This is a genomic window from Methylobacterium sp. 142-1Y, assembly GCF_057747795.1.
Map to the genome: position 1 here is coordinate 622,501 of NZ_JBYLEN010000002.1, position 55,986 is coordinate 678,486.

Sequence of the window (55,986 nt, forward strand, 5' to 3'; positions counted from 1 at the left end):
CGTTTGCGCGCCAGGGTCGAGGCGGCCAACGCGGTCAGCCGGCGGGCGAGCCCGAAGGCGTTGTCGAGCCACCACTTGAACCGCAGGGCGAGCAGGTCGTCGCTGGCTTCGGCTGCATAGGCCACGTCGCGGGCGAGGTGCGCCAGGCAGGTCTGCTGGCGCTCGCCGTGTCCCTGCTGGGCCGAGTACCGGTCCGAGAGCCACACCAAAGGCCGGTGCCCGGCCATCACCTCGCCGACGACAGCAGCAGACCGGCTCGGGGCGGCGTGATGCACCACCGCCTCCTCGCAGCGGAACACCCAGTGCCAGCTGTTGGTGCCCTCGATCCGCACCCCGGTCTCGTCCGAGGCCACCACCGGCGCCTGCCGCAGACGCGCCAGCGCCGCGTCCCGGCCCCCGGCAAAGCAGCCTTGGGCGCGCCGCAGCACGTTCATCAGCCCGCCCTGGCTGAGCTTCAGCCCGAACAGGTCCGACAACGCCGCCTGCAACCGTTCGTAGGACAGCGCCTGGAAGGTCTTCAGGTAGGTCGCCACCGCGTGCAGCCGCGACCCGAAGGGTGTCGCGTCGGCTCCCGCCGGGCGTCGGGCGGCGACCCGGGTCCGGCAGGCCGGGCAGGTCACGCACAGGCGCCGGTGCTGCTCCACCACCGGGCGAACCAGCGGCAGGTCGATCCGCTCGTGCACGCTGACGACCTCGGCCGGAAGGTCGGCCGGCAGTGGTTCGCCGCACGACGAGCAGGCGCAGGGCCGATGCTCCACCACCTGATCCGGATCCGGGGTCAGCGCCCGCTTGTGGCCCTCATGCCCGGGCTTGGCCCCGCCGGGACGGGACTTCTCCCGCCTCTCCTTGCGATCCGTGGCCGGCGGCTTGGACGAGGTGCGCGAGGTCTTCTCCGGCCGGTGCAGCTTCAGCACCAGCTCGATCAGTTCCTCCTTGCTCAGGCGCTCCAAATCGCTGCGGCTCATCCCGACAGGGAATCAGCCAAACCATCAGACGGCAAGGGGGGGCGACATGACACCTAAGCCGCGACCGAGCCGCCCGTCACGGCACCCCCCTGGGTAATTACAACTTTTGATGATCTCAAAAAAAACGTGCAATAATTTGCATTTTCAAATCATAATACATCTTTTATTGCGAGCAATATTTTTTAGAATTGCAAATAATACGTCTATGACATTTGATTCATGACAGAATTTATCAAAGATCGAATTCGTACAAGATTGTCAGATGTTTGGTTGACATTTCAAGCGCCTTGATGAAACATCCCTGCGAGGATCCGGGACTTTTCCGAGTCGGCTTTCGATTGTCGCTATGCATCGAATCCGCTCGAACGCGCGAGGCAACTCCGATGCCGGCTCGCATTCAGGCGCTCTTCGTCACGCCGGCGATTGCGTTCGCCCGATTGGGCGGCAGCACCGTTCCGGTGGATTGCTACAAGTGGGTGGACGTCGAGGAGCCGCGCTACGACGGCGAGACGACGCTTGCGCCGGATTGGACTCTCGCCGTCGAGCCCGATGCCAGTATCCGGCCCTTCATGCCCGATGCTGTCGTGTTCCGCGACGGCGAGCGGATCCGGCCGGTTGCGCCCTTCTTCGAGGTCTGGGCACGCCTGGGCGAGGACGGATCCGATCCGGGCACCTGGAGTGAGGCCCCGCTCACGCCGGCCCTGATGCAGGCGGAGGGATTGGCGCCGACGGCCCTCACGCTTCAGGTCTCGGCGTTCAACCGCAAGGCGGCGCGACGTACCGGCAATCCCGCCCTCGCCTTCGGAACCTTCGCGCCGGTCATCGTGACGGCGGACGATCACACGAGGACCCCCATCGCGGCGACCAGTCCGCCCGGCACGCCGGTGCCGATGATCCCGCTGGATCGCAGCATCGCCATGGGCTCCGTGCAGTGGATGCGCAGCGTGCCGCAGCCGACCGACCGGGCGTGGTCGCAGGCGGTCGATATCGAGGTCATGCGCTTCCGATACTGGCCGGCGCCGGGCGCCTTCTACGGGCCGCCGCAGGCCGCCGCCGCCGCGCCTGCCCAGGGGCGTCCGGCGCCCGCGGTACGCCCTGAAAATGCGTTCCTCGACGCCAATGCAGGATGGTTCAACGTGGGGGCCGACCTCGGTCGTTCGTCGTCCCCGGGCGACACCTACGACGTCGTCGATCAGCGGACCCCGGAGGGCCGGGTCGGTCCCTCGCTCGGCGTGGTCGACGACACCTGCGAGGTGCATTTCTCCGTCGTTCTCACGACCAGCATCGAGCGGAGCCTCGACGCGCGCGCCGTGGCTTTCGTCGGCCCGCCCGACTTCGCACCGGACCGGCGGCCGTTCCTGTCCGTGGCCGACGAGATCAACGACCGCTGCGGCGACGCCACCACCCGCAACGCCGCGATGGACGAGGGCCAGCTCGACCGCTGGGTGGAGGACCTGTTCGAGCGCATCTACGAGACCGTCTCCCTGTTCAACGTCGACTACTATCGTTCGGGTCCCCGGGGCCGCGCCGCACCGCTGCCGGCAGCCAAGCTCCAGGCCGTGGACATCGACGCCGGGCAAACCCCGCTGCCGACCTCCGCCATGGGCGGCCGGGATACCCTCCGGGATCAGATCCGCAAGATCGCCGGTGCCACGGCCCCGAACCCGCTGCCCCTGAGCGAGCACGCGCGTGCGCGGCATCGCAACCTCTCCGACCTCCAGAACCTCGAGGATCTGGCGGCCCGTGCCCCCGGGCGGATCAGGGAGATCGTCCGGGAACCGTTCCAGGTGGAGCCCTTCGAGACTCCGAATGTGTCCTCGATGCGCATGCCTCCCTTCATGCGCCAGTCCAACGCGCTGCCGCTCACCGTCGCGGCCTGGCAGCACGACCTTCTGATGCGCTGGGTCGCCAAGACCGAGGCCAGGCGCGCCGGCCGGCCCGCGATGGCCGGCCTGGCGTTGGCACCGGGGGCGCCGCGCCCGCTCTCGGCATCCGCCGCGTCCCGGCGGCACGCGGTGCTGGCACGGCTCGACGCGGCGGGGCGCAGGCCATGATCCGGACCGTGGCGCGGGTCCCGCCGGATCCCGAGGCGCCGCTCTACAAGCGCTTCGCCTCCGCGCTCGGCGAGCACGTGCTCGTGGTGCCCTACAGCCGCGTCTTCGACCTGCCGCCGGACCTCGCGCGCGCCTGGGACGGCGACCCGGGGGAGGCACGGCGTCTGGCGCTCGCCCTGGCCGAACCGTCGTCCGGAGAGGGCGATCTCGACGCGGTCGCGCTGCCCTCCGCCCAAAGCCTGTCCCTCAACGTCTCCTCGTCCTGCAACCTCTCCTGCGGCTACTGCTATGCCGATCGCGGCCGCTTCGCCGGCGCCCAGGACCGCCGCATGACGCGCGAGACCGCGCTCGCCGCCATCGACCGGCTCCTCGCCGGCGCCGACCCGGGCGCGCCGGTGACCGTCGGCTTCCTCGGCGGGGAGCCGCTGACGAACCGCGCGCTCGTCCACGAGGTGGTCGGCTACGCGCGGGGAGCCGCCGCGCCGCGCGGCCTCGACCTGCGCTTCTCGATCACCACCAACGGCACCCTGCTGTCGCCCGCCGACATCGCCCTGATCCGCGCCGAGCGCTTCGCCGTCACCGTCAGCCTCGACGGCGATGCCGCGATCCAGGATCGCCAGCGGCCGGCCGCGCGCGGCACGGGCAGCTTCGCCGCACTCGCGCAAAGCCTCCGCCCGCTCCTGGCCGATCCGGGCCGGGCGCAGATCGCCGCCCGCATGACGGTGCGGGCCGATTGCCTCGACCTCGAGGCCCGGATCGCGGCGGTGCTGGCGCTCGGCTTCCCCGAGGTCGGCGTATCGCCGCTGCGGCGCGCGGCCGACGGCACCGCCCTGACCGACGCGCATTGGCCCGCCTATCTCGCCGCGCTGATCGCGGCGAGCCGGCGCGAGATCGCCCGGGCCTGCGCGGGCGGCACGATCCGCCTTACGAACCTCGCCGTCGCGCTCAAGCAGATCCATGCCGGCGCCAGCATGCCCTATTCCTGCGGCGCGGGCGGGGGCTATTTCTCGGTCTCGGCCGACGGGCGCTGGTATGCCTGCCACCGGGCGGTGGGCGAGGCCGGGTTCGAGCTCGGCGATTCGGGCGGCCTCGACGAACGCCGCCGCCTGGACTTCCTCGCCGGACGCCACGTCCACGCCCAGGCTCCCTGCCGCACCTGCTGGGCACGCTACCTCTGCTCGGGCGGCTGCCACCAGGAAGCGCCGACGCGCTCGACGGCGGCCTGCGACTTCGTCCGCGATTGGCTGAGCTTCTGCCTGTCGGCCTATTGCGAGATCGACGCCCAGCGGCCCGATCTTCTGCGACCCGGAACCCCTCACTGACGCCAGGAGACTGCCATGCCGACGGATGCCGCGCCGAAGATCCTGGCCCGCAACGTGGCGGCCGTCCGGCGTTTCGCCGACCCGGCGCGGGTGGCGGCTTCGGTCACCGGCAATCCCGCCTCGACGCGGCTGGAATCGGGGGTGGGCAATTGCTTTCCGGGCCTCGAATGCGACCTGCGCAACCTCGAACGCCGCTTCCTGCCGTTTCTGGAGGTCGATATCCTCGACAGCGGCATCCGGCTCGTCGGGGTCGACACGGACGGCATCGACGCGGCCCGCAACGACGGCACCCTTTCGAGCGAGGAGGCCAAGGCCTACGACGATCTGGCGGCCGCGCTCGCGGCGGGTCTCGCGATCGTCGTGACCGATCTTGCCGGAACCTTCGGGATCCTGGGTCCGCTGTCGTTCGATCCGCGCACGCTGCCCGTGAGCGGCGTCAGTACGGGCGAGGGCCGGCTGCCGTCCGACACCTGGACGGCCGTGCGGCTGCTGACCGAGGGGACCGACGTCGAGGTCCGCTTCGAAATCTCCGTGGTCGGGACGTCGGTGACGGTGAAGACCAGGCGCGCGCGCTATCTCGACGACAACGGCGCGCTCTCGGCCGCCTTCCTGCCGGGCGAGCTCACCCAGTCGCTGTGCAGCCCCTGGACCCATGATTTCCGCGATTGCGGCTGCTTCTACTGGGCCACCAACCATCCCGACATCGTCCAGCCGGTCTATCCGGCGGCCGGGCCGCCCGCCGATCCGCAACCCTGGCAGGCCGCGGTCCCCTGGCAACGGCTCGATCGGAGCAGGCTGCCCGATCCGCCCCTGCCGGCCACCGGCGACGCCCGCCCGAGCGAACTGCGCCATTACGAGATCAACCAGCGCTGGGAGGAGCTGCATTTCGTCGTCGGCCGGCGCGAGATCACCGCGCCCTTCGTCGCCGAGGCCGTCAGGGGCGAGCCGTTTTCGAGCCTCGCCGTCCTCCTGGCTCAGCTGCATTACGCCGTGGGCGTCGAGCTGGCCGTTGCCCAGGAATACCTGTCGGCGGCCTACTCGCTCAAGGCCGACGACGACCCCACCCTGGGCGGGACACCCGGCCTGCGCGACGACGTGCGCGCGACCCGTGCGGAACTGATGCGCATCGCCATCGGCGAGATGCGCCACACCCGCGCGGTCAACGACGTGATCCGGGGGCTGATGCCGGCGGGAACCTACGCACCGGCGTTGCGGGTCGCCCGCGCGGTGCCCCATGCCGGTCCCGGCTCGTACCGGCCGGTGCAGCCACGCGCGGCAACGCGCCAAGCGATCACCGACTTCATCGAGATCGAGGCGCCCTCGGCCGGCGTCGACGGTCTCTACGTCGACATCCTGGAGACCCTGGTCAATCCGCCGGCCGATCTGCGCCCGGTCGCGATCCCGGAATGGTCCGAGGCGATCGGTTCCGTGATCGCGGAGGGCGAGGACCACTACCAGACCTTCCTCGACATCCAGGAGTGGCTCGGCGCGCATCCCGAGGCGACCTACCTGCGCGCCGTGAATCCGCCGCGCCCGACCCCGGGGCAACCGGAGCACGATGCGCTGCAGGGCAGCTATGCCGGCGTGCTGGAACTCCTCCATGCCGGCTACGCCAAGGGGCGGTTCGGGGGGGCGGACGAGATCAACGCCGCGCGAATGGCGATGGTCGCGCGCGGCGGCCTCGACACGCTCGCCCATGCGGTCGCGCAGAAGGGCTTCCTCGTGGCCTTCGACGACATCGCCGACCCACGCTTCGCGCCGATCGATCCGCCGCCGGCCCCGCCCGTCGCCTGACGGCGCGCCGTGTCCGCTCGGCCGCCGCTCATCGTCCTCGGGGCGGGCCCGGTCGGGCTGGCCGCGGCTTTGGAGGCTCGGCGGCGCGGACGCGCCGTCGAGGTCTGGGCCGACCGGCTTCCCGCATGGGCCGATCCGCCGAGCATCGAATGCGTGCCCGCACAGGCCCTCGCGCTGCTGGTCGAGCTCGGCGTGCATCCGGGCATCCTGGGCGTCGATGCCCTGTTCGAAGGGCGGCGGGTGCAATGGGAGACGCCGCAGCCGACGCTCGTGAGCGGGCCGCGCGTCGCCCATCTCGGACGGCCCGGCCTCGACTGTGCGCTCCTCGGACTCGCCGAGAGGGCGGGCGTGCGATGGAAGGCCGGTACGCCGGTGACGCGGGACGCGCTTCGCGACCTCGATCCGCGGGTACCGATTCTCGACGCGACCGGCCGCGCGGCCGTCAGCGCGGCGCGGTGCGACCGGCCGAGGCCGCCGCTGGTGTCGCGCCTGTTCCATGTCGGCGGCCGCTTCCCCGAACCGTCCCGCGCCTTCGGGATCGCCGCCGGCCCGTCCGGCTACGCCTACCGCCTCGGGAACGCGCAGGGGCTCGTCCTCGGTGTCGTCGGGCGCGGCGAGTGGGTCCGGGCCGGAATCGATGCGGTCCTCGCAGGGTTGGCGGAGGTCGCACCCTGGATGGTCGCGGACGTTCCCGCAGGTGCGGTCGCCCCGGGCCGGTCCGGGGCCGCCTCGACCCAATGGGCCGTGCCCGGCGCGCGCGCCCTGCTTCTGGGCGACGCCGCCCTGGCGCGCGATGCTCTCGCCTCGCAGGGGCTGGCTGCCGGGCTGTGCGATGCGGTCCGCGCAGTGTCTCTCGTGTCCGGTGGGTCCGAGTCCGGTCCGCCGAAAGACCAGGCCACCCTGCCGACGGCCCACATCCGCCACGTGCTGCATGCCGTCGACTCGAGCCCCTTCCGGCAGTCGCCGGGATGGCGCGACTATCGCGCATTCCTTTACGCCGTTTCAGCCGCGCCCTCTTCACCTGTATCGCTGGATCAAGGAAATTCAAACACCTTGTAGGTCATACATTACCGATAGTCCGGATTTCGACGTTCGCCCTGTTACGCGGCAAGATGGAGGTGACGAGATCCGGGTTGCTGGCAACGACGTTCCGGGCGTCGCGGCAGGCCTCGACTTGGCCCCGCCGGGCGCGCCGAATCGGTCGCCCGACTGTCACGACGCGGCGGTGAGGCTTCGCCCGGTCCTCGCGCCGATCAGGCGGCCTCCCGCAGCCAGTGCTCCGCAATGGCGTCGCGGCGGGCGAACCACGTGCCTGCGCGAGCGGCCGCATGGGCGGTCGGGGCCGGCGAAGAACAGGTGGGCGCGGGCGCCCTGGAAGGCGACCTCGACGAGGGCGGCCTCGACCGTGTTCGGCCCGTCGCCACCGAGGCGGATCCGCTCGGGCCGCACGCCGAGGAGCACCGGGCTCCCCGGCAGGAAGCGTCTCGGCGCCCGCACCGTCCCGAGCGGGGTCTCGACCCGGAGCATCCCGCCGCCCTCCTCCCGCACGATGCCGGCAAGCCGGGTCGACAGGCCGACGAAGCCGAGCGCGAAGGCGGTGGCCGGCCGGCGGTAGAGCGTGACCGGATCGGCGAGCTGCTCGATCGCGCCGCGATTCATCACGGCGATCCGGTCGGACATGGTCAGCGCCTCGTCCTGGTCGTGGGTGACGAACAGGGCGGTGATGCCGAGCTCGCGCAGCAGGCGCTTCGGGTCGATCTGCATCGCCTCCCTGAGCTTGCGGTCGAGGGCCGAGAACGGCTCCTCGAGAAGCAGGAGCTTCGGCTGGACGGCCAGCGCCCTGGCCACCGCCACCCGCTGCTGCTGCCCGCCCGAAAGCGCCTGCGCGCGGCGGTCGGCGAAGGGCGCCATCTGGACGAGGTCGAGGAAGCGCGCGACGGTGCCGGCGATCCCGGCCCGGGGATGCCCCTTGGCCTTGAGCCCGAAGGGCGACGTTCTCGGCCACCGTGAGGTGCGGGAACAGGGCGTAGTTCTGGAAGACCACGCCGACGTCGCGCCGGTGCGGGGGGTTGCGGGTGATGTCGCGCCCGTCGAGCACGACCCGGCCGCGATCGGGGGCGACGAAGCCGGCGATGATGCGCAGCAGGGTCGTCTTTCCGCACCCGGAGGGGCCGAGCAGGGAGACGAACTCGCCGCGGGCGACCGCGAGGTCGACGCCGCCGAGCACCGTGCTCGCGCCGTAGCTTTTCCCGGCGCCGGAAATCGCCAGGAAGCCGGGATCCGACATGCTCGGATTCGCCATGGCGTGCCTCAGATCGCCATCTCGCGGTCCCAGCGCCTGATCCAGCCGTCGCGCTCGCGGGCGACATGGGCCCAGTCGATCTGGTGCACCACGAGATCCGCAGGCAGGCCCGCCGGGCGTGGCACCGCCCGGTTGGTCGGCAGCGAGAAGGTCGGGCCGACGAGGCGCTGCTGCAACTCGGCGCCGAGCAGCATGTCGACATAGGCGAAGGCGAGGTCCGCTTGAGGGCTGCCTTTCACCACGGCGACGCCCGACGGCATCGCGAACACGCCCTCCTTGGGCGCCGCGAGGTCGATCGGGGCGCCGGCGGCCTTGCGCTCCAGCGCGTAGGACGACATCGCGGACGAGATCATCCACGCCGCGCCCTGCTCCAGCAGGTTATAGGCCTGGGGCTGCTGGGTGTAGACCGTCAGCAGGTTCGGCTTGAGCGTCGCGAGCTTGCGGAAGCCCGGCTCGACGTCGCGTTGCGCCGCCTCGAGCGGATGGCCGGTGGCGAGGGCGGAAGCGACGAAGAGGTTGGGCAGCCCTTCCGTGTTCTGCAGCGAGGGCACGATCACCCGGCCCTTGTCCTTCGGATCGTAGGGGTCGGCCCAGGAGGTCGGGGCCCGGCGCATCGCTTCGGTGTTGTAGGCGATGCCGAGCCAGGGCTGGAGATAGTTCGCCCACATCCCCTCCATATGAACGGTCCCGGGGACGAGGGCGGCGAGGTTCGGCACCCGCGCCGGGGTCAGGGGATCGAGGAGGCCCTCCTTGACGGCCAGGATCATCACCGGGTCGTCCATACCCGCTGGCGCTGCCCGCCCGAGAGCTGGAACGGGTAGCGGTGCAGCATCTGCGCCGGGTCGGGCAGGCCGACCTCGGTGAGCAGTTCGAGGGAGCGGCTTCGGCGGGACGCGCGGGTGCCGACCTCGTGCGCCGTCATGACCTCGTCGATCTGCGTGCCGACGGTCATCAGCGGGTTGAGGGCGGAGAGCGGGTCCTGGAAGATCATCGACACCGCCCGCCCGCGAAACGAGAGCAGGGTCTCGGCCGGCATTCCGACGATCTCGGCGCCGCCGAGGCGGATCTCGCCCGCCCGGACCGTGATCGCTTTCGGCAGCAGCCCCATGATGGCGTTGGCGGTGATGGACTTGCCCGACCCCGACTCTCCGATGATGCAGAGGATCGTGCCTTTCGGGAGATCGAAGGAGAGGCCCGTGACCGCGTTGGCACGCTCCATCCCCACCGGCAGGCCGATCTCAAGACCGCGAACGGAGAGTGCCGTCTGCCCGTCGGTGTCGGCGGGGGGCTGTCTGAGGAATTGGCTGACATCGGTATCCCTCGGGCGTTTCTCGAAGCGCAGTGGCAGGATGTCTCGGAAAGACATGGTCCTTGGCGATCTCAACACGACATCTTGCGGCAATCCGGGAGCGACCGAGAGAAACTCCGAATATTCGAGCAATCTGACTGGACGTATTTCTGCGCACCCGCAATGCGCACCGATCCCCGCCATGTGTCGACGCCGAAAAAATTCTTCCTAATGGCCAATGGATGCAACATTTAATACTATCCCTCTCATGATCCATCCGTATTGTCATAATATAAACTATTTCATATGGTATTACACAATATATATTACACCAGAATCATAACTCAACCGGAAAGTTTGGGCAGATGATTGAGAAATTTGCTTAATTTTTTATCGCAACCGCACCGATCAAGCGCATCACTAAGAGCTGTACCACAATCAAGATTCCCGCCCCGGGCGCAAATTGCCGTTTTTATATTGGGAACACTGCGCGATCATTGCCGGGCGAATATGCCGTTTCCATCGGCCGAGACGGCAGGATGTTGCGAGAACGGCCGGCAAGGAAGCCGAACAGGGTCGCCGAAGCGCGGCATCCATGGAAAGGGACGCAGCCCGTTCCGGTCCCTCCCTCGCAGTCACCGCGCAGGGTCCTCCTCGGAGGTTGCCGGCCGTGATCCATGGCGCTTTGCGTCCGACGACGGATCGGACGGGTCATCGCTGCGCCCGGCCCCGACGCCCGCGCCGCCTCGGGCGGATCGTCCCCGGATGCGGGCGCGCTCGCGGATCGCCCGCGCCACCGCCGCATCGGACAGACTCCTCATGCGGCCGCCGTTTCGATCGCTTGAAGCTGCAGATCGAGTGTCGGGCCTGCGGCCGGGAATCGACCGTCGAGGGCGGAGGTCCCGATCGTGAAGGCGGCGGCACCGGCCTGCCGGATCAGCCTCACCTGTTCCGGGCTGTCGACCGAACCCGCCACGACGACCGGCTTCGGCACCGCCCGGCAGACCGCGGCGATGAGCGCCGGGACGTCGAGCGACGATCGGTAGGCCAGGAGGTCGAGACCGGCGACGCCCTCGCGCGATGCGAGCGCGACGGCACTCGCGACGATCTCGCCTTCCGTCCCTTCGAGCCGGCTCGGATGGCCGACGATCCGTCCCGGGAACGGGTAGTAGCGGATGCCGGTCCCGGCCAGGAGCGGCAGGACATCGTCGTCGCGGGTGCCGCCGAGCAGGTAGTCGACACCGAGCTCGACCGCAGCCTTCACCGAGCGGATCTCGCTGTCCCGGTCGAGGGAGACGACCTCCAGGTAGGTCGCCGCGCCGCCGCCCCGGATCCGGCGGGCGAGGTCGTCCAGGGCCTCGAAGGGCAGGCCGATATCCTTGAAGCCGATGTGCCGGATCCCGGCGGCGAGAGCCGTCGCGACGTGCACGGCGGCATCCGTCACCGTGCGGTCGTTCCGGGTCAGCATGAAGATGAAGTCGAACGAGGTCATGAGGTGCGGCTCTCCACTGGAATACGCCTCGACGGCATCGACGATGATCGCCGGGTGAGAGTGCGGCCTGATCAAAGGGAAACGGTGGCGTCTGCCGATCGCAGGCCCCCGCGCGGCCCGCCGGTGCGGCTGGCGATCAGCCGTTCGGCATAGTCGAAGGCGGTGCCGTGATCCGGAGATCGACATCCATCTGTCCACGGGAGGCGGGAGCCTGGATTTCGGGCGAGGGCGTGACGCCGGCGATACGACGCCTCGATTTCACGCTCGACCCGGCCTGGACCGTGCGCGAACTCATGCCCGAACGGGTCGGCCTCGTCATGGCTCCGAGCCTGCAGGGCCGCTTTGCGCTCGTGGACTACGTGGCGCCGGGATCGCGCACCCGTCCGAAGGCCTGGTCCGCCTGGCACGATGCGCATCCGGATGTCCCGCGCGCCCCGGAGCATGTAGATCCTCGACCACCATCTTCTGATGACGGAAGCCGCTCTCGGAGGCCTCGGCGTCGCGCTCGCCATCGTAGTGATCGTGAGCCATGACGTGGATCTCGGCAAGCTTGTGGCGCCCTATGGGTTCGCCCCGGACGGAGCCCGATACGGCGTGATCCACCCCAATTCCTATGTGCCGACCGGATCGGCAGCGACCCTTTGCACCTGGCTGGAGAATATCATTATTACCGATAATAATCATATAATAAAAATTACTTATAATTTTCTCTCAACAAGTTCGATTAAATCATAGTATCCACCCGTTAAACCAAGCACGGACATGATAGCGATTTCTTGCGCTGAATTCTAGATTCGCGCCCGATTATTACCGCACTTATTGACGCATCCCCCTCTTCGTTCCGGGCGCTGATGCGCGGCCCCGGAATGGACACGGTAGGCTTGAAATCTGCACGGACCAAACAAACAGGCTCTCAGGCGTTTGAGAGCCTGTTCGATTTGCGAGGCCGGCATCACGACGAATTTTCTTCCAATCCACGACCTCATCCTGAGGTGCGACCGAAGGGAGCCTCGAAGGAGGGCTCCAGATGTCGTCGTGATCTCTGGAGCCCTCCTTCGAGATCGGTCGATCTTGAATCGACTGACACCTCAGGATGAGGTTGTGAGTGGAACAGATTACCGCAATCGGTCGAACAGGCTCCGAGACTTCAGTCGAGGCCTACAAACCCCGATCGAGCTCGCTCAATCGGCGCTCCTGACGCGCAATCAGCACGTCGATCTCGGCGATGTCGGCCTGCGACAGCCCAGAGGCCGGCTTCCGGGCCGCCGCCGACGCGATGGCGCCCCGCCTGGCCAGGATGTGCTTCCTGATCGCCAGGCCGTGGCCCGGTTGCTGCTCGTACCGGGCGAGGGGCAGATACGCATCGAAGATGTCGCGGGCTTTGTCCGCATCGCCCGCCGCGAAAGCCTTGCAGACCTCGATCATCATCTCAGGATAACCGAAGCCGGTCATCGCACCGTCGGCGCCGCGCCCGAGCTCTTCCGTGAGGAAGAGGCCGCCATTCCCGGCGAGGATCGCGATGCGGCGGGATCCGGCGGCGCTCGCGTTGCGCAGGGCCGTGATCTTCGCCAGCCCCGGCCAATCCTCGTGCTTGAGCATTACGCAGGTGGGGTGAGTCTCGACGATCTTCAGGATGACGCCGGGCGAGATCTGCACCGTGGTCGAGAGAGGGAAGTCCTGCAGGACGAACGGCGTGTCGGGTCCGAGGGTCTCGGCGACCATGCCGTAATAGGAGACGATCTGATCGTCCGTCCGCACCGTCGAGGGGGGCGCCACCATCACGCCGGATGCGCCGTCGCCCATGACGCTCGCGCTCAGTTCCCCCATCGCGGCGAAACCCGGGGCGGAGACGCCGACGACGACCGGCACGCGGCCGTCGACGCGAGCCAGCACCCTGCGGACGAAGGTGCGCGATTCCTCCGCCGTCAGCTTCGGCGCCTCGCCCATCATCCCGAGGATGGTCAGCCCAGAGGCCCCCTTGTCGAGGTAGAAATCGACCATCCGGTCGGTGCTGGGCAGGTCGAGCGCGCCGTTCTCCGCGAACGGGGTCACCGCGATGACATAGACGCCCTTGGCGGCTTCGGTCAGACGCGACATCAGTTTGCTCCTCTTGCAAGATCAGTGGTCGTGCGGGTCCCCGGCAGCAACTTGCCGGGATTCAATCGTCCGCGCGGGTCGAGCAGGGCCTTGATCGACGCCATGAGGTCGAGTTCGATCGGGGACTTGCAGCGTTCCATCTCGGAGACGCGAAGCTGACCGATGCCGTGTTCCGCGCTGATCGAGCCGCGCTGGCGGCGCGTCTCGTCGTGGACCAGCCGGGTGAGGGCCGGCATCTCGGCGATCCACCGTCCCTCGTCGAGGGCCAGGGGGGGCAGCAGGTTGTAGTGGAGGTTGCCGTCGCCGAGATGCCCGAACACGATCGGGCGCACGCCGGGCAGCGCGGCCTTCACCCCGGCATCGGCCAGCGCCACGAACGTGCCCAGGGCCGCCGTCGGCACCGAGACGTCGTGTTTCGCCGCCACCCCCTCCCGGACGAGGGCCTCGGACACGCCTTCGCGGATCCGCCAGAAGGCCTTGGATTGCGTGCCGTCCTGCGCCAGCGCGCCGTCCAGCACGAGGCCCGACTCGATCGTGCTCGCCAGGACCTCCTCCAGGCGCCCGATTAGGGCCGCCTCGTCGTCGGTGTCGGACAATTCCATCAGGACGGCGGCGGGCGGCAGAGTGTCGAGCGGCAGGCGCGCGCCCGGCACGTGCTTGAGGATCAACGCGAGCGTGTCGCCGGTCATGAACTCGAATGCCGTGAGGCGGTCGCCGCCCCTGGCTCTCACGATGGAGAGAAGGGCGAGCGCCGCATCGACGTCCTGCACCGCCACGAAGGCGGTCGCGCGGGCGCGCGGCGCCGGAAACAGCTTCAGCACCGCGCCGGTGATGACGCCGAGGGTGCCTTCCGAGCCGATGAACAGGTCGCGCAGCGCGTAGCCGGTGTTGTCCTTGCGCAGGGCGGTCAATCCGTCCCACACCCGCCCGTCGGACAGGACGACCTCCAGCCCGAGCGTCAATTCTCGCATCGTCCCGTAGCGCAGGACGGCGACGCCGCCGGCATTGGCCGCCAGGTTTCCGCCGATCGTGCAGCTTCCCTCGGCGCCGAGGCTCAAGGGAAAGAAGCGGTCGGCCGCGCTCGCGGCGCCATGGACGTTCGCCAGGACGATCCCGGCATCGACCGTGATGGTGTTCCCGACCGGGTCGACCGCCCTTACCCGGTTCATCCGGGCCAGGGACAGCACCACGGCCTCCCCCGTCCGGTCCGGGGTCGCGCCGCCCGACAGGCTGGTATTGCCTCCTTGGGGAACGACCGGAACGTCCCGTTCGGCGCAAAGCGCCATGACGGCGGACACCTCGTCGACCGATCCCGGCCGCACGACGGCAAGCGCGCTCCCCCGGTACTTGCCGAGCCAGTCGGTGAGGAACGGTGCCTGCTCCTCCCCGAGTATGACATTGTGCTCGCCGACGATGGCAGCGAGCCGCGCGATCACGTCACTCACGGTATTGTCTCCTTGGACCATGTTATGATGCAAAATGTGCGAGAGAATTCATTGAATAATTATGGGCAATACGCTCGACAGATCTGCATCGATCGCGCAATTATTACCACGCAAAGATGATATGCGTGTTGTACTTTTTACCGCAAGACCGGAATCGGCCGCCGAAAGATCGTTTCAGGCCTCACGCTATGCAGGACAGTCCAGGGGAAGACATCGCACAGGCTTCCCCCCTCCCCCCTGCGCATGGCTGTCCGGGGAAAATCAATGGCGCGGGTCCCTCCTCTCCCCGCGGGCGGGGCTATCGCATTCACACATCTCGGTTCGAGAGCTTTCTCCGTTTAAAGGCAGCGCGCCTCCCCTCCCCCTTGCGGGGAGGGGCTGGGGGTTGAGGGTGGTGCCGGACAAAGCTCGCGCTCTCCGCGGCACCACCCCCACGCGGGATCTTCGATCCCCATAACCCCTCCCCACAACTTGCAGCGATACCGGGCAAGCCCGGGATCGCCGGGGGGAGGGGAAAGCGCACACCTTTTCAGAGAGTTAGTACTCGAAGGAGATGCGTGACTCCGCCAAGCGGGCGGGGAGAAGGGGAAGCCGGCATCTCTTTCTTTCCCCGGACGCCCCTTCACGCTGTGGGGTCTGTCACAGCAGCTCGGCCCCGAAGTTTCGGCGGGGGTCCATGTCGGCGACGAGCCGGCCGGTCGGCTCGGCCGCCCAGCCGCCCCGGCGGCCGAGCCACCGGCCGGATCCGGGGGCGGCCTTGCAGGCGCCGTCGGCGACGATCTCCTCGCCGCGCCGCAGGACCCGCTCCGGCCAGCCGCGGACGACCGTGCCGGAAAAGGGGGTGAATCCCGTGCGGTCGTGCATCAGGTCGTCGCTGATCGTGACGGTCCGCTCCGGATCCCAGATGGCGATGTCCGCATCGTAGCCCGGGAGCAGGGCGCCCTTTCCCGGCAGGTTGTAGATGGAGGCCGGCGCGGTGGCGGTCAGCTGGACGAAGCTCTCGAGCCCCCTCCCCTCGAATTCGGGCCGGCCGCGGGACACGAGCGCGTCGAAGAGCAGCGGCAGCCGCGTCTCGAGCCCGGGCATGCCGTTCGCGATCTGCTTGAAGGTCGGGTTCGGCCCGGCCGCGAGCTTTCCGGTCTCGTCGAGGCGGTAGGGGGCATGATCGGAGGTGACGGTCTGGAGGTCGCCGAGCGCCAGCGCCTGCCAGAGCGCGTCCTGGTCGGCCGCCTCGCGCGTCGGCGGCGAGCACATCCACTTCGCTCCCTCGATGCCGGGCCGGTCGAGATCGTCCTTCGTCATGAACAGGTATTGCGGGCAGGTCTCGGCGAAGACCTTCAGCCCGCGCCCGCGGGCCTGGCGGATGACGGCGGCGCCTTCCGCCGTCGAGACGTGGAAGACCATGATCGGCTGATCGAGCAGCTCGGCCGCGGCGATGAGCCGGTTGATAGCCTCGGCCTCCGATCCGCGGGGATGGCTGATCGCATGGTATTTCGGCGCCGTGTACCCCTTCTCGACCAGCCTTTTCCCCATCCAGGCGATCATCCCGTGGTTCTCGGCATGGACGCAGACCAGGGCGCGGTTCTGCCGCGCGGTGAGGAGCAGGTCGAGCAACGGCTCGTCGTCGACCTTGATGAGGTCGTAGGTCATGAAGACCTTGATCGAGGCGTGCCCCTCGCGGATCAGCGCCGGCAGGTCGGTCTCGATGGTCTTGCGGTCGGGATTGGCGACGATCAGGTGGAAGGCGTAGTCGATCAGGGCGCCGCGCCGGCCGAGCGCCGCGTAGTCGTCGACGACCTTGCGCAGGTCGAGGCCCCGGTGCTGCGCGGCGAAGGCGATCAGCGTCGTGTTGCCGCCGAAGGCGGCCGAGGTCGTGGCGCTCTCGAAGGTGTCGGCGTTCAAGAGGCCGTTGGCGGAGACCTGCTCGACATGGGCATGGGTGTCGATGCCGCCGGGCAGGACGAACTTGCCGGTGGCGTCGATCTCGCGGGCACCGGCCGGCAACCCGAGGCCGACCGCCGCGATCCGGCCGTCCTTGACGGCGACGTCGGCCGGGAAGGAGGCGGTCGCGGTCCCCACGGTGCCGCCGCGAATGACAAGGTCGTAATCGGACATCGTTGTTCCCCCTTCCTCAGGACACCGACACGGTCCCGACGGCCATGGCGACGGCCGCCTGGGTCGGGTCGATCACCGGCACGCCGAGCGCGTCTTCCAGCGGGCGGCGGTGGCGGGCCATGCCGGCGCACCCCATGACGATGACGCCGGCGCCATCGCGGTCCTTCAACTCGGTGCCGACCTCGATCATCCGGGCCAGCGTTCCTTCGCCGGACGCGCTCTCGGCGACCGACATCTCGAGCGGACGTTCTCCGGCCAGGCGATCGACCAGACCCATCTGGCGCAGGTAGCGGATATGGCGCGGGATCGAGCCCGACTTGATCGCGATCACGCCGAACCGGTCGGCGCGGGTCAGGGCGGTCAGCACGCCGCATTCCGCGATGCCGAAGACGGGCTTCGCCGTTCCCTCGCGCGCCACATGCAATCCGGGATCGGAGTAGCACGCGATCACGAAGGCATCGACGTCGGTGGCGGCCTCGATCCGGCGGCGCAGCGGCAGGGCGACGCCGTCGACATGCGCCTGCGTCTCGATTCCGGGGGGGCCGTCCGGCAGGCTCTCGCACACGATCTCCGGTCCTTGCGCGAAGGACAGCGGCATCAGGGCCTGGCGCAACCCCTCGGTCACGACCTCGTTGGAATTCGGGTTGATCACCAGGATCCGGCGACGGCTCGACATCGTCACGTCCTTCATTGGAATGCGTTCACGGATGGAGGCGTCGCACGATCAGCCGATCTCGCGCGACACCCAATCCGCGAGGATCGTGCAGCCCGCGAGAAAATCGTCGGTCTCCATGGCCTCGTCCGGATTGTGGCTGCCGTGCTCGTTGCGCACGAACAGCATCGCGATCGGGATGCCGGCCGCCGCGAAGGCCGCGGCATCGTGCGAGGCCGGGCTGCCGAGCGGCATCGTGCGGATTTCCAGGCGCTCGGCACCGGCCGCGAGGGCGGAGGAGATCGCGGGATCGACCGGTCCGACCGCCGCGCTCGCCCGCGTCCCCAGTTCAAAGCGCACGTTCCGACGCGCCTCGATCTCGCCGATCCGCGCCAGCATGGCCGCCTCGAGCCGCGCGAGCACGTCGGGATCGTAGGCGCGCATGTCGAGGCTGAAGTGGAAGCTGCCGGGCACGGTGGTGAGCCCGTGCATCGCCGGGTCGGTGTGAAAGCGGCCGAAGGTGATCGCCATCGGGATCCCGGCTTCCTCCTCGCGGGCCCACAGGTCGTCGAGCGACGCGGCGAGGTCGATGGCGGCCATGGCGGCGTCGCGTCGGAAGCGGCGCGGCGTGCCGACGTGATCGTGGCGGCCGACCACGCGCGCCTCGGGGTAGCGGACATTGCCCGGCACGCCGGTGCAGATCGCGACGGGAATACCGGATTCGACCAGGGTGGCGGCCTGCTCGATATGGACTTCGACGAAGGCCCGGATGGTGGCGGGATCGAGATGGCGTGCGCCGGCCCGGATCGCCTCCGGATCGCCGCCCGCCGCCGCGATGTGATCGGCCAGGGTCCGGTCGCCGTCGATGCGCCGCGCCGCGAGCGCCGCCGCCGGCAGCGTGCCGAGGGCCGAGCGGCTTCCGATGTAGGAGACCTGGAACCAGACGCTCTCCTCCGCCCGGATGCCCATCACGGTGAGGTCGCAGCGCGGCGTGATGCCGAGCCAGCTCAACACCTCGATGGCGACGAGACCCGCCACGACCCCGGCGGCCCCGTCGTAGTTCCCGCCATGCGGGACGCTGTCGAGATGCGAGCCGATCACCAGGCGCGGCGCCGTCCGGTCGCAGCCCGGCAGCGTGACGTAGGTGTTCGCCGCGAGGTCCCTCTCCACCAGGAGGCCGCGGGCCCGGCCATGCTCGGCGAGCAGGCGATGGGCGAAGTCCTCGCCCGGACCGTAGGTGTCGCGGGTGATCCCGGGATCGCCGCCGGTGGCGAGGGCGAGGGCGTTGAAGAACGCCTCGACGAGCCCTCGCTGCGCCTGGACCGCCGCGACGAGGTCCGAATCGGCAGGGGCAGCCCGGGGGATCGATGATCGTGTGGATGGCATCGTGAAATCCAGGTTGCGGCCGGAGCCCTCCGACCCGTTTTGGCTCGTACGGTTGGCGACGGTCATTTCGCCGACGTGTTCTCCAGCCGGCTCACCAGTCGCACGACGGGCCACAGCAGGACGATGTAGAGGAGGGCGGCGAGGACCAGGGGAGAATTGTTGAAGGTCAGGGATCGCGCCATGTCGGCCGAGTAGAGCATCTCCTGCAAGGACACGACGCTCGCGAGCGAGGTCAGCTTCACGACCTCGACCGTGTTGGAGATCAGATCCGGCAGGACGTTTCTCAAGGCCTGGGGAAGGACGACCCAGGTGAAGGTCTGATCGGCCCGCAGCCCGGTCGATCGCGCCGCCTCCCACTGCCCGTTGGGGACGCTCTCGATCCCGGCCCGGATGACCTCGCCGTAATACGCCGCATTGTTGAGGAAGAACGCGATCGAGACGGCGACCAGGGGCGACAGCTTGAGCCCGAGGAACGGCAGGCCGGAATAGATCAGGATCAGCAGGACGAGGGGCGGCAGCGCGCGCATCAGATCGACCATGAGCCCCAGCCCCCGGCGCAGGATGACGCTGCGGGCCATGCTGCCGATCGCCACCAGGATTCCGCCCAGGATCCCGAGCGGGATCACCAGCACGCAGATCAGCAGCGTGGTCTTCAGGCCCTGCAGGATCAGCGGCAGGGCCTTCGCCATGATGTCGAGGTTGAAGAATTGCTGCGCGAGGATGTCCATCAGTGACGCCTCCAGGCGAACCGCCCCTCGACCCAGCGGCCGAAGCCGATGATCGGGATGAAGAGGACGAGATAGGCGACGGCGCCCATCATGAGTGGCGTCGCGTTGCCGGAGAACGAGACGGCGGTGGTGGCCTGGTTGATGATCTCGGGCACGCCGATGACGGTTCCGAGCGCCGTGTTCTTGGTGATCGAGATGGTTCTGTTGGTCAGCGGCGGAATGGCGAGCCGCAGGGCCTGGGGCAGGACGACGTGGAGCAGGGCCTGGATTTCGGTCAGCCCGGTCGATCGCGCGGCCTCGCGCTGCCCCTTTTTGACGGAGATGAGGCCCGCCCAGACGATCTCCTCGACGAAGGCCGTCAGCACCGCGGATAGCACGAGCCAGATGACGGCGAAGCCCGGGATGTCGATGCCGACGCTCGGCAGGCCGAAATACACCAGGAGGACGAGGACGAGGGGCGGGACGGCCCGGGCGATATCGACGAAGACCAGCAGCGGCCACTTGATCCAGCGGCCGCCGATCCAGCGAAGGACCGCGAGACCGATCCCCGCGGTGATCCCCGTGACGACGACGAGCGCCGCGATCTCCAGCGTGACCACCGCGCCGGAGAGAATCGCGGGCCAGGTCGCCAGGATCTGCTGGGGATTGAAGAAGGTATCGATGAAGCGATCCATCGGCGATCCTTCAGCGGTCTTCGTTCGAGACGAAGGCGCGCGTGCGGGCTTGAGCGTCCGGCCCGAAGATCCGGCTCGGCGGACCCTGCTCGACGACGACCCCGCCCTCCATGAAGACCACCCGGTCGGCCGCCTCGCGGGCGAACCGCATCTCGTGGCTCACGACCAGCATGGTCATGCCCGCCTCCCGCATGCTGCGCATCGTCGCCAGCACGCTGCCCACCAGTTCCGGGTCGAGCGCGGAGGTCGGCTCGTCGAAGAGCATCATCTTCGGCTCCAGCGCCAAGCCCCGGGCGATTGCGACGCGCTGCTGCTGCCCGCCGGAGAGCTCGGCGGGATAGGCGCCGGCCTTGTGCGCCAGGCCCACCCGTTCGAGTGCCGCCATGGCGATCGCCTTCGAGTCCGACCGCGACTTCCCCAGCACCTTGCGCAGCGCGAGCGTCACGTTCGACAGCGCGGTCATGTGGGGATAGAGATTGAAGGACTGGAACACCATCCCGATGCGCCGCCGCAGGGCGTTCACGTCGAGCGCGGGGTCCAGCACCTCCGACCCGTCGAACCGGATCGAGCCGCTCGTCGCCTCCTCGAGGCGGTTGCAGCAGCGCAGCAGCGTGCTCTTGCCGGAGCCGGACGGCCCGATCAGGAAGACGAGCTCGCCCGGAGCGACGTCGACGTTGATGCGCTTGAGAACCTCGAGGCTCCCGAACTTCTTCGACACGTCGCGGATCCGCAGGAGCGGCTCGCCGCGCGAAGACTCGGCTGCCGCATCCGGAGCGCGGATCGGGCTGAACGGCTCGACGCTCTGCATGTCAGCCTCGGCACGCCGCGGCGTGGGGCGTGGAATCGTAGTTCGGCATGCCCGGAACGCCGTAGCCCGGGTCGACCGTGACGGCCACCGAGCCGGCCGCGGGCTTGATGCCGAACCACTTCTCGTGGAGCGCCGCAATGGTGCCGTCGGCCTTCAGGCATTCGAGGGCCTGGTCGAGATCCTTGCGCAAAGCGACCTCGTCCTTGCGCAGGGCGATCGACCAGACGAAACCGGTCGAGTGAAGCAGCGAGAGCTGGATCTGCGGGTTGTTCTTCGCGGCCCATTGCAGGACGGTGCTGCCGGCGACGTTGGCGAAGGCCCGGTTCGCCAGCACGGCCTGGACGGCATCGGTCTGGGTCCCGTACGACTCGACCTTCCAGCCGATCTTGTCGGCCATCTCGCGGGCCCAGCTGTCGTACGACGACCCCTTGTTCACCGCGACGACCTTGCCGCGAAGGTCCTCAAGCTTCGTGATCGGGGGCGCGCCCTTCTTGATCACGAACTGGAAATCGCTGTTCAGGTAGCCTTCGGTAAACAGGAGGTTCTCGGCACGCTCCTTGTTCACCGTCACGGGGGCGACGAGAAAGTCGTAGGTGCCGGCCTGGAGCGCCGGGATCAGGCCGGAGAACTGGGCGGTGTCGACCGTGACCGGCCGTCCCAGCGTCTTGCCCAGGGCCTCCGCCAGATCGACGTTGAAACCCTCGATCCCGCCCGACAGCTTCGGCATCGCATGCGGCGCGAAGGTGCCGTCGACGGCGGTTCTCAGAGGGGTCTGGGCCACCGCAGCCTGTGCGGCCAGCATCGCGAAACCAGCGGCCGCCAGCATGCTTCTCATCGCAACTCTCCGTGCTGTCTCTCGCGAGGATTGAGCCGCGATCCGAGTTCGTGCAACCGCCTCACTATAAAGAAACTTGCGTTTCTATAGCCCCTAGCTATAGTCGGCTAAATTCAAGGCATGTGCTGATAAAATGCTCAACCTGCGACAGCTCCAAATTTTTCGCGAGCTGATACAATGTCAGACGACTGTATCGGTTGCGCAAAGCCTCGGATTATCCCAGCCGACGGTCAGCAATGCGATCAAGCACATGGAGAGCCAGCTCGGATTCGCGCTTTTCGAGCGGAGCGGCAACCGGCTGGTTCCGACGCAGGAGGCGATGGATATCTATCGGGACAGCGAACCGATATTCAAGATGATGCTGTCTTTCTCCAGAAGACTTGCCGATGTCCGCGATACTCGCGTCGGCTCCTTGCGCCTGCTGGCGACACCTCCGATCGCGAACGCCGTCGTTCCGTCAGCGCTGAGAAGCTTCAAGAGCACGCGCCCGGATGTCAGCGTGACATTCGACGTCCATCGCACCGATGGGGTGATCGACGGTGTCGAGAGCGGTCGTGCCGATCTCGGGGTTTCACTCGAGCCCTACATGCGGCCCGGCCTGGAATTCGAGCTGATCGGGACCGGGCAGATGGTGTGTGCCTTCCAGCCCGGGCACCCCATCGGAGCCAATCACGAAATATCCGAGGACGTGATCAGGTCGTATCCGCTCATCTGCTACGCGTCGGATACCCGTTTCGGCTCCCTTCTGCGGAGAGAATTCTTCAACGAGCCGCCTTCGGAGGGCTCAATCGAGGTCCAGTACTCGTATACGGCCTGCCTGCTCGCGGAAGCCGGGCTCGGCGTCGCGCTGGTCGACTCGTTCACCAGCATCCATGGCAGCCGATACAAGATCGACGTCCGGCCGCTGCGACCCGGTGTCAGTGTCGATGCCTACGTGATCTATCAGAAGTCGCGTGCTCCGAAGCGGCTGGTCCGCGCCTTCATCGATCAGCTCAAACTGGCGATCGCGGAACTGGCATGACGCCGTGAGCGAGAGGCGCGGCGCGCTCGCATCGGGGCAGGTCGCGAAGACGACCATGCGTCGCCTGATCCGTCACTGGAAGCAGATCCCAGCGGCGGCGGAGGATTGCGTCCGCATTGTCTACTATCGCAGGCTTATGCAGGCCTATGATCGACATAAATACAGGCATTTATCGTCGAATGAATTCTCTATGCGGGCAAAAAGACTAGATGTAAGGTCAATAAATTCCAATTTTTGCAGAGAAATATCCATCTTCTTCCATGCCATGCTATGGCCGTCTGACATCCCGAAAATTGAAATGTAATTCATTCGAAGAGTTCCCTGTTCTTCGAATACTCCGAGCGATGCTGCGGCGCCATAGCGTCCTGCGTGATCGCCGGTTTCGGGGTGATCGTCTTCGGGGATTCGTACGGATCAAGGCTGCATGCACGAAACAAGCGTATCAGCAACGCCTCGAACCGGTCGTCCGGGAATTGACGATGATAGATCTCGACGATGCCGGCGGCCTCACCGAAGCTCAGCGGCGTCTCGACCGAGGAGAGGAAGCATTCGCATCCCCGCGTCGGCGTGAACCGGCAGTTGCCCTCGAGCCCAGGAGCGTCATCGCTCGCAGGAAACACGAGAAGCCGGGCCACGAGCATGGCGGACCAGAGGTTCATTGCCGGCATTCCTCAAGCACAGGAGAATTCCGTCCAACCGAGCTGCCGTGGTGAGCTTCACGCTGCGACGATTTTCGCGATCGGGCTCATGCCGATGACCGCCGGAAGGGCAGAAAGATGAGAGGATGGAGCCGTCAGCAGGGATCCGACCGTCTTCCGCGGTCGTCCGGCGCAGCGACGCCCGTCGGTGTCGTGCACCTACGATCGAACGGCATGACCTTCGTCGGGCCCGGAGCTGCGAGCCGGATCGCGCCTCCGCCATGAGGACGGGGGAGAGGATCGTCGGCGGGAGCCCGGTCCAAGTGGCGGATCAGGTGGCGGATGCGGCCGGTCGGGACGCTTCGGTCGATCGCGAGGGCGCGAGCAGGACGGCCCCGATCCCGAGCGTCGAAATGCCGAGACCCAGCGCCGAAACGGGGGACGGCACTTCACCGAGCAAGAGAAGCCCCCCGACCATGGCCATGGCGGGCACCAAGGCCGCGAAGCATGCCCCGATCGACGCCCCCAGCAGCAGGACGGCCTTGCTGTAGCAGAACAAGGCCACCACCGAGACGAGAGCCCCCTGGTACAGCGCCTGGACGATGAGGCCCTGCCAGGGATGATCCAGGAACGCAAATCCTCGGATCGTCAGGTAGGGCAGCCCGTAGGCGACCATCGACGTGGCGGAGACGGCCGCCGTCGCAACCCAGGCGTTGAGGCCCGCCCCCTTCGCCACGACCGTGTAGAGCGCCCAGAGAGCCCCTCCCGCGACGAACAATCCCAGTGCGGACGAACTGCCGCGAAACCCGGTCAGGGCCGTTGCGGCGATCGTGCTGCCGATGCAGATCGCCGCGATACCGCCGAGTTGCCAGCGACCCAGGCGATCGCCGAGGGCCCACGACCCCAGGCAGGCGGAGAACAGCACCATGCTCGTGGGGGTCAGAACCGCGAACAGGGCCACCGGTGCCCGGGCCAGGCCATCCGACACCACGAGGATGTAGGGAGCACCGATGCCGAGGGTGAGCAGGCCCGTCACCCTCCAGTCGGGCCATCGTCCCTTGACCAGAACCGGGAAGGTCAGGAGCGAGGCGACGGCGAACCGGATGAAGGTCACGTCGTACATGTCGAGGCCGGAATTGGTCACCCCGAACCGGGTGACGACCGGGAAGCCTCCCCAGATCACCGCCGCGCCGAGGCCGTAGAGCAAGCCGGCCAAGCGTTCCGACTTCATGCAGCCTCCCCTTCCTGGTTGACGAAAGATCGACGAGGGCCATCCGAGCCCCGGCCGATGCCCGCACGGCATCGGCCGGGGCTCGGCATCAGAGATGGCCGATCGAGATCGTGTCGGTCCGCCCGCGGCGACGCAGATAGGCGTACTCGATGTCGTTGAGGATCATCTGCGCCCGCGGAGCGCTCCGCGACGCGTAGCTGATGCTGGTCAGGAAGTGAGCCAGTTCCTCGTTGCCCTCGCCTTCGACCTTCGAGAGATCGAGGTTGGAGCGGTCGCGCAGCGAGTCGAGGTAGCTCGTATCGATGACCCGGAACGCCGCCCCGAGCGTGAAGCCGCGCGCGTTGAGCACCTTGTGCCACTCGAAGGGTGGGTTGATGAGGACGTCGCCGGGCGTGATGTACATGATGTCGCTGTCGAACTGCCCGGCCGGCGCTTCGCGGCCGCTGCTCGTATCGAACATCTTGTCGAAGTCGCGATACTGGTCGCCGGGGTGGGGAGGCCGTGTGTACCAGCGCTTCACCCCGGCGATCATCACGAAGATGTTCAGCGTCGGGAACATGTGCCAGTCGCTTCCGACGGCCCCGTGGCTCGGCTCACCGAATTCCTGGGTGCTGTTGCCGAGGAACATGTGGCCTGTCACGGACCAGTTCGGGATCGCGAGCCAGCCGCTGTCGAACACGTCGGCCCTGATCTTGCGGAAGGCCGACTTCCCCCACTCGTAAGGGTCGTTGTAGCCCGACGAGATCGTCCCGAGATGCGAATAGACGTCGAGCTTGTGTTCGAAGATATCGTCCAAGAACTCCTTGCCCGTCCCGGTGCGACCGGTCACGTAGTTATAGTCGGACTTGCCGTCCTTGGAGCGCATCGAGACCGCATGGTCGGTCGTCTTGACCCGCCACTGCAGGGACTGCGACGGATCGATCGCATCGAAATAGGCGCGCGAGGCGAAGCGATCGTCGATCGGAGCCAGCGACTTGAACAATGCAGGCTTCGAGAAGTCGTCGGTCTCGCGGACGACCGTGTCGAAGGTCAGCTTTCCGCCATGCCGGCCGGGCGGTACGATGTTGACGTAGCGGTTTGGCAGGATGTCGCTCGGAACGATCTGTGCCCGCTGGAGAACACTCGACATGATAACCTCCCACTGCTGATGAGGATGGGTTCGATCCGGCCGATCCTTGGACTTGCAGGTCAGGTTGGTGTCCGCGAGGAAATAGCCTGGATGCCGGTTGGGCGCGCGGATCCGGCCAGGGCCGGACCCCGACATGTCGTCTTTGCGCCAAGTTTTCGAGCTGACTGTCCCGTGCCTCGCGAGGGGCCGAGGATCGTGTTATGTTCGACATGGTTGTCAAACTTGACGCAGATGTCAATCATGAATTTTGCAGGTCATAGAAAATGGTCGGCGTTCGGCAGTTCGATGAGCAGGCGGTCCTCGAAAAGGCGCTCGATTTGTTCTGGCAGCAAGGGCCTGCGGCGACGTCCATGCCGGCTCTCGCCCAGGCAACGGCCGTGCAGCGCGGATCGCTCTACAATGCCTACGGCGCCAAGGAGACCCTGTTCCTCAAGGCGTTCGAGCTCTATACGTCCCGGTTCCTCGGCGCGGTCCGGATCAGTCTCGCCGGCACGGGTGCAGGCGAAATCCTCACCCGCTTTTTTGACACGGCGATCGCCAACATGACCTCGGGCTCACCCTCGCGAGGGTGCCTGACGACCAAGACCGCCAGCGACGGCAGCCTGGCCGAGCCGGCCATCCGCGCGCAGGTGCAGCGGCTGATCCTGGACCTCGAAACCCTGATCGCCGACGCGCTCGCACCGTTCGAGAGCGAGCTGAGCCTGTCGAGGGCCGAAACGGCGAACCTCGTCGTTGCCGTGACGCGCGGCCTGGCGGTCATGGAGCGCATCCACGGTGATCCGCAGCAGTTGCGGGCGACGGCCTCGTCACTCGTTCGCTCGGTCACACGTCCGCGGCCGGACCCGGCCCGAAAGCGGAAAGCCGGGTGACCGCCGCGGTCGATAACGGCCGCGAGCGGCGCGTCGCTTCATCCATCAGCACGATCACGGTCCGGGCGAGCGCCGCGCACCGATCGTTCTGGAACAGCGCCTGCCGCAGTTCGATCGAGCTGCGCCCGATCGATTCGACCCGGGTTCCGATCGCGATCTCCCCAGGCCACGTGATCTCGCTGCGGAAGTCCAGTTCGAGGCGGGCGATCACGAAGGCCGAGCCGGGCTCGGCCAGCGGCAGGCCGGGATCGTAGAGCACGGCGACGCGGCCGGTCTCGAGAAAAGTTGCAAAGAGTGCATTGTTGACGTGCCCCTGCCGGTCCGTATCGGCATACCGAACCTTGTCGGTGGTCCGCAGCGGAAAATCTGTCAGGATTACGGGCTGGTCCATCGGCGCTCATCTTTCCCCTGGTGAGCCGTCGGCGGGTTTCGGGCGAGACCGTCGAAGGCGTCGAGAAGGCGTTCGCGCCGGCCGAACACGGGGTCGTCCTCCTCCACGAGTTCGACGCTGCCGACCCGGCGCGCCCGCATGAACAGGCCGAAACACGCAGTCATCGGCGTTGGCCGGCTCTGCGCCGGACAAGAACGGGCGATCATCGCGGGCGAGGCGCAGAGGTGCGGTTGCGTGGCGCCAGTCGGCGACGTGTCCGGATCGTCCGACCACGAACTCCTCGAGACGGACGCCGGACCGCGCCTCGCGCGAAGTCCGGACGTACGGCTGATCGTCCGGTGCCAGACGACGGTAGACGGTCAGGGCGGTCACGATGTCCTCCCGCCGGCATGAGCGACCAGTCAGTTGAACCAATACAGTCGTGCGAGGCGTCGCATCCAGGCTGGGGAGCAGCACTGTCTGACGTAAGAGGAGTATCCTGGCTTTGACAGAGATGTCAATGATCCGGATGCGCCCGACAGGACCATTCGATGACGGCCGCGCCGTGCCGTTTGGATGGCGCGGAGCGGTCGGCCGCCGACGATGCAGGCGAGGTGACGGTTGATCCGCCCGTGCGGCTGCGCCGCGGAGGTGCGGACGTCGCTCGACCCTGGCCGAGGCCGCTTCTTTACTCAATAATATTATTTTTGTGATTGAAATAGACCGGCGTGAGATCGAAACCGTCCCATCTGAGCCGGAGGCGGAATCGCCCCCTCCCCCGTCACGCGGGAGGTCGCGATGGGAGGGGCCCGACGGCATGCGTGATACGGCGTCCGGAAGATTCCTTCCGGACGCCGTATCACCAGCCCGCGCGGTGAAGCCGTAGGCTTCACACGCCTGAGCGAAGCCGGTTTCCGCATCGCGAGGCGATCAATCGGAAGCCGTATGAGACGTACCGGGTCGGCCGGTACCGGCAGATCCTCGCTGCAAGGCGCTGCCGGTCAGGCCCCGGAATCCCTGCGAGCGTCTCCCGGTCGAGGATCGGCGGGCCGTCGCGGATCGTCGGCGTGAGCGAGTCGGAACCGGCGGCCCTCGTCAGCGCGCCGGCCGGGCAAGGCCGAGGCGGTCGCGAAGGGTCCTGCCATGGTAGTCGCGGCGAAAAAGCCCGCGCTCCTGCAGCAGCGGCACGACGAGGTCGACGAAGTCGATGAAGCCGTCGTGGAAATAGGGCGGCATCACGTTGAAGCCGTCGGCGGCACCGGTCTCGAACCAGTGCTGGAGCGTGTCTGCGATCGTCTCGGCCGACCCGCACAAAACCCAGTGGCCGCGGGCCGCGGCGGTGAGGTTGTAGAGGTCGCGCAAGGTCATGCCGTCGCGGCGGGCTTTCGACAGCATCACCCGGGCGAAACTGTGATAGCTGTCCGGCAGGGCGATGTCGGGCACCGGCCCGTCGAGGTCGTAAGCCGACATGTCCTGCCCGAGCCGGTCGGAGAGCAGCGCCAGGGCGTTCTCGTTGCCGACGAAGCCCTGGAGCGTCGCCAGCTTGTCGAACGCCTCGCGGTCCGTGCGCCCGACCACCGGCATCACGCCCGGCAGCACGCTGACATCGTCGGGGCGCCGGCCATGGGCAGCGAGCCGGCCCTTCAGGCTCGCATAGGCGGCACGGGCCTCGTCGATGTCCTGCACCACCGAGAAGACCACGTCGGCGGTGCGCGCGGCGAGATCCTGGCCGGCCTCCGAGCCGCCGGCCTGGAGCACCACCGGCCGCCCTTGCGGGCTGCGGCCGATATTGAGCGGGCCCTTCACCGTGAAGAAGGGGCCGTCATGGTCGAGGGCGCGCAAGCGAGTGGGATCGATGTAGAGGCCGCTCGCCCGGTCGGCCACCACCGCGTCGTCGGCCCAGCCGTCCCACAGGCCGGCGACCACGTCGAGGAACTCGCCCGCCCGCTCGTAGCGCCTTGCGTGGTCCGGATGGATCGTGCCGAAATTCGCGGCGGTCGCCGGGCTCGCCGTCGTCACGGCGTTCCAGGCGGCGCGGCCGCCGCTGATATGATCGAGGGAGGCGAAGGCGCGGGCGACCGTGAACGGATCGCTGTAGGTGGTCGAGACCGTGGCGCCGAGGCCGATATGGCGGGTGAGCGGGGCGAGCGCCGCGAGCAGCGTCAGGGGTTCGAGGCGCAGGGTATAGGAGGGGTGCGCGGCCGGATCGGCATAGAGGTTGTCGCCGATGAAGATCAGGTCGAAGCAGCCGCGCTCCGCGGTGCGGGCGATCTCCTGAATCGCCGAAAAGTCCTGGAAGCTGTCGACCGCGCCGGGCATGCGCCAGCCGGCGACGTGGCTGCCGGTGCCGAGGAGGAACAGGCCGAGATGCATCTGCCGGATCATGACGCCTTCCAGAACAGGAGCCGGCGCTCGGCGAGGCCGACGAGACCGAAGAACAGGAGGCTCGCCGCCGAGGCGACGACGATCGCCGACCAGACCTGGACGAAATCGATCTGGAGCACCGCCTGGTAGATCACCCAGCCGAGCCCGCCATAGGCGCCCAGCATCTCGGTGACGATCGCCACGATGATGCTGCGCACCGTCGAGACGCGAAGCCCGGCGAGGATCAGCGGCAGGGCGGTCGGCAGGCGCAGGCGCCACAGGAGGGCGAGGCGCCCGGCGCCGAAGCTGCGCATCAGGTCGATGCTGCGGCGGTCGACCCGGTCGAGGCCGCTGAGCGTCGAGAGGAACAGGGTGAAGCTGACGGCGAGCGCCACCATCACCACCTTCGAGGCGATGCCGATGCCGAACCACAGCAGGATCAGGGGCGAGTAGGCTACCACCGGGACCGAGTTCACCGCCGTCACCGCGGTCACGACGACGCCGCGGGCCCGCGGCAGCAGGGTCAGCGCGACGGCGAGCCCGATGCCGAGGAGCGCCCCGAGAGCGTAGCCGAGGAGCGCCTCGGAGAGGGTGTAGGCGGCCGCCTCGGCGAGCATCGCGCGCTGACCCCACACGCCGAGGAGCACGTCGCTCATCGCCGGCAGAACGTAGGCCGGCAGGGAGAAGCCGCGGGCGACGCCCTCCCAGAGCCCGATCAGCACCAGCGCGCCGAGGATGCCGCGCTGCACGGCGAGGGATTTTTGCCCCGTCACTGCTCGGCCCCCCAGAAGACGAGGCGGCGTTCGAGGAAGGCGACGGCCGCGTAGAAGCCGGTGCCGAGAAGCGCGCAGACCAGGAGCGCGGCCCAGATCGCCACGACGTTCTCGTTGTACATCGCCTGCAGCAGCAGCACGCCGAGCCCGGTCGTGTCGCCGAACCACTCGCCGACGATGGCACCCACGAGGCTGAGCGAGGCGGCGAGCCGCAACGCCACGAAGGTCTGCGGCAGGGCGCTCGGCAACTGGAGACGCAGCAGGATCTGGCGCGGCGAGGCGCCGAAGCTGCGCATCAGGGCGATCTGGCGCGGGTCGACCGATTCGAGGCCGATGAGCGCGTTCACGGTGACGGGGAAGAAGGTGAGGTAGAAGGCGATGACGGCCTTGGCGATCAGCGTGTTGCCGAACCACAGCACGACCAGCGCCCCGAAGGCGATGACGGGAATGGTCTGCGACACCACGAAGAGCGGGAAGACCATCTCGCGCAACGCCCGCAGCCGCAGGAACGCCACGGCGACCGCGATCCCGAAGGCGCCCCCGGCGACGAAGCCGATCAGGGTCTCGGTCAGCGTGCGCAGGAACCCGGCGGCATAGGCACCCGGCGTCGCCAGGATGGCCGCCAGGACCGCCGAGAGCCGCGGCAGGTAGAACGGCCGGATCCCCAGCAGGAGCACCAGCCCCTCCCAGGCGAGCGCCACGGCCAGCAGCGCGAGGATCCGCAGGCCGATCCGGCGGGCGAGGCCGGCGGCGCGGGGCGCGGCCGGCGTGGACTCGGCGAGCGCCGCGCTCACAGCTGGCGGTCCGCGCTCGACAGGGCATCGAGCGGCCGGGAATCGAAGGCGCTGTCGAGGTCGACGGGCTTTGCAATCACCTTGGCCTGGAGCAGCAGGTCGTGCGCCTTGGCGATGGCCGCCGGGTCGATCGCGAACAGGCCCCGCTCCTTGGCGGCGCCGGCCGTCATCAGGCGCTTGACCTCCGCCAGCATGAACTCCTGGTGTGCCCGGTCGAGGGTCGGGGCGATCGCCATCACGGTATCGATTGCGGCCTTCGGATCGGCGAAGGCGTCGCGCCAGCCGCGGATCGAGGCGCGCAGGAAGCCCTTCACCAGCTCGGGCTTGTCCTTCAGCACCGGCTCGGACACGATCAAGGTGTCGCGCGGGAAGGTGACGCCGTAATCCTCGGCGACGAAGGTGCGTAAGTTGTCTTTCCCCATCCGGCTCTGGATGGCGTAAAGTTCGTTGTAGTAAGTGGCCGTGGCGACATCGACGGCGCCGTCGACGAACGGCGTGACGCTGACCTGCTGCGGCTGGATCTTCACCTCGCCGGGCTGGATGCCCTCCTTGGCCAGGACGGCGTTGAGGACGTGGTTGGCGCCGGTGAACCAGGTCGTGACGGTGCGGCCCTTGAAGTCCTGGAGCGTCTTGACCGGTCCGTCCTTGCGGGTGACGAAGACGAACGGGGTGACCTGGTGCGAGACGCCGATGCAGACCACCGGCAGGCCCTTGTCGCGGGCGGCGAGCACGCTGTCGCTGCCGCCCGAGAGGCCGAACGTGTCGGCGCCGGTGGCGACGAGGTTCTCGGCGAGCAGGTTCGGCCCGCCCGGGTTGATCGTCAGGTCGATCCCTTCCGCCTTGTAGTAGCTCTTCTGCACGGCGACGTAGAACCCGGCGAACTGCGCCTGCGGCAGCCATTTCAGGCGCAACGAGGCTTTCACCGGCTCGGCGGCGGCGGCACCGGCGAGGGCAGGACCGGCGAGGGTGAGGGCGGCGAGGGCGGCGAGGAGGTGGCGGCGCTTGAGCATCGGGGACCTTCGCGTTCAGTGGCGGTAGGACGGGTCGGTGCGGTCGAGCCGGCGCATTAGCGCCGGCCATTCGCGCTCGCCGGGGATCAGGATGTCGCCCTGCAGCTCCCAGAACTGCCGCGCGGCGCGCTCGCAGACCTCGTGGGGCGGGATCACCAGGGCGGCGCCGGCGGCGGCCGCCGCCTGCATGTCGAGCTGGATGCGTGCGGCGCGCTCGAAGTAGTAGAGCAGCATGAACGCCTCGCCGGGCGTGCGGCCGACGGTCAGGATGCCGTGGTTGCGCATCAGCATGACCTTGTGGGGCCCGAGATCGCGCACGAGGCGCCCCTGCTCGTCGAGGTCGATCGCCACGCCCTCGTAATCGTGGAAGGCCTGCCGGTCGTAGAACCGCATCGCGAACTGGCTCAGCGGCAACAGTCCCTTCTCCTGGCCGGAGACGGCGACGCTGGCATCCGAATGGGTGTGCAGCACGCAGGCCGCGTCGTGGCTCGTCTTGTGGATCGCCGCGTGGATCACGAAGGCGGCGAGGTTCACCGTGTGGGGCGTGTCGTCGAGGACGGTGCCGTCGAGGTCGATCTTGACGAGGCTCGACGCGGTGATCTCGTCGAAGAGCAGGCCGTAGGGGTTGATCAGGAATTCGTTGTCGCGCCCGGGAATGCGGGCCGAGATGTGGTTGTAGATCAGGTCGTCCATGCCGAGCTGCGCCACCATGCGGTAGCAGGCGGCGAGCGCGACGCGGGCCTCCCACTCGGCGGGATCGACGCGGCCTGCGGGGGTCTCGGCGCTCATGCGGGCGTTCATGGAGCCTTCTCCTCGGCGATCTGGAACGACTTCAGGCTCTCCTCCTCGATCGCCTCGAGGAGCGTGCGCTTGAGCCGGATGAATTCGGGGGCGGTGACGAGGTCGGGCCGGCGCGGCCGCGGCAGGTCGATGCGCTGCTCGAGCTTCACCGCGCCCGGCCGGGCGGTCATCACCAGCACCCGGTCGCCGAGGAAGATCGCCTCGTCGACGTCGTGGGTGATGAACAGGATCGTGCGCCGGTGGCGCTGCCAGACGTCGAGGAGCCACCGCTGCATCAGCGTGCGGGTCAGCGCGTCCAGCGCCCCGAACGGCTCGTCGAGCAGCATCAGGTCGCGCTCGAACAGGAAGGTGCGCATCAAGGCCACCCGCTGGCGCATGCCGCCGGAGAGCTGGTGCGGGTACTGTGCCTCGAAACCGGACAGCCCGAATTCGGGCAGCATCCGGAGCGCTTCCGAACGGGCTTCCTTGCGCGGCCTTCCCTCGATCTCCAGCGCCAGGATCGCGTTGTCGATCACGGTGCGCCAGGGCAGCAGCAGGTCGCGCTGGGGCATGAACGAGACCCGGCCGAGCAGGTCGGCGGCGTGGCAGCTCCGCCCCTCGAAGCGCAGGGCCCCGCCGGGATCGGGCTCCTCCAGCCCGGCCACGATGTTGAAGAGCGTGCTCTTGCCGCAGCCGCTCGGGCCGACGACGGTGACGAACTCGCCCCGCCCGATCCGGGCCGAGAACCCCGACAGGGCCTTGACCGGCCCGAACGTCTTGCCGACGCCCTTGAACTCGATCAGCGGCGCGGGATCCGCCGTCGTCGCGGGAGCGTCGTCCTGGTGTCGCAGCATCGCCCGCAAGAGACGTCCTTTCGGGTTCTTGTATAACGAGGGCCGCCTCTGGCATGCCTGAGCGCCGGCCGCGATGGGCGGATCTCTGCAACGGATGTGCCAGACGGCTCCGGAGCGGCGTGAACGCAACGGCATCGCGTTTGCCTCGGCCCTGGCGAGTGCGGCGCGAAGGTGCCGGCCGGGTCGAACTGGGCGAGGCGGCAGGGGTGATGTACACAAATATGGAATTTATGAATGCATAAGATGGCGGCAGGCGCACAAAACGGCGTCATCGGGATCGATGCGGGGCGTGCCCCGGTCTCCCCTGCCCCCGGCCTAACCCTGGCGGAGGGGTTGCGCCAACAGCTCGAAGCGGCGATCGCCGCCGGCCATCTCGAACCCGGCAGCCGCCTGGACGAACAGGAGATCGCACTGCGCTACGGCGTGTCGCGAACCCCCGTCCGCGAGGCGTTCCGGCTGCTCGCCGCCAGCCACCTCGTCGAGCTGCGCGGGCGCCAGGGCGCGGTGGTGCGCAGCATCGGCCCGCACGCCCTGATCGAGATGTTCCAGGTGATGGCGGAACTCGAAGGCCTGTGTGCGCGGCTCGCCGCGCGGCGCGTCCCGCCGACCTGGCGGGCGACGATCGAGCCGATCCACCAGCGCCTCGTCGACCTCGTCGACGGCGGCGACGCCGACGCCTTCTACGACGTGAACCAGGATTTCCACGAGGCGATCTACGAGGCCGCCCGCAACGGCTTCCTGGCCGACCAGACCCGGCGCCTGCGCAACCAGGTCGCCGCCTATCGCCGCCGCGTCACCCGGATGCCGAACCGGATGAGCGACACGATCCGCGAGCACGAGGCGATCCTGAGGGCGATCCTCGCCCACGACCCGGAGGGCGCGCACCGGGCGATGCGCGACCACGTCGCGCTGCTCGGCGACAACCTGCTCGACTTCCTGGCCGCGTTCGAGTGAGACCGCGTCTGGTATGCAACTTGCTGCACGATGCATACCTGTTGCCCGTCAGGAGTGCCCCGTGCAGCTCGACCTCACCGACAAGACCGCCCTGATCACCGGTGCCTCGAAGGGCATCGGCCTCGCCGTGGCCCGCACCTTCGCGGCGGAAGGCTGCCACCTGCATCTCGCCGCCCGCAACGGCGCGGCGATGGAGGAGGCCAGGCGCGAACTGGAGGCCGAGTACGGCGTCCGCGTCACCGTCCATGCCCTCGACCTGTCGAGCACCGCCGCGATGGAGCGGCTCGCCGCGGCGGCCGGCGACATCGACATCCTGGTCAACAATGCCGGCGACATCCCGGCCGGCTCGATCGAGGTGCTGGAGGAGGAGGACTGGCGCCGGGGCTTCGACCTCAAGGTGTTCGGCTACATCACCCTGTCGCGCCTCTACTATCCGCGCCTGAAGGGCCGCGGCGGCGTGATCGTCAACGTCATCGGCAATTCGGGCGAGAACTGGGACGCGAGCTACATCGCGGGCTCGACCGGCAACGCCGCGCTGATGTCCTTCACCAAGGCGCTCGGCGGCCGCAGCCTCGACCACGGCGTGCGCGTGGTCGCGATCAATCCCGGCCCGGTCGCCACCGACCGCATGCTCAAGATCATGAAGCGCAAGGCGATCGACATGCTCGGCGACGAGGCGCGCTGGCAGGAACTGTTCGACAAGTATCCGGGCAAGCGCCCCGCCACCTCGGAGGAAGTCGCCGACCTCTGCGCCTTCCTGGCCTCGCCGCGGGCCGGCTACATCACCGGCACGGTCGTCACCATCGACGGCGGCATCGCCTCGCGCGGCTCGGTGATCTGATGGCCTCCCCTGCGCTGACCCGCAACCGCTACTTCGACGACCTCTCGGCGACGCCGGACCTGATCTGGCTCGGCCAGAACACCAACCACATCGAGGCGCATCCGGCGGTGCGCGCGGCGATGATCCGGGCGGTCGAGGACAACGCCTTCAACGCCTACGCGCCGCCGCTCGGCTTCGAACGTTTACGCGCCGCGATCACCGCCGATCTCGGCACGCCGGGCGCCGAGGCGCTCGTGACCGAGGGCGGCGTCAATGCGCTGGCGATGGTCTGCCGCGCCCGCTGCCGGCCCGGCACCACCTTCGTCACCACCGACCCGACCTGGAAATGGCCGTGCCTGTTCGCCGAACAAGCCGGCGCGACGGTGATCGAGATCCCGATCTACGATCCCGCCTGCGGGTATCGGCTGACCCCGGAGGCCCTGCGCGCCAACGTCGACGCGCGCACGGCGATCATCTACCTCGTCGATCCCAACAACCCGCTCGGCATCCGCTACACGCGGGCCGAGATCGAGGCGTTCGCTGCCATCGCCCGGGATTGCGGCGCGCTCCTCGTCCATGATTGCACCTACCGCGACTTCGCCGAGGGCCATTACCCGGCGCTCCTCGCCGACCCTGAGAACACGATCGTCTCGCTGAGCTTCTCGAAGTGGCTCGGGCTTGCGGGCCTGCGCATCGGCGCGCTCGTCGCCTCGCCCGCCCTGTTCGAGGAGATGGCCGCGCGCACCACCAGCGTGCTGGGCGCCAGCGTGATCGCGCAGCGGGCCGCCGAGGCCGGGCTGTCGGTCAAGCCCGCCTGGATGGCGGAGGTCCGCCGGATCGACCGGGCCAACAAGGCGATGATCGCCGAGGCCGCGGGCCGGGTCGAGGGGCTGGCGCTGCCGATCTTCCCCTCGCACGGCAACTTCCTGGTGCTGGAGACGATCGGCGCCGGCATCCGGCCGGAGGCCCTGGTCGAGTGCTACCGCCGGCGGGGAATCATGATCCGCCAGGGCACCTACCACACCGCCCGCTTCGGCGACCGCTTCGTCAAGGTCTCGACCTCGGTGCCGACGCCGTGGGTGCAGCGGTTCTGCGATCTGCTGCCGGCCCTGGCGGAGGAAGCGCGCACGCTGAACGACCTGCCGCCGCAATTCTGAGCCCCTGCCCAGGACGATCCATCGGGACAGCCCATCATGACGATCACGACCCGTGACGGCGTAAACCTCCACGTCGAGGAGGCAGGAATCGGCACCCCGATCCTGTTCATCCACGAATTCGGCGGCAACCACGCTTCCTGGGAGCCGCAGATGCAGTTCTTCAGCCGCCGCCACCGCTGCATCACCTACGCGGCGCGGGGCTATCCGCCGTCCGACGTGCCCGACAGCCTCGATTCCTATTCCCAAAGTCTTGCCGCCGACGATGCGGTGGCCGTGCTGGACGGGCTCGGGATCGAGAAGGCCCACATCGTCGGACTGTCGATGGGCGGGTTCTGCACCGTGCATGTCGGCCTGCGATACCCCGAGCGCGCGCTGTCGCTGACGGTGGCGGGCGCCGGCTATGGCTGCGAGAAGGAGTTCGAGGAGTATTTTCGCAGCGTCTCCCTCGAAGTGGCCGACAACTTCGAGACCAAGGGCGCGCGGGAATTCTCCAAGATCTATGCTCTCGGCGCCAGCCGGGTGCAGTTCCAGAACAAGGACCCGCGCGGCTGGCAGGTCTTCGCCGACCGGCTCGCCACCCATTCGGACAAGGGCGCCGCGATGACGATGCGGGGCGTGCAGGCCCGCCGGCCGTCCTTCTACGATCTCGAGGAGGAGCTGAGGCGGATGGCGGTGCCGACCCTGGTGGTGGTCGGCGACGAGGACGACCATTGCCTCCAGCCCGGCCTCTTCCTCAAGAAGACGATTCCCGCCTGCGGGCTCTCGGTCTTCCCGAAGACCGGCCACACCCTGAACCTGGAGGAGCCCGCCGCCTTCAACGCGCTGCTGGCCGAGTTCATCGCCCAGGTCGAGGCCGGGCGCTGGCTGCCCCGCGATCCGCGGGCGCTGCCGGGCCAGATCATGCGGACGACGTGACGATGGCCGGCCCCGCTTCCGGCCGGCTCTGGCGCCGGCTGATGGCGCTCGCCGAGATCGGCGCCATCCCGGGCGGAGGCGTCGACCGGCAGGCCCTGACCGCGGGCGAGGCCGCGGCCTGGCACCTCGTCATCGGCTGGGGCCGCGAGGCCGGGCTCGCGCCCCAGACCGACGAGGCCGGCAACCTGTTCCTGGTCCTGGCCGGCCGCGACCGGGCGGCTCCGCCGGTCCTGCTCGGCAGCCATCTCGACACCCAGCCGACCGGCGGGCGCTTCGACGGGGCGGCAGGCGTGCTCGCCGCCCTCGACGCCGTGACGGATCTCGCCGCGGGCGGGCGGGTGCCGGAGCGCGACTGCATCGTCGTCGCCTGGATGAACGAGGAGGGCAGCCGCTTCGCCCCCGGCATGATGGGCTCGGAGGCGTTCTGCGGGTTGCGCGGCCTCGCGGCGATCCGGGCCGTCCGGGATGCGGACGGGATCGGCGCGGGCGACGCCCTCGACCGCTTCCACGCCTGGTTTCCCGACCTGCCGCGCCGGCCCCTCGGCGGTCCGGTCGCCGCCTATCTGGAACTGCATATCGAGCAGGGCCCGGTGCTGGAGGCGGCGGGGTGCCCGGTCGGGATCGTCACCGGCATCCAGGGCAAGAAGACCTTTTCCGTGTGCGTCTCCGGCGTGGAGGGCCATGCCGGCACCCTCGCCATGTCCGAGCGCCGCGACGCGGTGGCGGCCTTCGCGCGCTGCGCCGCCGCGCTCCACGGGGCGATCGGCGGCCTCGATCCGGCGATCAAGTTCACCATCGGGCGGGTCACGGTCGCGCCGAACGCCCCCTCGGTGATCGCCCGGGAGGTCCGTTTCAGCATCGATTTGCGCCACCCCGACAACACGGTGCTGAATGCGGCCGGCGCGTGGATCGAGCCCTTATGCCGGGCCGAGGCGGGCCCTTGCGCGGTCGCGGTGACGCCCCTCGTCGCCGCACCCTCGAACGCCTTCGATCCCGTGCTCCGGGACCGGATCGCGCGGGCGGCGGCGGAACTCGGGATCCGGGCGATGCCGCTCCTCTCGGCCGCCGGCCACGACGCCCGCCACCTCGCCTCCTCGTGCCCGAGCGCGATGATCTTCGTCCCCTGCCGGGCCGGGATCAGCCACGCCCCGGCCGAATGGGCCGAGCCCGCCGACCTCGCCGCCGGCGCAGGCGTCCTCGCCCGGGTGCTCCACGACCTCGCCTTCGCCGACGCCCTGCCCCTCGCACGAGGAGACGCCCGATGACCGACATGACCCCGATCGACATGACCTCGATCGACATGACCCCGATCGACATGGCGAACCTGCCGGTCCAGCACCCGCGGGACCCGGGCAGCCCGGCCGGGGCGCGGGCGCGCTTCTTCAATTCCGGCAACGCCTTCAACATCAAGCTGCCGGCGGTGCCCGCCCGTGTCTTCACGGACGAGGCCGCCCGGGCGCTCGCCCCGGACGCACCGACGGGCTTCGTTCCGTGCGACCAGGCCGGGGCGATGGCCTGCCCGTTCCCGGCCACCACCCCGTTGATGCTGGCGCGCTACGCCGCCATCGCGGCGGGCGAACGCCTTGCCTGCGACCTCGCGGCGACCGGCTCGATCTGGTTCGTCATCGCCGGCACCGGTGAGACGCAGGCCGGGGGCGAGACCCTGCGCTGGGGCCCCGGCGACGTGATGCTGCTGCCCGGCGGCGCGGTCGCGCATGCGGCGGAGAGCCGGGCGGTCCTGTGGAGCGTCAGCAACGAGCCGCAGCTCGCCCACGACGCCTCGCGCCCGCCCTCGATCCCGGTCGCCGCCGTGCATTATCCGGCGGCCGAGATCGAGCGCCAGCTCGCGGTGATCGCGGCGGCCGGCACCAACGCGGCGACCTCGGGCCTCGCCCTGATCTTCTCCTCGGACGGGCTCGAGGCGAGCCGCAACATCCTGCCGACCCTGACCCTTTCGCTCAACACCCTGCCGCCCGGCACCGATCAGCGCGCCCACCGCCACAACTCGGCGGCGGTGACCCTCGTGGTTGCCGGGGAAAGCTGCTTCTCCACCGTCGACGGCGCCCGCTGCGACTGGACCCTTTGGGCGACCCTGGTGACCCCGCCCGGCGCGCCGCACTCCCACCACAACGACGGTGGCGATCGAGCCCGCTTCCTGATCGTGCAGGATGGCGGCCCGCACTACCACGCCCGCACCATGGGTTTCGCGTTCCTGACGTGAGGCCACGGATACGTGGCCCCCTCGCGCTCGGTGAGGGCACGATGCCGATCGATGCCGCTTTCGAAGCGTCGGTCGGATCGAAGGGACGCCCGGACAGGCGACCCGATCGGCTTGTCCGTGCCTACGCCGCCGTGCCGGGCCTGTCCGACCTCTTGCGGGCATCCACCCGTCACCGGGAAGGTCCGTCATCGAGCGCAATCCGGACGCAACCTTCGCCGCCCTGCCGAAAAGGGCGGTCGCAGGGGTCGTCGTCCGTCAGGCTCCGAGCCAGGCCTCGTGAACGGAACCGCTTGCCGTGTCCGGCTTCGCATCGCCGATGAAGATCACGACCGGGCCATGCCTGTCGCGTCGGGGGTCGTAGAAGTCGAGCAAGGCGGGATACCGATGCTGGAAGAAGAGCGGCTTGCGACCCTCACGAGCGAGCAGGTGGTCGATGACGACCTGGTCGCCATGGACGGCGTTCGGCACCGGGCCGCAGGATCCCGGCCTCATCCAGCGCCCGGGCTCGGCCGCGAAGGCGGCATACAGGGGAGCGAGGTCGTCGCCGTGCCAGCGCAGCAGCGCGCTGGAGACGCGGCCCTTGTGAAAATAGTCCTCCATCGCCGCGAGGCCGGGTTCGGCGAGGGTGCCGGCCGGTCCGGTCAGGACGGTGTCGAGGTCGCACAGCAAAGCCGTCCCCTCGACGAGGCCGGGGCGGAACGCCTCCATCTTCGCCCACCAGGCCGGCCAGTCGTGCCGGAGCGCCACCCGCTCGACCCCGTCGATCGCGAGCGGAAGGTCGGTGAGGCAGAGGATCCGCTCGAAGGCCGGGGCGTGGCGGCGGATGCCGGCGGCCAGGCGCGCGACCCAAGGTCCGTCGTAGCGGCCGCCGCTCTTCAGGACGGTGATCAGGGTTGCCATCGTGCAGAAATCATCCGTCGGTCGGGGGAGGATGCAGCCGCAGCCGCCCGGCCGCGTTAGCCGCGGCGAACCAGGCGCGCTCGGCCGCCCAGGGGTGGCCGGACCAACCGGCAAAGCCGAATCCATAGGCCTCGATCGCCGGAGACCCGGCCGGGCGCCCCAGGAGGAGGGCGAGCGCGACCAGGAAGCCGGTGCTCGGGTTCGGCCGGCCCTCGGTGCGGGCGCCGAGCACGCGCCGGGCTTCGCCGTGCAGCGCCTCGGGCAGGACGTGGACCGGCTTGCCGAGCGGGCGCAGCAGCGCCAGCACCTCGCGGGTGAAGCAGATCGGCTCAGGGACGTTCTGTGCTTCGGGCAGCATCGGGAACGGCAGCACGAAGGCCTGCGCCTGGCGGACGACCGGGCGGTCGAGGAAATCCGGATCGGCCAGCCACTCGCGCATCTGCCCGCCGCGGTTGACGAGAGCGAGATGCGTGACCCGCGACCCGGCCCGGCCGCCGAAATTCGGGGCGTTGTTGAAGCGCACGACGTTTTCCGCCGCATCCGCCGCTGCGGCCTCGGTTCCGGGCGCGTTGCCGACGAGGGCGATCGAGGCGAGATCGAAACAGGCTGCGCGGAGGGGGTCGACGGCGTCGGGCAAGCGAGGCACAGGTCTCGTCGGGGGCGTCATGGAAGCCCCGGGGAAGTATGGCGCTCGTGCCCCGCGACCAGCCCTGGAGCATCGTCCGACGAAGCGGATTCCGGTTCGTCGAAGAAATTTCTGCAAAATCAGAAGCTTATAGCAGCGTCCGATGGCAACGCGACCGGGCGCCGCTCTCGCCGGAACGGGACCTTCGTCGATGATTCTCGAGAGAGAACGGAGCCGCCGCTGCTTCGTCTGCGCCGCCGCCATGCTGGCGCCGAGCGACCGCCGCCTGATCGATGCCCGCGGGCGCGAGCGCGCCTTCCCGATGGCCTGCCACTCCTGCGGCGTCCTGACCGAGCGGGACGCGGACCCGGCGGGGAACTGGCGCGACCTCGCCGGGCGCCTCGCCGCGCCGACCTTCGTCCCCGACCCGGACGGTGCTTACGGCCTCGACATCTACACCCTGCGTACCGCCGCGACCCGCCTCGGCCGCGGCCTGCGCCCGCTTGGCCCCGACGATCGTGCGGCGCTCCTGGCGCCTCACAGCCCGCTCGCGGCGCGGGCCGAACTCTACGATCTCGCGGACGGGCCGCCCGTCTCGCTGGGCCTCCTCTGCCGTCCGGCCGAACTCGACGCGGTGCTCGCCGGCCTCGCCTCGCAGGCCGGCTGGACCGACGACGTCGCGATCCTCCTCGACGGCGAGGCCGCGCCGCTGCGGGCGATCCCGGTCGCGGGCTTCGCGGAGGGCGCGGTGCGGATGGCTGTCCGTCCCCTCGCGGGCGACTTCGCCGCGCAGCGCAACGCCCTCCAGGATCTCGCCCGCCACGCCTGGATGCTGCAGCTCGACGCCGACGAGACGCTCGCTCCCGAAACCGGCCGTCTCCTGCCGGCCCTCGCGGCCCTCGCCGAGGACGGCGACGTCCTCTCGGTCGGCCTGCCCCGGTGCAACCGCGTCGACGGAATCATGTCGGATGTCTATCCGGACGTGCAGTACCGGCTGAACCGGGTTCCGGTGCGCTATGCCGGCCGCGTCCACGAGCGCCCGGCCCTCGACGGCGGCTGGCGTCGCAGCCTCATCGCCCTGCACGGCGCGATCGAGCACCGCTTGAGCCGCGACCATGTCCGCGCCCGCTCCCGGGCCTACGAGGCCCTCGATCCCGGGCGCGGCCGGTTGGAGGAGGAGGAGACGCTGTTGCGGCCCTACCGCGCATGAGGTTCACCCACCCCGCGCCGCCGCGATGGCCCGCCCGTACAGATCGAGCGTCGCGTGCGCGAGGCTTCCCCGGGTGAAGCGCCCGGCCGCCGCGAGCGCCCGGGCGCGGTAGGCCCGGCGCAAGCCGGGATCGCGCAGGAGCGGGCGAAGGGCGTCGGCGAGCGCCGGACCGGTGGCCGCCGCCGCGAGCGGGCCGGCCTCGGGCGCGCCGACGAAGGCGCGGGCGCTCGCATCCTCGGCGCAGGCCACCACCGGGCGGCCATAGGCCAGGGCTTCCTGGTAGACGAGGCCGAAGCTCTCGTAGCGCGACGGGGCGAGAACCGCGTGGGCCTCCGCGTAGGCCTCGGCCAAAGCCCCGGCGCCGATCCGGCCGCGGGCGTGGAGGCGCGCCCGGGCCGCGTCGGAGAGGTCCGCCGGCAGGTCGCCGGGCGGCACCCCGACGAGGTCGAGCCGGAACGGCGGCAGGGCGCCCCGCTCCGCCTCCGCCGCGAGGATCGCCAGGGCGCCCATCAGCGCGTCGAAGCCTTTTCGCAGTTCCGCCCGCCCGACGAAGAGCAGGCGCAAAGGCGCGTCCGCCTCCGGATAGGCAGCGTCCCGGGCGCGGCCCGCGACCTCCGGCGGCAGGCTCAGCCCGATCACCGCGTCGGGCTGGCGGCCCGACAGGCGATAGGCCTGCCCGATCACCGCCCCGTGCGCCGCGGTGTTGGCGATGAGGCCGGCACTTCCCCGCGCCTGACGCCGCTCCAGGGCGTCGGCGGTCCCGCCGTCGAGGCGGTCGCGCAAGGACGGGGCCGGCCCGCGGGTGAAGGCCGCCGGGGTCGAGGAGCGCGTCACCAGCGGCAGGTCGCGGCAGCCGGCGAGCAGCACGGCGGGCGCGTACCAGTTCGTCGCCTCGATCACGTCGAACGGGCTGCCGGCATGCGCGGCCAGCACCGCGCGCCGGAACGCCAACGGGGCGGCGAGGTGGCCGACCGATCCCCAGCGGCGTAAACTCGCGAGGCCCCCGGCAGGCGGCAGGGAGATCCCGGCGACCGTCACGCCCCCGACCCGCTCGATGACGGCGCGATCGAGGGTGAACACCGTCACGTCGGCACCGGCCTCGGACAGGCTCTCGGCGATCTCCCGGGCCGCGGTCGAGAGGCCGCTCGGGGCCGGCGGGTAGTCCCAGGCGAGGAGGGCGGTGCGCATCAGGCGGCCAGGAGGCGACGGTAGAGGGCGAGGTAGTCCCGGGCCATGCGCTCGGCGGTGAACCGCTCCTCGAAGCGGCGGCGCACCCCCGCCCGGTCGATCTCGCCGATCCGGGCGAGCGCCGCCACGGCCTCGTCCTCGGAGGCGACGACGAAGCCCGTCACGCCGTCCTCGACGATCTCCGGCACCGAGCCGCGGTTCCAGGCGATCACCGGGGTGCCGCAGGCCATCGCCTCGATCATCACGAGGCCGAACGGCTCCGGCCAGTCGATCGGGAACAGCAGCGCGCGGGCGCCGCGGAGGAGCGCGCCCTTGGCCTGATCGTCCACCGGGCCGAGATAGACCGCGTCGTCGGCGAGCAAGGGGCGGACCTCGCGGTCGAAATAGCCCGGATTGCCGACATCGATCGTGCCGCCGAGCCGGATCGGCAGGCCGGCCTCCCGCGCCACCCGGATCGCGGTGTCGGGCCGCTTCTGGTCGGTCATCCGCCCGACGAAGGCGAGGTGGTCGCCAGCCTCGAGCGACGCCTGGTAGCGGTCGCGGTCGATGCCGTGATGCACGACCCCGGCCCGGTTCGCCGCCGGTATGCCGGCCGCTTGCGCCGCCGAGATCGCCGCGACGGGGAGATCGGGAAAGCCTTCGAAGAACAAAGCCCGGTCGAGCTCGTCGACCCGCCAGTGGATCGTCGTCAGGCTGTGCCGCCTGCGCTCCCCGAGGAGGGCGGCGTGCGCGAACTCGCCGTGGCCATGGACGATGTCGAAGTCGTCGAGGCGCCGGCGCAGGGCCTCGAGCTGCAGGGCGTCGAGGGCGGCCGGCACCCCGGGCGCGACCCGGCCGTAGCGACGCTCCAGGGCCGCGAGGCTCGGATAGCTACCGATACGGGGTAAGTGTGTCGCACTGTCCGTGGGGGCGAACAGCGTTACCTCCACGCCCAAGCTTCTCAGCGCCGTGGCGAGGTCGTGGATGACCCGCTCCGTGCCGCCGTGATGCTCCGGGGGAATGGGAAAGATGTTCGGAGCGATTTGGGCGACGCGGATCACGACATATACCTCACTCGAATCGACCTGTTCTCGGATTTTGTCCGCTGCGGCGGCGGAGTGATGTTCGTTCTGCATGTCGCCCTGCAGGGCTGCCTGCGCGGCCGGGACGTGGTCTATGGGCTCACCGCCGATACCGGCGGCCATATCCGCTACCTGCTCGATCTCGTCGCCGCCTCGGCGCAGGATTCCGATATCGGCCGGATCGTGGTGGCGACGCGCCGGTTCTCCGGCGCGCCCGGCCCCGACTACGCCGTGCCCGAAGAGCGCCTCGGCGACAAGGCCACGCTCGTGCGGCTGTCGAGCGCGTCTCCGGGCTACCGCACCAAGGAGGAGATGCACGCGGAGGTCGCGAGCTTCGCCGAGAGCCTGATCGCCTGGATCGGCGCGCAAGCGCGGGCTCCCGACCTGATCCACGCCCATTACGCCGACGCCGCCGCCGTCGCGGAGATCGTCGAGGACCGGCTCGGGATCCCGTTCGTCTTCACCGCCCACTCGCTCGGCCGGGTCAAGGCGGCGATGCTCGGCAAGGCGGCGGGGCAGCCCGACCTCGCCGGCCGGATCGCCACCGAGGAGCGGGCGCTCGCCCGCGCCGCCCTCGTCATCGCCTCCTCGCGCGACGAGGCGGAGGTGCAGTATGCCGGCTACGACGCCTACGATCCGGGCCGGATCCGCGTCCTGCCGCCGGGCAGCGACCTCGCCCGCTTCGCCGACAGCCGCCCCGATCCGCGGGTCGACGCGACGCTCGCGCGCTTCCTGCACGACCCCGGCAAGCCGGTGCTGCTGGCGCTGGCCCGCCCGGTGGCGCGCAAGAACCTCGCCGCCCTGGTGCGGGCCTACGGCGAGAATCCAGGCCTGCAGGCACGTGCGAACCTCGTCCTGATCGCCGGGACCCGCCAGGACATCGATGCCCTCGACGGCGAGATGGCCGAGACGCTACGCGACCTCCTGGTGCTCATCGACCGCTACGACCTCTACGGCCGGGTCGCCTACCCGAAGAGCCACCGGCCCGAGGACGTGCCGGCGCTCTACGCCCATGCCCGGGTGCGGGGCGGCCTGTTCGTCAACCCGGCCCTCAACGAGCCGTTCGGCCTGACCCTGCTCGAGGCTTCCGCCGCCGGCCTGCCCCTCGTCGCGACCGACAGCGGCGGCCCAAACGACATCGTCGAGACCTGCGGCAACGGCATCCTCGTGGATCCTCGCCGGCCCGACGCCATCGCGGCGGCGGCCCTGCGCCTCCTCGACGATCCCGCCCTCTACACCCGATGCGTCGCCGGCGGCGCGCGGGCGGCGGCAGCTTACGACTGGGACCGGCACGCCGCGCGCTACCACGCCCTGCTGCGCGCACTCGTGACGCCGGTACCGCCCGTGGAGGCGCCGCGCCAGCTCCTGATCTGCGACATCGACAACACGCTGGTCGGGTGCGAGGCGGCTCTCGGCATCTTCCGGCGCTGGCACAGCCGGCAGGCGTCGCTGGCCTTCGGGGTCGCGACCGGGCGCTCGTTCCACAGCGCGATGGCGGTGCTGGAGCAGCAGGACAGCCCGCGGCCGCAGGTGATGATCACCTCGGTCGGCTCCGAGATCCACCACCTCGACGAGAACGGCGTGACCTACACGGCGGATTCCGCCTGGCGCGCGGCGATTCTGCCCGGATGGGAGCGGGAGGCGATCCGCGCCGCGCTCGTCGGCCTCGCCGACCTGGCGCCCCAGGGGCCGCTGGAGCAGCGCGCGCTCAAGCTCAGCTATTTCGGCGGTGCGGCAGCGGCGGCGCAGGTCCGGGCCCGCTTGGGCCAGGCGGGCCTGCGGGCCTCGGTGATCCACAGCCACGGCCGCTACCTCGACGTCCTGCCCGAGCGGGCCTCGAAGGGCAGCGCGGTCGACCACGTGCGCGCCCTCTACCGCCTGCCCGAGCGGGCCGTGTTCGTGGCGGGTGATTCCGGCAACGACGTCGAGATGCTGCGCGCGCGGGTGCAGGCGATCATCGTGGCGAACTATTCCGACGGGCTGGCAGCCCACGCCGCCCTGCAGCACTCCTACGTCGCCCGGGCCTCGCATGCCCGCGGCATCATCGAGGGCGTCGGCCATTTCCGCCGGATGTTCGCGCATGCGACCTGAGGCCTCGCGACCCGAGTCCCCTGCCGCGAGCGTGCTCACCCTGGTGCGCGGGCGCGACGCGTGCCTGCGCCACCTGATGCGGGGTCTCGCCCGCCAGAGCACGCGCCCGCGCGAACTGGTGATCGCCTGGATGCAGGCGGAGCCCGCGCCAGACCTGCCCGATCCCGGCTGCCCGGTGCGCCACCTCCACGTGCCGGGCGAGCCGATGCCGCTCGCGGCCGCCCGCAACCGGGCGGCGGAGGCGGCGGACGGCGACCTGCTGATCTTCCTCGACGTCGACTGCATCCCGGGTGCCGGCCTCGTGTCCGCCTACGCGCAGGCGGCCGCGGAAGGCGACGGCCTGTTCCTCGGCGAGGTCCTGTACCTGCCGCCGGGCGTCGCGCACCTCGACGAGGCCGGCCTCGACCGTCTCGGCCGCACCCATCCGGCCCGGCCCCCGGTGCCGGAAACCGGCCTCCGCCCCGAGCCCGATTCCGGCCAGCTCTGGGGCCTGTCCTTCGCGCTGCCGGCGCGGGCCTGGCGCGCGGTCGGCGGCATGGACGAGGGCTTTGCCGGCTATGGCGGCGAGGAGACCGATCTCGCCGCCCGCCTGAGCGCGAGCGGTCTTCCGACCTTCTGGGTCGGCGGCGCGCGGGCCTATCACCAGCATCACCCGGTCCACGTGCCGCCGCTGCAGCATTTCGCGCCGATCCTCGCCAATGCCGCGCGCTTTCGGGCACGGCACGGGCGCTGGTGCATGACCTACTGGCTCGGCCAGTTCCGCGACGCCGGCCTGATCGCCTGGGACGAGGGCGCGGACGACATCCGCCTCCTGCGCCCCCCGACCCGGCCGGAGATCGCCGCCGCCTTGCGGCCCGACGCCCTTTTTTCTTGAGAGATTTCATGAAGAAGCCGATCGCGTTCTTCGTCCACCACCAGGGACGGGGCCATGCCCGCCGCACGATGGCGGTGGCGGCCGAGTTCGCCCGCGACCGTCCGGTCTCGGTGCTGACCGCCGGCCCGCACCTGTTCGACGGATTCTCCCGCGACATCGAGATCGTGGCGCTGCCGAACATGATCGGCGCCGCGGTGCCGACCCCGCGCCTCCACGCCGAGCCGACGCCGCAGGTGATGCATTGCGTGCCCCTCGGGCTCCCCGAGATGCGCCGGACGATGCGCCGGATCCTCGACCACCTCGACGACCGCGGCATCGGCCTCTTCGTCGTCGATGTCTCGGCGGAGATCGCGCTGTTGTCGCGCATCGCCAGCGTGCCGGCGGTGCAGATCCGCATGCACGGCGACCGCCAGGATATCGGCCATGTCGGCTCCTACGAGGCCTGCGTCGGGATGCTGGCGCCCTTCGACGCCAAACTCGAACAGGACGACTATCCGGCGCATCTTCGCGCCAGGACCTTCTACAGCGGCGGGCTGTGCACCAGCATCGACCGGGTGCCGGACCGGGCCGAGGCGCGGGCGAGCCTCGGCCTCGATCCCGACCGCGAGATCGTCGTGGCGGTGACCGGCGGCGGGGGCAGCGGCACGCCCTACGCCCCCCTCACGGTCGCGGCCCGGGCCGCGCCCGACGCCCTGTGGCTCACCCTCGGGCCGACCCACCGCGAGGGCCACGAGACCGATTTTTCGAACCTGCACGAACTCGGCTGGGTGCCCTCGGTCACCGATTACCTGGCGGCGGCCGACATCGTGGTGGCCTCGGCCGGCGACAACACGGTGCACGAGGTCGCCCGGGTCGGCGGCCGCCTGATCGTGATGCCGGAATGGCGCTATTTCGGCGAGCAGACCCGCAAGGCCGAGGCCCTGGTGCGACTGGGCGCCGCCGTCCAGGCGCCGGTCTGGCCCGGCGACCTCCAGGGCTGGCGCGACCTCCTCGCCCGGGCGCGAGCCCTCGACGGCGAGGCCCTGCGCAGCCTCTACGCGCCGGACGCGGCGTCCCGTGCCGCCGGCTGGCTCGAAGGGCTGACCGACGCGCTCTGGCAAGGCGCCGCCGAGCCTTTGCCGGGCGCCGCCGAGCCTTTGCCAGGCGCCACCGAGCCGGGCGCGCTTCGCGTCGTCGCCGCCGGCTGACGAACCCCATCCTCCTCCTGCTTGCCGGAAAGCTCAGCGCCCGCATGTCCTCCGTGTCCGTCGTCACCCTGGCCAAGGGTCGTCCCGCCCACCTCGCGAACGTGCTCCGCGGCCTGGAACGCCAGACCCGGAAACCCGCCGAGTTCATCGTCGCGGTGATGCAGGACGACCTCTACGACCTGCCCGACGCCTCGTTCCCGGTGCACCAGTTCCGGCTCCCGGGCGAGGCGCTGCCGCTCGCCGCCGCGCGCAACCGCGGCGTCGCGCTCGCCACCGGGGACGCGGTCGTGTTCCTCGACGTCGATTGCATCCCCGCGCCCGACCTCGTCGCCGATTACGCCGCCGGGCTCGCCACCCTCGACGGCCTGCTGATGGGCGAGGTGCTGCACCTGCCCGAGCACGCGACCGCGGGGGACTGGGCCTACGCGGATCTGGCCCGGGTCGCCGAGAAGCATTCCGACCGCCGCGGCCCGCCGGCCGCCGGCCTCGAGATCTGCCACGATTACCGCTGCTTCTGGTCGCTCAACTTCGCGATCCGGCGCGCCACCTTCCTCGCCACCGGCGGCTTCGACGAGCGCTATACCGGCTATGGCGGCGAGGATACCGACTTCGGCAAGCTCCTCGACCGGCGCGGCCTGCCGATCGCCTGGATGAAGGGCGGCCTTGCCTATCACCAGTACCACCCCCACCACATGCCGCCGGTCCACCACCTCGACAGTGTCGTGCGCAATGCCGAATTGTTCGAGGCCAAGTGGGGCTACCGCACCATGGGGCACTGGCTCCATGCCTTCCGGGTGATGGGGCTGATCGACGACACGCCGGACCGGCCGATCCGCATCCTGCGCCGCCCCGATGCCGGCGACCTCGCGCTCACCGGGCAGCAGGGCCACCAGCCCTACACCAACTCGGCCTCGGTCATCCGCGCCATCGAGGCCAGGGAGATCGAGGCCAGGGAGATCGAGATTCGGAAGCAGGCCCCGGTGCCGGCGTGAGGATCGCGCTCCTTGCCCACCTGCGCCACCCGATCGCGCCGCCCTTCGCGGGCGGCTTGGAGGCCTATTGCTGGCACCTGGCGGACGGGCTGACCGCCCGGGGCCACGCGGTGGTGCTGTTCGCCTCCGGCGACAGCGACCCGCGCTTCACCCTCGACCCGGTGATCCCGGTCCACCACGAGAAGAGCTTCCCGGGCCTCGAGCACCGGGGCGATCCCGGCCTCAAGGCCCATGTCGATGCCGGCTACGCCGCCGCCTGCGACCGGATCGCGGCGGGCGGGTTCGACGTCGTGCACAACAACTCCCTGAGCCGCTTGGCCCTGGAGCGGCGGCGCACGGAGGCCGTTCCCACGCTCACCTCCCTGCACGCGCCGCCCTACGACGCCTTGCGCTGGTTCGTGCACGACAGCCCGGCACCCGGGCACCGCATCACCGCGACCTCGGCCGCGCATCTGCGGGCCTGGTGGCCCGACGGCGCCCCACCGGAGGCGGGCGTCCTGCACAACGGCATCGATCCCGCGGCCTGGCCCTACCGCGACGGCGGCGACGGCTCCGCCGTCTGGAGCGGGCGCATCGCTCGCGTGAAGGGCCCGCACCACGCGATCGCGGCCGCGCGGCGCGCCGGCCTGCCCCTGACCCTGTTCGGCCCGATCGAGGAGCCGGATCACTGGGAGACCGACATCCTCCCGCATCTCGGCGGGCCGATCCGCTATGGCGGCCACCTCGCCGGGCCGGCGCTCGCCGCGGAGATCGCCCGCGCCTCGGTCTTCCTGTTCACCCCGTGCTGGGACGAGCCGTTCGGGCTCGCGGCGATCGAGGCGATGGCCTGCGGCCTTCCCGTCGCGGGCTTTGCCCGGGGCGCGGCGGAGGAGGTCGTCGGCGAGGCCGGATGCCTGGTCCCGTCCGGGAACGACGCCGCCCTGGCCGGGGCCATCCCCCGGGCGCTGGCGATCCCGCGCCGCGTCCCGCGCGAGCGGGTGCTGCGCCTGTTCACCCGCGAAAGCTGGCTCGACGCGTGCGAGGCCCTCTACGCGGAGGTCCGCGCCGGCGCAGCGCGTCCCCCGTCATCCGTGTTCCGGGCCGCTCCATGACCCGCCGGACGATCGGCGCCGTGCCAAACCTCTTCGTAGAGCGCGACGATCGCCTCGAGGTCGGGCACGACCGGATTGTTGGACGGTGATCCCGAGGCGAGGGCTTGGCGCGCCATCGTAGGGAGCAACGTCGTCCAGGTTGCCGGATCGACGCCGTAAGCCTCCGGTGACGGGACGGCGAGATCGGCGTTGATGGCGCGCAGCTCGGCCACGAGCGCCTGGGCCGCCGCGGCATCGTCCCGGCCGGCGGCGAGCCCCATCGCGCGGGCACATTCGGCGTACCGCGCCTCGGCGCCGGGTATGCTGTAGGCGGTGATCGTGGGCAGCAGCATGGCGTTGGACAGGCCGTGCGGAATGTGGAAGTGGGCGCCGATCGGCCGGCTCATGCCATGGACGAGGGCGACGGAGCTGTTGGAGAACGCGATCCCGGCCTGCGTCGCGCCCAGCATCAATGCCTCTCGGGCGCAGCGATCGGCTCCGTCGGCATAGGCGCGTCGCAGATGCGGGGCGATGTTCCGGATCGCCGCCAGGGCGAAGCCATCCGAGATCGCGTTGGCGCGACGCGAAACGTAGGCCTCGATCGCATGCGTCAAGGCATCGATCCCGGTGTCGGCGGTCAACCTCGGGGGCTTGCTCAGCGTCAATTCGTAATCGACGACGGCGGCGACGGGCAGAAACGACAAACCGGCGCAGAGCATCTTCTCGGAGGTGTCGGCATCCGTCACCACCGTGAAGCGCGTGACCTCGGAGCCGGTTCCGGCCGTCGTCGGGATCGCGATGACGGGGAGCGCGGGTCCGTTTGCCTGGTGCGGAGCCTTGTAGTCGCGCATCGCGCCGCCCTGGACGCACAGGACGGCGACGGCCTTCGCGGTGTCGATCGGGCTGCCGCCGCCGAGGCCGATCAGGCAATCGAAGCGGCCCGCCTCGACTGCGGCCAGAACGGCGGCGACCGTCCGGGTGTCGGGCTCCGGGATCGTGTCGGAAAAAACGTCCGATTCGATGTCGGCCGAGGCGAGCGTGGCCTGGAGGCGATCGGCGGTCCCATTTCTCACCATCGTCGCGTCCGTCACGATGAGCGGCTTTGCCAGTCGCAAGGTCCTCACTATCTCGGCCGTCTCGGCGATGGCGCCCTGGCCGATGCGAATGATACGCGGCAGCGTGATTTGATAGCTCATCGAATTTCCCCCGATCGGAACAGGATCATGACGTCGCGCAGGTCGACGATGGTTTGCGCCGGATCGTAGATCGGCATCGGGGTGACGCCGAACATCTGGCAGCCGCCGGCCCCCGCACCGAGTCGATCACCCCGAACCAGCCGCCATGGCCGACGGTCGGCTTCGGCGTGTCGAAAGCGCGGGCGGAGGGCCGCCGACCTGCCGATCCATGGCGTGTTACCGGCGGACCGGACGGGTGCCGGACCCACACGACACGGCCGCGGTCAGATCACGTCCTGCACGCGGATCCAGGTCGCCTCGAGATGGCGGGCGATCACCGCCGCGAGGCGGTCGGCGTCGCGGGCCTCGAGGGCCTGCACCATCTCCTCGTGCTCGGCCACCGCGCCGGCCCACTTGTCCGGCGCGTCGCTGCCCACGAAGCGGATCCGGCGCAGGCGCGACTGGATCCCCTCGTGGGTGGCGGCCAGGAACGCATTGCCCGACAGGGTGGCGAGACCGGCATGGAACGCCTGGTTGCGCTTGAAGTATTCGAGCCGGGTGCGGGTCGCGTAGTAGGTCATCATCTCGTCGTGCAGCCGGCGCAGAGCCGCGATCTCGGCGTCGCTCGCCCGTCGGCAGGCGAGGCGGGCCGCCGTCGTCTCCAGGGCGGCCAGCACGTCCAGCATGTCGCGCACGTCGCGGGGCGTGAGGCGGCGCACCACGGCGCCGCGCCCGGGCACCAGCTCGATCAGGCCCTCGCTCGCGAGGAACTTCAGCGCCTCGCGCAACGGGGTGCGCGATACCCCGAGGGCCTGCCCGAGCTGTCCTTCGTGGATGCGGCTCTCGGGGGCGAGGTGACCCTCGATGATGAGGTCGCGGATGCGCCCGACGAGTTCGTCGTGGAGGGTCCGCCGGCTGACCGGCACCATCGGGTCGAGGGCCGACAGCCCCTCGTTGCTCACGTCCATCATACGCCTCTCAGCCGTCGGCCCTCCTAGCATGAGGCTCCGTCTCCCTCCACTCGCGACCTGTCATAGGCCCACAAACACCGTCGCATCCTGTATTCCTGCATACAGCATTCTTGCGTGCAGGACATCGCGGATCTATAGAACGGGTCGATCCGAGCAAAAGCCAGGTCTCCCGCATGCCCGACTCGTCCGCCGACCCGCTGCGCCCCGTCCTCGCCGTCGCCATCGGCGACCCGGCGGGGATCGGACCCGAGCTCGCCGCCAAGGTCGCGGCCGATCCGGAGATCCGCTCCGCCGCCCGCCTGCTGATCGTCGGCGATGCCCGCGTCCTGGAACGCGGCGCGGCGCAGGCCGGCCTGTCCCTCGACGTCGAGGTGCGGCGGCCGGGCCAGGATCCGACGCCCGGCGAGCGTCCGGTGCTGCTCGATCTCGGCCATCTCGACCCCGACGGGATCACGCTGGGCGAGGTACAGCGGGAGGGCGGCGCCTTCGCGCTGCGCAACTTCCGCGAGGCGATCGGCCTCGCCGCCTCGGGCGTCGCGGGCGCGGTCTGCTTCACCCCGTTCAACAAGGCGGCGATGCGCCTCGCTCACCCGCCCTACGACGACGAGATCGGCTTCACCGCCGAGGTGCTGGGGCTCGCGGATGTCCCGGCCAAGGAGTTCAACATCCTCGAAGGATTGTGGAACGCCCGCATCACCTCGCACGTGCCGCTCTCGGCGGTGGCCTCGCTCATCACCTACGATGCCGTGCTGGAAGGCCTGCGGCTCACCGATCGCTCGCTCAAGGACAGCGGATTTCCCGCGCCGCGCATCGCGGTGGCGGGCCTCAACCCGCATGCCGGCGACGGCGGCAATTTCGGCCACGAGGACGACGCGATCATCGCGCCCGCCGTCGCGGCCGGCCGGCGGGAGGGCATCGACGCGCAGGGGCCGTTTCCGCCCGACACCGTCTTCCTGCGGGCCACCAAGGGAGCCTTCGACGCGGTGCTGACGATGTACCACGACCAGGGCCAGATCGCCATGAAGCTCATCGGCTTCGACCGCGGCGTGACCCTGCTCGGCGGCTTCCCCTTCCCGATCTGCACTCCCGCCCACGGCTCGGCCTACGACATCGCCGGCCAGGGCATCGCCAATCCCGGCGCCAGCCGGGCTGCCCTGCTGCTCGCCGCCCGGATGGCCGGCAGGGGCGCGGTGCGGCAGGCGGCGTGAGCGCCTGACCGGCGCAATCTGCGCGACGACGTCACCGGCACCCCACTCGCGACCTCATCCTGAGATGCTGCTGCATGCAGCAGCCTCGAAGGAGGGCTTCAGCCAAAGCTGCGGCTTCTGGAGGCCTCCTTCGAGGTCAGTCGATCGCTGATCGACCGACACCTCAGGATGAGGTCGAGGGCGAGGCGAAGCAGACAATCGATAAAAATCAAAACAAGAAACCGCACGATCATGAAAAACCATGACGACGGGAGGAAATCATGTTCGGGTATCGCCGCGGAGGCGCGCCGCTCAACGTCCTGATCCTGCTCTCCACGATGTCGTTCCTGCTCTACGTCGACCGGGTCAACCTGTCGACGGCGGCCTCCTCGATCCAGGCCGAGCTGGGGATGACCAACACCCAGCTCGGCATCGCCTTCTCGGCCTTCGCCTATTCCTACGCGGTGTTCCAGGTGATCGGCGGCTGGATCGCCGACCGGATCGGCTCGCGGGTGACGCTGCTGGTCTGCGGCCTGATCTGGGTTCTGACCACGATCGGCACCGGGCTCGTCGGCAGCTTTGCGGCCTTGCTCGCCGTGCGCTTCGTCCTCGGCATCGGCGAGGGCGCGACGCTCCCCGCCGCCGGCCGGGCCCTCACCAACTGGACGCCGCGCGCCCGGCGCGGCTTCGCGCAGGGGATCACCCATTCCTGCTCGCGCCTGGGCAACGCGGTCACCCCGCCGCTCGTCGCCCTCCTCATCCTCACCCTGTCGTGGCGGATGTCGTTCGTGGTGCTGGGCGCGGTCACCGCCGTCTGGGTCGCGGCCTGGTGGCGCTACTTCCGGGACGATCCGCGCACCCATCGCGGCGTGATCGCCGACGACCTCGCCGACGTGCCGCCCTACGACTTGAGCAAGGGCAAGGCCGACGCGGTGCCGTGGGGACCGCTCCTGCGCCGCATGGCCCCGACCATGATGGTCTATTTCTGCTACGGCTGGACCGGCTGGCTGTTCTTCACCTGGCTGCCGGTATTCTTCAAGCACGGCTACGATCTCGACATCAAGAACTCGGCGATCCTGTCCTCCGGCGTGTTCTTCGCCGGCGTCGTCGGCGACACCGTCGGCGGGGTGATCTGCGACTGGGTCTACCGCCGCACCGGCAGCCTGGAGGCGGCGCGCGCCCGGGTCATCCTGGTCAGCTTCCTGGGCGCCGCCGCCTTCCTGGTCCCGGTCCTGTTCGTGCGCGACCTCACCGCCATCGCGCTCCTGCTCAGCGGCGCGTTCTTCATGATCGAATTGACGATCGGGCCGATCTGGGCCGTGCCGATGGACGTGGCGCCGCGCCACGCCGGCACCGCGAGCGGGCTGATGAATGCGGGCTCGGCGGTGGCCGGCATCCTCTCGCCGATCCTGTTCGGCCTCATCATCGACGCCACCGGGAACTGGACCCTGCCCTTCGCCGGCTCGATCGGCCTGCTCCTCGTCGGCGCCGCCGCGACCTTCCGGATCAAGCCCCAGGTGCAGGTCGCGGGCTCAGCCCCGGCCGTCGCCCACGCGGTCCCGGCCGAGTGAGCGCCGCCATGGCCGATCCCATCTCCT

General features: G+C 69.6%; 52 protein-coding genes and 3 pseudogenes (2 of these 55 cut by a window edge). 22 read left to right on the plus strand and 33 right to left on the minus strand.

Going from position 1 to position 55,986, the window contains the following annotated elements; all coding sequences use genetic code 11:
* Positions 1–965 carry the 5' portion of an IS66 family transposase gene (tnpC, locus tag AC3AOF_RS32825; protein ID WP_236993540.1) on the minus strand. Its footprint begins 319 nt before the window's first position, so only the first 965 of its 1,284 coding nucleotides appear in the window; its start codon is at positions 963–965; its stop codon lies beyond the left edge, outside the window.
* 212 nt (positions 966–1,177) lie between these two features.
* Between tnpC and AC3AOF_RS32830 the strand changes: the two genes are divergently transcribed.
* The 4 genes from AC3AOF_RS32830 to AC3AOF_RS32845 are packed head-to-tail and all read left to right on the plus strand — an operon-like array spanning position 1,178 to position 7,194.
* Positions 1,178–3,019 (plus strand): hypothetical protein, encoded by a 1,842-nt coding sequence (locus tag AC3AOF_RS32830; RefSeq protein WP_488349210.1) that lies wholly within the window; start codon positions 1,178–1,180, stop codon positions 3,017–3,019.
* Positions 3,016–4,341, plus strand: coding sequence for a radical SAM protein (locus AC3AOF_RS32835; protein ID WP_488349211.1), 1,326 nt, complete (start codon positions 3,016–3,018; stop codon positions 4,339–4,341). The genes AC3AOF_RS32830 and AC3AOF_RS32835 overlap by 4 nt, the downstream gene beginning before the upstream one ends.
* Positions 4,342–4,356: 15 nt before the next feature.
* Positions 4,357–6,135 carry a ferritin-like domain-containing protein gene (locus tag AC3AOF_RS32840; protein ID WP_488349212.1) on the plus strand — a complete coding sequence of 593 codons (1,779 nt, stop codon included), beginning with the start codon at positions 4,357–4,359 and terminating at the stop codon, positions 6,133–6,135.
* A gap of 9 nt (positions 6,136–6,144) precedes the next feature.
* Entirely contained in the window at positions 6,145–7,194 is a 1,050-nt protein-coding gene (locus AC3AOF_RS32845) for an FAD-dependent monooxygenase family protein (protein ID WP_488349213.1), read from the plus strand.
* Positions 7,195–7,347: 153 nt separating this feature from the next.
* On the opposite strand, the gene AC3AOF_RS32850 is transcribed toward AC3AOF_RS32845, so the two are convergent.
* The 5 genes and pseudogenes from AC3AOF_RS32850 to AC3AOF_RS32870 form a co-directional block, all read right to left on the minus strand.
* On the minus strand, positions 7,348–8,046 hold the full coding sequence (locus tag AC3AOF_RS32850; RefSeq protein WP_488349214.1) for an ABC transporter ATP-binding protein: 699 nt from the start codon (positions 8,044–8,046) through the stop codon (positions 7,348–7,350).
* Between the two features lie 103 nt (positions 8,047–8,149).
* Positions 8,150–8,437: pseudogene (locus tag AC3AOF_RS32855) on the minus strand (ATP-binding cassette domain-containing protein); the annotation flags it as partial.
* 8 nt (positions 8,438–8,445) lie between these two features.
* Complete coding sequence (locus tag AC3AOF_RS32860) at positions 8,446–9,204, minus strand: extracellular solute-binding protein (protein ID WP_488349215.1); 759 nt, start codon at positions 9,202–9,204, stop codon at positions 8,446–8,448.
* Between the two features lie 14 nt (positions 9,205–9,218).
* Positions 9,219–9,656: pseudogene (locus AC3AOF_RS32865) on the minus strand (ATP-binding cassette domain-containing protein); the annotation flags it as partial.
* 886 nt (positions 9,657–10,542) lie between these two features.
* Positions 10,543–11,217: a 4-hydroxythreonine-4-phosphate dehydrogenase gene (locus AC3AOF_RS32870; RefSeq protein ID WP_488349216.1), complete on the minus strand. Its 675-nt coding sequence runs from the start codon at positions 11,215–11,217 to the stop codon at positions 10,543–10,545.
* Positions 11,218–11,685: 468 nt separating this feature from the next.
* On the opposite strand from AC3AOF_RS32870, the gene AC3AOF_RS32875 reads away from it, so the two are divergent.
* Positions 11,686–11,952, plus strand: a complete 267-nt coding sequence (locus AC3AOF_RS32875; RefSeq protein ID WP_488349217.1) for a hypothetical protein — start codon at positions 11,686–11,688, stop codon at positions 11,950–11,952.
* A gap of 423 nt (positions 11,953–12,375) precedes the next feature.
* Here the strand turns inward: AC3AOF_RS32875 and AC3AOF_RS32880 are convergent, their stop codons facing one another.
* The 9 genes from AC3AOF_RS32880 to AC3AOF_RS32920 all read right to left on the minus strand — a co-directional run bounded on the left by AC3AOF_RS32880 (position 12,376) and on the right by AC3AOF_RS32920 (position 21,957).
* A complete protein-coding gene (locus tag AC3AOF_RS32880; protein ID WP_236993203.1) occupies positions 12,376–13,314 on the minus strand; it encodes a dihydrodipicolinate synthase family protein in 939 nt (312 codons plus the stop codon).
* Positions 13,314–14,759: an FAD-binding oxidoreductase gene (locus AC3AOF_RS32885; RefSeq protein WP_488349218.1), complete on the minus strand. Its 1,446-nt coding sequence runs from the start codon at positions 14,757–14,759 to the stop codon at positions 13,314–13,316. Before AC3AOF_RS32885 ends, AC3AOF_RS32880 begins: the two co-directional genes overlap by 1 nt.
* A 639-nt stretch (positions 14,760–15,398) precedes the next feature.
* Entirely contained in the window at positions 15,399–16,874 is a 1,476-nt protein-coding gene (hydA, locus tag AC3AOF_RS32890) for a dihydropyrimidinase (protein ID WP_488349219.1), read from the minus strand.
* A 16-nt stretch (positions 16,875–16,890) separates the two neighbouring features.
* Positions 16,891–17,550: an aspartate/glutamate racemase family protein gene (locus AC3AOF_RS32895; protein ID WP_488349220.1), complete on the minus strand. Its 660-nt coding sequence runs from the start codon at positions 17,548–17,550 to the stop codon at positions 16,891–16,893.
* 48 nt (positions 17,551–17,598) lie between these two features.
* Positions 17,599–18,912 (minus strand): hydantoinase/carbamoylase family amidase, encoded by a 1,314-nt coding sequence (locus tag AC3AOF_RS32900; RefSeq protein WP_488349221.1) that lies wholly within the window; start codon positions 18,910–18,912, stop codon positions 17,599–17,601.
* 62 nt (positions 18,913–18,974) lie between these two features.
* Positions 18,975–19,640: an amino acid ABC transporter permease gene (locus AC3AOF_RS32905; RefSeq protein WP_488349222.1), complete on the minus strand. Its 666-nt coding sequence runs from the start codon at positions 19,638–19,640 to the stop codon at positions 18,975–18,977.
* Positions 19,640–20,314: an amino acid ABC transporter permease gene (locus AC3AOF_RS32910; protein WP_488349223.1), complete on the minus strand. Its 675-nt coding sequence runs from the start codon at positions 20,312–20,314 to the stop codon at positions 19,640–19,642. The genes AC3AOF_RS32905 and AC3AOF_RS32910 overlap by 1 nt, the downstream gene beginning before the upstream one ends.
* A 10-nt stretch (positions 20,315–20,324) precedes the next feature.
* Entirely contained in the window at positions 20,325–21,122 is a 798-nt protein-coding gene (locus AC3AOF_RS32915) for an amino acid ABC transporter ATP-binding protein (protein WP_488349224.1), read from the minus strand.
* A gap of 1 nt (position 21,123) precedes the next feature.
* Positions 21,124–21,957 (minus strand): transporter substrate-binding domain-containing protein, encoded by an 834-nt coding sequence (locus AC3AOF_RS32920; protein ID WP_236993195.1) that lies wholly within the window; start codon positions 21,955–21,957, stop codon positions 21,124–21,126.
* A gap of 133 nt (positions 21,958–22,090) precedes the next feature.
* Between AC3AOF_RS32920 and AC3AOF_RS32925 the strand changes: the two genes are divergently transcribed.
* Positions 22,091–22,978 carry a LysR family transcriptional regulator gene (locus AC3AOF_RS32925; protein ID WP_236993194.1) on the plus strand — a complete coding sequence of 296 codons (888 nt, stop codon included), beginning with the start codon at positions 22,091–22,093 and terminating at the stop codon, positions 22,976–22,978.
* 305 nt (positions 22,979–23,283) lie between these two features.
* Here AC3AOF_RS32925 and AC3AOF_RS32930 read toward each other — a convergent pair whose 3' ends face one another.
* The 3 genes from AC3AOF_RS32930 to AC3AOF_RS32940 all read right to left on the minus strand — a co-directional run bounded on the left by AC3AOF_RS32930 (position 23,284) and on the right by AC3AOF_RS32940 (position 25,976).
* A complete protein-coding gene (locus tag AC3AOF_RS32930) occupies positions 23,284–23,637 on the minus strand; it encodes a hypothetical protein (protein WP_488349225.1) in 354 nt (117 codons plus the stop codon).
* Between the two features lie 310 nt (positions 23,638–23,947).
* Positions 23,948–24,847, minus strand: a complete 900-nt coding sequence (locus AC3AOF_RS32935; RefSeq protein WP_488349226.1) for a DMT family transporter — start codon at positions 24,845–24,847, stop codon at positions 23,948–23,950.
* An 88-nt stretch (positions 24,848–24,935) separates the two neighbouring features.
* Positions 24,936–25,976 (minus strand): hypothetical protein, encoded by a 1,041-nt coding sequence (locus AC3AOF_RS32940; protein ID WP_236993191.1) that lies wholly within the window; start codon positions 25,974–25,976, stop codon positions 24,936–24,938.
* 263 nt (positions 25,977–26,239) lie between these two features.
* On the opposite strand from AC3AOF_RS32940, the gene AC3AOF_RS32945 reads away from it, so the two are divergent.
* Positions 26,240–26,845 carry a TetR/AcrR family transcriptional regulator gene (locus tag AC3AOF_RS32945; RefSeq protein ID WP_236993190.1) on the plus strand — a complete coding sequence of 202 codons (606 nt, stop codon included), beginning with the start codon at positions 26,240–26,242 and terminating at the stop codon, positions 26,843–26,845.
* Here AC3AOF_RS32945 and AC3AOF_RS32950 read toward each other — a convergent pair.
* From AC3AOF_RS32950 to AC3AOF_RS32985, 8 genes are all read right to left on the minus strand, one after another.
* Entirely contained in the window at positions 26,799–27,236 is a 438-nt protein-coding gene (locus AC3AOF_RS32950) for an acyl-CoA thioesterase (protein WP_236993189.1), read from the minus strand. The genes AC3AOF_RS32945 and AC3AOF_RS32950 overlap by 47 nt on opposite strands.
* Positions 27,221–27,400 carry a hypothetical protein gene (locus AC3AOF_RS32955; RefSeq protein ID WP_488349227.1) on the minus strand — a complete coding sequence of 60 codons (180 nt, stop codon included), beginning with the start codon at positions 27,398–27,400 and terminating at the stop codon, positions 27,221–27,223. Before AC3AOF_RS32955 ends, AC3AOF_RS32950 begins: the two co-directional genes overlap by 16 nt.
* A gap of 910 nt (positions 27,401–28,310) precedes the next feature.
* Positions 28,311–29,600, minus strand: coding sequence for an LLM class flavin-dependent oxidoreductase (locus AC3AOF_RS32960; protein ID WP_236993187.1), 1,290 nt, complete (start codon positions 29,598–29,600; stop codon positions 28,311–28,313).
* Positions 29,597–30,352, minus strand: coding sequence for an ABC transporter permease (locus tag AC3AOF_RS32965; RefSeq protein ID WP_236993186.1), 756 nt, complete (start codon positions 30,350–30,352; stop codon positions 29,597–29,599). Before AC3AOF_RS32965 ends, AC3AOF_RS32960 begins: the two co-directional genes overlap by 4 nt.
* The gene (locus AC3AOF_RS32970) at positions 30,349–31,146 is read right to left on the minus strand and encodes an ABC transporter permease (RefSeq protein WP_236993185.1); all 798 of its coding nucleotides are present in this window, start codon (positions 31,144–31,146) and stop codon (positions 30,349–30,351) included. The genes AC3AOF_RS32965 and AC3AOF_RS32970 overlap by 4 nt, the downstream gene beginning before the upstream one ends.
* On the minus strand, positions 31,143–32,156 hold the full coding sequence (locus tag AC3AOF_RS32975) for an ABC transporter substrate-binding protein (RefSeq protein ID WP_488349228.1): 1,014 nt from the start codon (positions 32,154–32,156) through the stop codon (positions 31,143–31,145). The genes AC3AOF_RS32970 and AC3AOF_RS32975 overlap by 4 nt, the downstream gene beginning before the upstream one ends.
* 15 nt (positions 32,157–32,171) lie before the next feature.
* Complete coding sequence (locus tag AC3AOF_RS32980; protein ID WP_236993183.1) at positions 32,172–32,957, minus strand: class II aldolase/adducin family protein; 786 nt, start codon at positions 32,955–32,957, stop codon at positions 32,172–32,174.
* Positions 32,954–33,790, minus strand: a complete 837-nt coding sequence (locus AC3AOF_RS32985; RefSeq protein WP_236993182.1) for an ABC transporter ATP-binding protein — start codon at positions 33,788–33,790, stop codon at positions 32,954–32,956. Before AC3AOF_RS32985 ends, AC3AOF_RS32980 begins: the two co-directional genes overlap by 4 nt.
* 234 nt (positions 33,791–34,024) lie before the next feature.
* Here AC3AOF_RS32985 and AC3AOF_RS32990 point away from each other — a divergent pair, with 234 nt between their 5' ends.
* The 6 genes from AC3AOF_RS32990 to AC3AOF_RS33015 all read left to right on the plus strand — a co-directional run bounded on the left by AC3AOF_RS32990 (position 34,025) and on the right by AC3AOF_RS33015 (position 39,857).
* Positions 34,025–34,744 (plus strand): GntR family transcriptional regulator, encoded by a 720-nt coding sequence (locus AC3AOF_RS32990; RefSeq protein WP_488349229.1) that lies wholly within the window; start codon positions 34,025–34,027, stop codon positions 34,742–34,744.
* Positions 34,745–34,805: 61 nt separating this feature from the next.
* Positions 34,806–35,585 carry an SDR family oxidoreductase gene (locus tag AC3AOF_RS32995; RefSeq protein ID WP_236993180.1) on the plus strand — a complete coding sequence of 260 codons (780 nt, stop codon included), beginning with the start codon at positions 34,806–34,808 and terminating at the stop codon, positions 35,583–35,585.
* The gene (locus tag AC3AOF_RS33000; RefSeq protein WP_488349230.1) at positions 35,585–36,721 is read left to right on the plus strand and encodes a pyridoxal phosphate-dependent aminotransferase; all 1,137 of its coding nucleotides are present in this window, start codon (positions 35,585–35,587) and stop codon (positions 36,719–36,721) included. Before AC3AOF_RS32995 ends, AC3AOF_RS33000 begins: the two co-directional genes overlap by 1 nt.
* Positions 36,722–36,757: 36 nt before the next feature.
* Complete coding sequence (locus tag AC3AOF_RS33005; RefSeq protein ID WP_488349231.1) at positions 36,758–37,636, plus strand: alpha/beta fold hydrolase; 879 nt, start codon at positions 36,758–36,760, stop codon at positions 37,634–37,636.
* Positions 37,637–37,638: 2 nt separating this feature from the next.
* The gene (locus tag AC3AOF_RS33010; protein ID WP_488349232.1) at positions 37,639–38,901 is read left to right on the plus strand and encodes a hydantoinase/carbamoylase family amidase; all 1,263 of its coding nucleotides are present in this window, start codon (positions 37,639–37,641) and stop codon (positions 38,899–38,901) included.
* The gene (locus AC3AOF_RS33015; protein ID WP_488349233.1) at positions 38,898–39,857 is read left to right on the plus strand and encodes a cupin domain-containing protein; all 960 of its coding nucleotides are present in this window, start codon (positions 38,898–38,900) and stop codon (positions 39,855–39,857) included. Before AC3AOF_RS33010 ends, AC3AOF_RS33015 begins: the two co-directional genes overlap by 4 nt.
* 255 nt (positions 39,858–40,112) lie before the next feature.
* On the opposite strand, the gene AC3AOF_RS33020 is transcribed toward AC3AOF_RS33015, so the two are convergent.
* Complete coding sequence (locus tag AC3AOF_RS33020) at positions 40,113–40,757, minus strand: hypothetical protein (protein ID WP_488349234.1); 645 nt, start codon at positions 40,755–40,757, stop codon at positions 40,113–40,115.
* Positions 40,758–40,767: 10 nt separating this feature from the next.
* The gene (locus tag AC3AOF_RS33025; protein ID WP_488349235.1) at positions 40,768–41,394 is read right to left on the minus strand and encodes a glycosyltransferase family 29 protein; all 627 of its coding nucleotides are present in this window, start codon (positions 41,392–41,394) and stop codon (positions 40,768–40,770) included.
* A 199-nt stretch (positions 41,395–41,593) separates the two neighbouring features.
* Between AC3AOF_RS33025 and AC3AOF_RS33030 the strand changes: the two genes are divergently transcribed.
* Positions 41,594–42,592: a glycosyltransferase family protein gene (locus tag AC3AOF_RS33030; protein WP_488349236.1), complete on the plus strand. Its 999-nt coding sequence runs from the start codon at positions 41,594–41,596 to the stop codon at positions 42,590–42,592.
* A gap of 3 nt (positions 42,593–42,595) precedes the next feature.
* Here the strand turns inward: AC3AOF_RS33030 and AC3AOF_RS33035 are convergent, their stop codons facing one another.
* Both AC3AOF_RS33035 and AC3AOF_RS33040 read right to left on the minus strand, forming a co-directional pair.
* Entirely contained in the window at positions 42,596–43,780 is a 1,185-nt protein-coding gene (locus tag AC3AOF_RS33035) for a glycosyltransferase family 4 protein (protein ID WP_488349237.1), read from the minus strand.
* Positions 43,780–44,820: a glycosyltransferase family 4 protein gene (locus AC3AOF_RS33040; protein ID WP_236993171.1), complete on the minus strand. Its 1,041-nt coding sequence runs from the start codon at positions 44,818–44,820 to the stop codon at positions 43,780–43,782. Before AC3AOF_RS33040 ends, AC3AOF_RS33035 begins: the two co-directional genes overlap by 1 nt.
* 60 nt (positions 44,821–44,880) lie before the next feature.
* On the opposite strand from AC3AOF_RS33040, the gene AC3AOF_RS33045 reads away from it, so the two are divergent.
* The 5 genes from AC3AOF_RS33045 to AC3AOF_RS33065 are packed head-to-tail and all read left to right on the plus strand — an operon-like array spanning position 44,881 to position 51,076.
* Entirely contained in the window at positions 44,881–46,932 is a 2,052-nt protein-coding gene (locus tag AC3AOF_RS33045) for an HAD-IIB family hydrolase (protein WP_488349238.1), read from the plus strand.
* Positions 46,922–47,806, plus strand: coding sequence for a glycosyltransferase family 2 protein (locus AC3AOF_RS33050; RefSeq protein ID WP_488349239.1), 885 nt, complete (start codon positions 46,922–46,924; stop codon positions 47,804–47,806). Before AC3AOF_RS33045 ends, AC3AOF_RS33050 begins: the two co-directional genes overlap by 11 nt.
* An 8-nt stretch (positions 47,807–47,814) precedes the next feature.
* Positions 47,815–48,993, plus strand: coding sequence for a glycosyltransferase (locus tag AC3AOF_RS33055; protein WP_488349240.1), 1,179 nt, complete (start codon positions 47,815–47,817; stop codon positions 48,991–48,993).
* A 44-nt stretch (positions 48,994–49,037) separates the two neighbouring features.
* Positions 49,038–49,985 carry a galactosyltransferase-related protein gene (locus AC3AOF_RS33060; RefSeq protein ID WP_236993167.1) on the plus strand — a complete coding sequence of 316 codons (948 nt, stop codon included), beginning with the start codon at positions 49,038–49,040 and terminating at the stop codon, positions 49,983–49,985.
* Positions 49,982–51,076 carry a glycosyltransferase gene (locus tag AC3AOF_RS33065; protein WP_236993166.1) on the plus strand — a complete coding sequence of 365 codons (1,095 nt, stop codon included), beginning with the start codon at positions 49,982–49,984 and terminating at the stop codon, positions 51,074–51,076. Before AC3AOF_RS33060 ends, AC3AOF_RS33065 begins: the two co-directional genes overlap by 4 nt.
* Here the strand turns inward: AC3AOF_RS33065 and AC3AOF_RS33070 are convergent.
* The 3 genes and pseudogenes from AC3AOF_RS33070 to AC3AOF_RS33080 all read right to left on the minus strand — a co-directional run bounded on the left by AC3AOF_RS33070 (position 51,013) and on the right by AC3AOF_RS33080 (position 53,201).
* On the minus strand, positions 51,013–52,251 hold the full coding sequence (locus AC3AOF_RS33070) for an iron-containing alcohol dehydrogenase (protein WP_488349241.1): 1,239 nt from the start codon (positions 52,249–52,251) through the stop codon (positions 51,013–51,015). The two genes, AC3AOF_RS33065 and AC3AOF_RS33070, sit on opposite strands and share 64 nt — an antisense overlap.
* Positions 52,252–52,253: 2 nt before the next feature.
* Positions 52,254–52,423 (minus strand): annotated as a pseudogene (locus tag AC3AOF_RS33075) (allophanate hydrolase); the annotation flags it as partial.
* Positions 52,424–52,514: 91 nt separating this feature from the next.
* The gene (locus tag AC3AOF_RS33080) at positions 52,515–53,201 is read right to left on the minus strand and encodes a GntR family transcriptional regulator (protein ID WP_236993164.1); all 687 of its coding nucleotides are present in this window, start codon (positions 53,199–53,201) and stop codon (positions 52,515–52,517) included.
* 173 nt (positions 53,202–53,374) lie between these two features.
* On the opposite strand from AC3AOF_RS33080, the gene AC3AOF_RS33085 reads away from it, so the two are divergent.
* The 3 genes from AC3AOF_RS33085 to AC3AOF_RS33095 all read left to right on the plus strand — a co-directional run.
* A complete protein-coding gene (locus AC3AOF_RS33085) occupies positions 53,375–54,409 on the plus strand; it encodes a 4-hydroxythreonine-4-phosphate dehydrogenase PdxA (protein ID WP_236993163.1) in 1,035 nt (344 codons plus the stop codon).
* Between the two features lie 260 nt (positions 54,410–54,669).
* Positions 54,670–55,959, plus strand: a complete 1,290-nt coding sequence (locus tag AC3AOF_RS33090; RefSeq protein ID WP_488349242.1) for an MFS transporter — start codon at positions 54,670–54,672, stop codon at positions 55,957–55,959.
* Positions 55,960–55,967: 8 nt separating this feature from the next.
* Positions 55,968–55,986 carry the 5' end (the start) of an amidohydrolase family protein gene (locus AC3AOF_RS33095; RefSeq protein WP_488349243.1) on the plus strand. It continues 914 nt past the right edge of the window, so the window shows 19 of its 933 coding nt (coding positions 1–19); the start codon lies at positions 55,968–55,970; its stop codon lies off the right edge, out of view.

Bases quoted from the DNA above. Each gene is read 5' to 3' on its own strand.
- AC3AOF_RS32835 (WP_488349211.1), top strand. From the start codon at position 3,016: ATGATCCGGACCGTGGCGCGGGTCCCGCCGGATCCCGAGGCGCCGCTC.
- AC3AOF_RS32840 (WP_488349212.1), top strand. From the start codon at position 4,357: ATGCCGACGGATGCCGCGCCGAAGATCCTGGCCCGCAACGTGGCGGCC.
- AC3AOF_RS32850 (WP_488349214.1), bottom strand. From the start codon at position 8,046: ATGGCGCCCTTCGCCGACCGCCGCGCGCAGGCGCTTTCGGGCGGGCAG.
- AC3AOF_RS32860 (WP_488349215.1), bottom strand. From the start codon at position 9,204: ATGATCCTGGCCGTCAAGGAGGGCCTCCTCGATCCCCTGACCCCGGCG.
- AC3AOF_RS32870 (WP_488349216.1), bottom strand. From the start codon at position 11,217: ATGACCTCGTTCGACTTCATCTTCATGCTGACCCGGAACGACCGCACG.
- AC3AOF_RS32875 (WP_488349217.1), top strand. From the start codon at position 11,686: ATGACGGAAGCCGCTCTCGGAGGCCTCGGCGTCGCGCTCGCCATCGTA.
- AC3AOF_RS32880 (WP_236993203.1), bottom strand. From the start codon at position 13,314: ATGTCGCGTCTGACCGAAGCCGCCAAGGGCGTCTATGTCATCGCGGTG.
- hydA (WP_488349219.1), bottom strand. From the start codon at position 16,874: ATGTCCGATTACGACCTTGTCATTCGCGGCGGCACCGTGGGGACCGCG.
- AC3AOF_RS32895 (WP_488349220.1), bottom strand. From the start codon at position 17,550: ATGTCGAGCCGTCGCCGGATCCTGGTGATCAACCCGAATTCCAACGAG.
- AC3AOF_RS32900 (WP_488349221.1), bottom strand. From the start codon at position 18,912: ATGCCATCCACACGATCATCGATCCCCCGGGCTGCCCCTGCCGATTCG.
- AC3AOF_RS32905 (WP_488349222.1), bottom strand. From the start codon at position 19,640: ATGGACATCCTCGCGCAGCAATTCTTCAACCTCGACATCATGGCGAAG.
- AC3AOF_RS32910 (WP_488349223.1), bottom strand. From the start codon at position 20,314: ATGGATCGCTTCATCGATACCTTCTTCAATCCCCAGCAGATCCTGGCG.
- AC3AOF_RS32915 (WP_488349224.1), bottom strand. From the start codon at position 21,122: ATGCAGAGCGTCGAGCCGTTCAGCCCGATCCGCGCTCCGGATGCGGCA.
- AC3AOF_RS32920 (WP_236993195.1), bottom strand. From the start codon at position 21,957: ATGAGAAGCATGCTGGCGGCCGCTGGTTTCGCGATGCTGGCCGCACAG.
- AC3AOF_RS32925 (WP_236993194.1), top strand. From the start codon at position 22,091: ATGCTCAACCTGCGACAGCTCCAAATTTTTCGCGAGCTGATACAATGT.
- AC3AOF_RS32930 (WP_488349225.1), bottom strand. From the start codon at position 23,637: ATGAACCTCTGGTCCGCCATGCTCGTGGCCCGGCTTCTCGTGTTTCCT.
- AC3AOF_RS32935 (WP_488349226.1), bottom strand. From the start codon at position 24,847: ATGAAGTCGGAACGCTTGGCCGGCTTGCTCTACGGCCTCGGCGCGGCG.
- AC3AOF_RS32940 (WP_236993191.1), bottom strand. From the start codon at position 25,976: ATGTCGAGTGTTCTCCAGCGGGCACAGATCGTTCCGAGCGACATCCTG.
- AC3AOF_RS32945 (WP_236993190.1), top strand. From the start codon at position 26,240: ATGGTCGGCGTTCGGCAGTTCGATGAGCAGGCGGTCCTCGAAAAGGCG.
- AC3AOF_RS32950 (WP_236993189.1), bottom strand. From the start codon at position 27,236: ATGGACCAGCCCGTAATCCTGACAGATTTTCCGCTGCGGACCACCGAC.
- AC3AOF_RS32955 (WP_488349227.1), bottom strand. From the start codon at position 27,400: ATGACTGCGTGTTTCGGCCTGTTCATGCGGGCGCGCCGGGTCGGCAGC.
- AC3AOF_RS32960 (WP_236993187.1), bottom strand. From the start codon at position 29,600: ATGATCCGGCAGATGCATCTCGGCCTGTTCCTCCTCGGCACCGGCAGC.
- AC3AOF_RS32975 (WP_488349228.1), bottom strand. From the start codon at position 32,156: ATGCTCAAGCGCCGCCACCTCCTCGCCGCCCTCGCCGCCCTCACCCTC.
- AC3AOF_RS32980 (WP_236993183.1), bottom strand. From the start codon at position 32,957: ATGAACGCCCGCATGAGCGCCGAGACCCCCGCAGGCCGCGTCGATCCC.
- AC3AOF_RS32985 (WP_236993182.1), bottom strand. From the start codon at position 33,790: ATGCTGCGACACCAGGACGACGCTCCCGCGACGACGGCGGATCCCGCG.
- AC3AOF_RS32990 (WP_488349229.1), top strand. From the start codon at position 34,025: ATGCATAAGATGGCGGCAGGCGCACAAAACGGCGTCATCGGGATCGAT.
- AC3AOF_RS33000 (WP_488349230.1), top strand. From the start codon at position 35,585: ATGGCCTCCCCTGCGCTGACCCGCAACCGCTACTTCGACGACCTCTCG.
- AC3AOF_RS33005 (WP_488349231.1), top strand. From the start codon at position 36,758: ATGACGATCACGACCCGTGACGGCGTAAACCTCCACGTCGAGGAGGCA.
- AC3AOF_RS33010 (WP_488349232.1), top strand. From the start codon at position 37,639: ATGGCCGGCCCCGCTTCCGGCCGGCTCTGGCGCCGGCTGATGGCGCTC.
- AC3AOF_RS33015 (WP_488349233.1), top strand. From the start codon at position 38,898: ATGACCGACATGACCCCGATCGACATGACCTCGATCGACATGACCCCG.
- AC3AOF_RS33020 (WP_488349234.1), bottom strand. From the start codon at position 40,757: ATGGCAACCCTGATCACCGTCCTGAAGAGCGGCGGCCGCTACGACGGA.
- AC3AOF_RS33030 (WP_488349236.1), top strand. From the start codon at position 41,594: ATGATTCTCGAGAGAGAACGGAGCCGCCGCTGCTTCGTCTGCGCCGCC.
- AC3AOF_RS33035 (WP_488349237.1), bottom strand. From the start codon at position 43,780: ATGCGCACCGCCCTCCTCGCCTGGGACTACCCGCCGGCCCCGAGCGGC.
- AC3AOF_RS33045 (WP_488349238.1), top strand. From the start codon at position 44,881: ATGTTCGTTCTGCATGTCGCCCTGCAGGGCTGCCTGCGCGGCCGGGAC.
- AC3AOF_RS33050 (WP_488349239.1), top strand. From the start codon at position 46,922: ATGCGACCTGAGGCCTCGCGACCCGAGTCCCCTGCCGCGAGCGTGCTC.
- AC3AOF_RS33055 (WP_488349240.1), top strand. From the start codon at position 47,815: ATGAAGAAGCCGATCGCGTTCTTCGTCCACCACCAGGGACGGGGCCAT.
- AC3AOF_RS33060 (WP_236993167.1), top strand. From the start codon at position 49,038: ATGTCCTCCGTGTCCGTCGTCACCCTGGCCAAGGGTCGTCCCGCCCAC.
- AC3AOF_RS33070 (WP_488349241.1), bottom strand. From the start codon at position 52,251: ATGAGCTATCAAATCACGCTGCCGCGTATCATTCGCATCGGCCAGGGC.
- AC3AOF_RS33080 (WP_236993164.1), bottom strand. From the start codon at position 53,201: ATGATGGACGTGAGCAACGAGGGGCTGTCGGCCCTCGACCCGATGGTG.
- AC3AOF_RS33085 (WP_236993163.1), top strand. From the start codon at position 53,375: ATGCCCGACTCGTCCGCCGACCCGCTGCGCCCCGTCCTCGCCGTCGCC.
- AC3AOF_RS33090 (WP_488349242.1), top strand. From the start codon at position 54,670: ATGTTCGGGTATCGCCGCGGAGGCGCGCCGCTCAACGTCCTGATCCTG.